58 protein-coding genes and 1 tRNA gene (1 of these 59 cut by a window edge) are annotated in these 56,455 nt (G+C 67.4%); 51 read left to right on the top strand and 8 right to left on the bottom strand.

Annotated elements, in window-relative coordinates; genetic code table 11:
- Window positions 1–233, bottom strand: partial view of a hypothetical protein gene (locus LW840_RS10350; RefSeq protein ID WP_291276942.1) — the beginning only. 298 nt of this gene lie to the left of the window's left edge; the window shows 233 of its 531 coding nt (coding positions 1–233); its start codon is at window positions 231–233; its stop codon lies off the left edge, out of view.
- A 69-nt stretch (window positions 234–302) separates the two neighbouring features.
- Complete coding sequence (locus tag LW840_RS10345; RefSeq protein WP_291273629.1) at window positions 303–1,265, bottom strand: GGDEF domain-containing response regulator; 963 nt, start codon at window positions 1,263–1,265, stop codon at window positions 303–305.
- Between the two features lie 37 nt (window positions 1,266–1,302).
- Between LW840_RS10345 and LW840_RS10340 the strand changes: the two genes are divergently transcribed.
- The 12 genes from LW840_RS10340 (at window position 1,303) to LW840_RS10285 (ending at window position 13,521) form a co-directional block, all read left to right on the top strand.
- Window positions 1,303–1,779 carry a peroxiredoxin gene (locus tag LW840_RS10340; RefSeq protein WP_291262365.1) on the top strand — a complete coding sequence of 159 codons (477 nt, stop codon included), beginning with the start codon at window positions 1,303–1,305 and terminating at the stop codon, window positions 1,777–1,779.
- Between the two features lie 122 nt (window positions 1,780–1,901).
- A complete protein-coding gene (locus LW840_RS10335; RefSeq protein WP_291262366.1) occupies window positions 1,902–3,431 on the top strand; it encodes an ATP-binding protein in 1,530 nt (509 codons plus the stop codon).
- A complete protein-coding gene (locus tag LW840_RS10330; RefSeq protein ID WP_291276941.1) occupies window positions 3,428–4,837 on the top strand; it encodes a sigma-54 dependent transcriptional regulator in 1,410 nt (469 codons plus the stop codon). Before LW840_RS10335 ends, LW840_RS10330 begins: the two co-directional genes overlap by 4 nt.
- Window positions 4,834–5,502 carry a response regulator transcription factor gene (locus tag LW840_RS10325; protein ID WP_291262368.1) on the top strand — a complete coding sequence of 223 codons (669 nt, stop codon included), beginning with the start codon at window positions 4,834–4,836 and terminating at the stop codon, window positions 5,500–5,502. The genes LW840_RS10330 and LW840_RS10325 overlap by 4 nt, the downstream gene beginning before the upstream one ends.
- A gap of 10 nt (window positions 5,503–5,512) precedes the next feature.
- The gene (locus LW840_RS10320; protein ID WP_291262369.1) at window positions 5,513–7,048 is read left to right on the top strand and encodes an ATP-binding protein; all 1,536 of its coding nucleotides are present in this window, start codon (window positions 5,513–5,515) and stop codon (window positions 7,046–7,048) included.
- 200 nt (window positions 7,049–7,248) lie between these two features.
- Window positions 7,249–7,878, top strand: a complete 630-nt coding sequence (locus LW840_RS10315; RefSeq protein WP_291273626.1) for an energy transducer TonB — start codon at window positions 7,249–7,251, stop codon at window positions 7,876–7,878.
- Window positions 7,879–7,940: 62 nt separating this feature from the next.
- Window positions 7,941–8,639, top strand: a complete 699-nt coding sequence (locus tag LW840_RS10310) for a MotA/TolQ/ExbB proton channel family protein (protein ID WP_291276940.1) — start codon at window positions 7,941–7,943, stop codon at window positions 8,637–8,639.
- Between the two features lie 77 nt (window positions 8,640–8,716).
- Complete coding sequence (locus LW840_RS10305; RefSeq protein ID WP_291276939.1) at window positions 8,717–9,175, top strand: biopolymer transporter ExbD; 459 nt, start codon at window positions 8,717–8,719, stop codon at window positions 9,173–9,175.
- Window positions 9,176–9,183: 8 nt separating this feature from the next.
- Window positions 9,184–9,588 (top strand): biopolymer transporter ExbD, encoded by a 405-nt coding sequence (locus LW840_RS10300; protein ID WP_291276938.1) that lies wholly within the window; start codon window positions 9,184–9,186, stop codon window positions 9,586–9,588.
- Window positions 9,589–9,740: 152 nt separating this feature from the next.
- Window positions 9,741–10,610 (top strand): hypothetical protein, encoded by an 870-nt coding sequence (locus LW840_RS10295; protein WP_291269539.1) that lies wholly within the window; start codon window positions 9,741–9,743, stop codon window positions 10,608–10,610.
- A gap of 113 nt (window positions 10,611–10,723) precedes the next feature.
- The gene (locus LW840_RS10290) at window positions 10,724–12,208 is read left to right on the top strand and encodes an amino acid permease (RefSeq protein WP_291276937.1); all 1,485 of its coding nucleotides are present in this window, start codon (window positions 10,724–10,726) and stop codon (window positions 12,206–12,208) included.
- Between the two features lie 26 nt (window positions 12,209–12,234).
- The gene (locus LW840_RS10285; RefSeq protein ID WP_291262376.1) at window positions 12,235–13,521 is read left to right on the top strand and encodes a dicarboxylate/amino acid:cation symporter; all 1,287 of its coding nucleotides are present in this window, start codon (window positions 12,235–12,237) and stop codon (window positions 13,519–13,521) included.
- 134 nt (window positions 13,522–13,655) lie between these two features.
- Here LW840_RS10285 and LW840_RS10280 read toward each other — a convergent pair whose 3' ends face one another.
- The 5 genes from LW840_RS10280 to LW840_RS10260 form a co-directional block, all read right to left on the bottom strand.
- Complete coding sequence (locus tag LW840_RS10280) at window positions 13,656–14,606, bottom strand: BadF/BadG/BcrA/BcrD ATPase family protein (protein WP_291269540.1); 951 nt, start codon at window positions 14,604–14,606, stop codon at window positions 13,656–13,658.
- Window positions 14,603–16,144 (bottom strand): sodium:solute symporter, encoded by a 1,542-nt coding sequence (locus LW840_RS10275; protein WP_291262378.1) that lies wholly within the window; start codon window positions 16,142–16,144, stop codon window positions 14,603–14,605. Before LW840_RS10275 ends, LW840_RS10280 begins: the two co-directional genes overlap by 4 nt.
- A gap of 39 nt (window positions 16,145–16,183) precedes the next feature.
- Entirely contained in the window at window positions 16,184–18,142 is a 1,959-nt protein-coding gene (gene nagB, locus LW840_RS10270; protein ID WP_291276936.1) for a glucosamine-6-phosphate deaminase, read from the bottom strand.
- A 54-nt stretch (window positions 18,143–18,196) separates the two neighbouring features.
- The gene (locus LW840_RS10265; RefSeq protein ID WP_291262380.1) at window positions 18,197–18,553 is read right to left on the bottom strand and encodes an iron-sulfur cluster assembly accessory protein; all 357 of its coding nucleotides are present in this window, start codon (window positions 18,551–18,553) and stop codon (window positions 18,197–18,199) included.
- 237 nt (window positions 18,554–18,790) lie between these two features.
- Window positions 18,791–19,867, bottom strand: coding sequence for a serine hydrolase domain-containing protein (locus tag LW840_RS10260; protein ID WP_291273625.1), 1,077 nt, complete (start codon window positions 19,865–19,867; stop codon window positions 18,791–18,793).
- A 276-nt stretch (window positions 19,868–20,143) separates the two neighbouring features.
- On the opposite strand from LW840_RS10260, the gene LW840_RS10255 reads away from it, so the two are divergent.
- From LW840_RS10255 to LW840_RS10170, 18 genes are all read left to right on the top strand, one after another.
- Window positions 20,144–21,505 carry a DUF1343 domain-containing protein gene (locus LW840_RS10255; protein WP_291276935.1) on the top strand — a complete coding sequence of 454 codons (1,362 nt, stop codon included), beginning with the start codon at window positions 20,144–20,146 and terminating at the stop codon, window positions 21,503–21,505.
- A 116-nt stretch (window positions 21,506–21,621) separates the two neighbouring features.
- Window positions 21,622–22,263, top strand: a complete 642-nt coding sequence (locus tag LW840_RS10250; protein ID WP_291269969.1) for a CDP-alcohol phosphatidyltransferase family protein — start codon at window positions 21,622–21,624, stop codon at window positions 22,261–22,263.
- A 5-nt stretch (window positions 22,264–22,268) separates the two neighbouring features.
- Window positions 22,269–23,600 (top strand): inositol-3-phosphate synthase, encoded by a 1,332-nt coding sequence (locus LW840_RS10245; protein ID WP_291262384.1) that lies wholly within the window; start codon window positions 22,269–22,271, stop codon window positions 23,598–23,600.
- On the top strand, window positions 23,597–24,139 hold the full coding sequence (locus LW840_RS10240) for a hypothetical protein (RefSeq protein ID WP_291262385.1): 543 nt from the start codon (window positions 23,597–23,599) through the stop codon (window positions 24,137–24,139). Before LW840_RS10245 ends, LW840_RS10240 begins: the two co-directional genes overlap by 4 nt.
- Window positions 24,140–24,161: 22 nt before the next feature.
- Window positions 24,162–24,455: a hypothetical protein gene (locus LW840_RS10235; RefSeq protein ID WP_291262386.1), complete on the top strand. Its 294-nt coding sequence runs from the start codon at window positions 24,162–24,164 to the stop codon at window positions 24,453–24,455.
- A complete protein-coding gene (locus LW840_RS10230; RefSeq protein ID WP_291266823.1) occupies window positions 24,455–24,751 on the top strand; it encodes a hypothetical protein in 297 nt (98 codons plus the stop codon). Before LW840_RS10235 ends, LW840_RS10230 begins: the two co-directional genes overlap by 1 nt.
- A 4-nt stretch (window positions 24,752–24,755) precedes the next feature.
- Entirely contained in the window at window positions 24,756–26,096 is a 1,341-nt protein-coding gene (locus LW840_RS10225; protein ID WP_291262388.1) for a dihydrolipoamide acetyltransferase family protein, read from the top strand.
- A gap of 7 nt (window positions 26,097–26,103) precedes the next feature.
- Window positions 26,104–26,349 (top strand): hypothetical protein, encoded by a 246-nt coding sequence (locus LW840_RS10220; RefSeq protein WP_291262389.1) that lies wholly within the window; start codon window positions 26,104–26,106, stop codon window positions 26,347–26,349.
- A 1-nt stretch (window position 26,350) separates the two neighbouring features.
- Window positions 26,351–26,617, top strand: coding sequence for a hypothetical protein (locus LW840_RS10215; protein WP_291262390.1), 267 nt, complete (start codon window positions 26,351–26,353; stop codon window positions 26,615–26,617).
- A complete protein-coding gene (locus LW840_RS10210; protein WP_291262391.1) occupies window positions 26,614–27,471 on the top strand; it encodes a PHP domain-containing protein in 858 nt (285 codons plus the stop codon). Before LW840_RS10215 ends, LW840_RS10210 begins: the two co-directional genes overlap by 4 nt.
- Before the next feature lie 15 nt (window positions 27,472–27,486).
- Window positions 27,487–28,203 (top strand): SDR family oxidoreductase, encoded by a 717-nt coding sequence (locus LW840_RS10205; protein WP_291276934.1) that lies wholly within the window; start codon window positions 27,487–27,489, stop codon window positions 28,201–28,203.
- A 3-nt stretch (window positions 28,204–28,206) separates the two neighbouring features.
- Window positions 28,207–28,935 carry a hypothetical protein gene (locus LW840_RS10200; protein WP_291262393.1) on the top strand — a complete coding sequence of 243 codons (729 nt, stop codon included), beginning with the start codon at window positions 28,207–28,209 and terminating at the stop codon, window positions 28,933–28,935.
- Between the two features lie 73 nt (window positions 28,936–29,008).
- Window positions 29,009–30,031, top strand: a complete 1,023-nt coding sequence (gene trxB / locus LW840_RS10195; protein WP_291262394.1) for a thioredoxin-disulfide reductase — start codon at window positions 29,009–29,011, stop codon at window positions 30,029–30,031.
- 2 nt (window positions 30,032–30,033) lie between these two features.
- A complete protein-coding gene (locus LW840_RS10190) occupies window positions 30,034–30,684 on the top strand; it encodes an MBL fold metallo-hydrolase (protein ID WP_291262395.1) in 651 nt (216 codons plus the stop codon).
- A 43-nt stretch (window positions 30,685–30,727) separates the two neighbouring features.
- A complete protein-coding gene (locus LW840_RS10185; protein WP_291266826.1) occupies window positions 30,728–31,537 on the top strand; it encodes a hypothetical protein in 810 nt (269 codons plus the stop codon).
- Between the two features lie 10 nt (window positions 31,538–31,547).
- Complete coding sequence (locus LW840_RS10180; protein WP_291266827.1) at window positions 31,548–32,996, top strand: aspartate ammonia-lyase; 1,449 nt, start codon at window positions 31,548–31,550, stop codon at window positions 32,994–32,996.
- Between the two features lie 97 nt (window positions 32,997–33,093).
- Complete coding sequence (locus LW840_RS10175) at window positions 33,094–33,588, top strand: Rrf2 family transcriptional regulator (RefSeq protein WP_291262398.1); 495 nt, start codon at window positions 33,094–33,096, stop codon at window positions 33,586–33,588.
- A 9-nt stretch (window positions 33,589–33,597) separates the two neighbouring features.
- Entirely contained in the window at window positions 33,598–34,131 is a 534-nt protein-coding gene (locus LW840_RS10170; RefSeq protein ID WP_291266828.1) for a hypothetical protein, read from the top strand.
- Window positions 34,132–34,185: 54 nt separating this feature from the next.
- On the opposite strand, the gene LW840_RS10165 is transcribed toward LW840_RS10170, so the two are convergent.
- Window positions 34,186–34,269, bottom strand: a tRNA-Leu gene (locus tag LW840_RS10165).
- A 166-nt stretch (window positions 34,270–34,435) separates the two neighbouring features.
- Between LW840_RS10165 and smpB the strand changes: the two genes are divergently transcribed.
- From smpB to secA, 21 genes are all read left to right on the top strand, one after another.
- A complete protein-coding gene (smpB, locus tag LW840_RS10160; protein ID WP_291276933.1) occupies window positions 34,436–34,906 on the top strand; it encodes an SsrA-binding protein SmpB in 471 nt (156 codons plus the stop codon).
- Window positions 34,903–36,228, top strand: a complete 1,326-nt coding sequence (locus LW840_RS10155; RefSeq protein WP_291276932.1) for an N-acetylmuramoyl-L-alanine amidase — start codon at window positions 34,903–34,905, stop codon at window positions 36,226–36,228. The genes smpB and LW840_RS10155 overlap by 4 nt, the downstream gene beginning before the upstream one ends.
- Window positions 36,225–37,154: a dihydroorotate dehydrogenase gene (locus LW840_RS10150; RefSeq protein ID WP_291266830.1), complete on the top strand. Its 930-nt coding sequence runs from the start codon at window positions 36,225–36,227 to the stop codon at window positions 37,152–37,154. Before LW840_RS10155 ends, LW840_RS10150 begins: the two co-directional genes overlap by 4 nt.
- A complete protein-coding gene (pyrF, locus tag LW840_RS10145) occupies window positions 37,151–37,870 on the top strand; it encodes an orotidine-5'-phosphate decarboxylase (RefSeq protein ID WP_291266831.1) in 720 nt (239 codons plus the stop codon). Before LW840_RS10150 ends, pyrF begins: the two co-directional genes overlap by 4 nt.
- Before the next feature lie 205 nt (window positions 37,871–38,075).
- Window positions 38,076–38,192, top strand: a complete 117-nt coding sequence (rpmJ, locus tag LW840_RS10140) for a 50S ribosomal protein L36 (protein WP_012683466.1) — start codon at window positions 38,076–38,078, stop codon at window positions 38,190–38,192.
- Window positions 38,193–38,207: 15 nt separating this feature from the next.
- Window positions 38,208–38,585 carry a 30S ribosomal protein S13 gene (rpsM, locus tag LW840_RS10135; RefSeq protein WP_291262404.1) on the top strand — a complete coding sequence of 126 codons (378 nt, stop codon included), beginning with the start codon at window positions 38,208–38,210 and terminating at the stop codon, window positions 38,583–38,585.
- Between the two features lie 3 nt (window positions 38,586–38,588).
- Window positions 38,589–38,966 carry a 30S ribosomal protein S11 gene (rpsK, locus tag LW840_RS10130; protein WP_026849821.1) on the top strand — a complete coding sequence of 126 codons (378 nt, stop codon included), beginning with the start codon at window positions 38,589–38,591 and terminating at the stop codon, window positions 38,964–38,966.
- A 3-nt stretch (window positions 38,967–38,969) separates the two neighbouring features.
- Window positions 38,970–39,605: a 30S ribosomal protein S4 gene (rpsD, locus tag LW840_RS10125; protein ID WP_291262405.1), complete on the top strand. Its 636-nt coding sequence runs from the start codon at window positions 38,970–38,972 to the stop codon at window positions 39,603–39,605.
- A gap of 138 nt (window positions 39,606–39,743) precedes the next feature.
- The gene (locus LW840_RS10120) at window positions 39,744–40,817 is read left to right on the top strand and encodes a DNA-directed RNA polymerase subunit alpha (RefSeq protein WP_291269994.1); all 1,074 of its coding nucleotides are present in this window, start codon (window positions 39,744–39,746) and stop codon (window positions 40,815–40,817) included.
- 5 nt (window positions 40,818–40,822) lie between these two features.
- A complete protein-coding gene (gene rplQ / locus LW840_RS10115; RefSeq protein WP_291260398.1) occupies window positions 40,823–41,179 on the top strand; it encodes a 50S ribosomal protein L17 in 357 nt (118 codons plus the stop codon).
- A gap of 10 nt (window positions 41,180–41,189) precedes the next feature.
- A complete protein-coding gene (rpmB, locus tag LW840_RS10110) occupies window positions 41,190–41,411 on the top strand; it encodes a 50S ribosomal protein L28 (RefSeq protein WP_291260397.1) in 222 nt (73 codons plus the stop codon).
- Between the two features lie 153 nt (window positions 41,412–41,564).
- Entirely contained in the window at window positions 41,565–42,533 is a 969-nt protein-coding gene (gene gmd, locus LW840_RS10105) for a GDP-mannose 4,6-dehydratase (protein WP_291260396.1), read from the top strand.
- A 35-nt stretch (window positions 42,534–42,568) separates the two neighbouring features.
- Window positions 42,569–43,570, top strand: a complete 1,002-nt coding sequence (locus LW840_RS10100; protein WP_291266833.1) for a GDP-mannose 4,6-dehydratase — start codon at window positions 42,569–42,571, stop codon at window positions 43,568–43,570.
- The gene (gene carB, locus LW840_RS10095) at window positions 43,554–46,805 is read left to right on the top strand and encodes a carbamoyl-phosphate synthase large subunit (protein ID WP_291276931.1); all 3,252 of its coding nucleotides are present in this window, start codon (window positions 43,554–43,556) and stop codon (window positions 46,803–46,805) included. The genes LW840_RS10100 and carB overlap by 17 nt, the downstream gene beginning before the upstream one ends.
- Before the next feature lie 20 nt (window positions 46,806–46,825).
- Window positions 46,826–47,482 (top strand): DapH/DapD/GlmU-related protein, encoded by a 657-nt coding sequence (locus tag LW840_RS10090; protein WP_343213642.1) that lies wholly within the window; start codon window positions 46,826–46,828, stop codon window positions 47,480–47,482.
- On the top strand, window positions 47,479–48,540 hold the full coding sequence (locus LW840_RS10085) for a Gfo/Idh/MocA family oxidoreductase (protein WP_291266836.1): 1,062 nt from the start codon (window positions 47,479–47,481) through the stop codon (window positions 48,538–48,540). The genes LW840_RS10090 and LW840_RS10085 overlap by 4 nt, the downstream gene beginning before the upstream one ends.
- 14 nt (window positions 48,541–48,554) lie before the next feature.
- Complete coding sequence (locus LW840_RS10080) at window positions 48,555–49,667, top strand: DegT/DnrJ/EryC1/StrS family aminotransferase (RefSeq protein ID WP_291262410.1); 1,113 nt, start codon at window positions 48,555–48,557, stop codon at window positions 49,665–49,667.
- 13 nt (window positions 49,668–49,680) lie between these two features.
- On the top strand, window positions 49,681–51,036 hold the full coding sequence (locus tag LW840_RS10075) for a nucleotide sugar dehydrogenase (RefSeq protein WP_291266838.1): 1,356 nt from the start codon (window positions 49,681–49,683) through the stop codon (window positions 51,034–51,036).
- Between the two features lie 49 nt (window positions 51,037–51,085).
- Window positions 51,086–51,934: an outer membrane protein assembly factor BamD gene (gene bamD / locus LW840_RS10070; protein WP_291276930.1), complete on the top strand. Its 849-nt coding sequence runs from the start codon at window positions 51,086–51,088 to the stop codon at window positions 51,932–51,934.
- Window positions 51,935–51,949: 15 nt separating this feature from the next.
- Window positions 51,950–52,564, top strand: a complete 615-nt coding sequence (gene nadD / locus LW840_RS10065; RefSeq protein WP_291266840.1) for a nicotinate (nicotinamide) nucleotide adenylyltransferase — start codon at window positions 51,950–51,952, stop codon at window positions 52,562–52,564.
- Window positions 52,565–52,634: 70 nt separating this feature from the next.
- Window positions 52,635–55,955, top strand: coding sequence for a preprotein translocase subunit SecA (gene secA / locus LW840_RS10060; RefSeq protein WP_291262406.1), 3,321 nt, complete (start codon window positions 52,635–52,637; stop codon window positions 55,953–55,955).
- Window positions 55,956–56,455 lie beyond the last annotated feature (500 nt).

Genomic DNA, 56,455 nt, shown 5'->3' with positions numbered 1-56,455 from the left:
GCCGGTTCGCCAATGCGGACGAGGCTCGCCGCGCGCAGGGTGTAGTCGCGGCCGGCCCGATACCCGCTGGCCGGGTGGGCGTTCGTGACGGTCACGAGGTACGGCAGGCCGAAAGGCGACGGGACCAGCGCCTTTTCGTCCACTCGACGGATGGTGCCGCGCACCGGTGCACCAGCAAACTCGAACTGTACGACGTCGCCCGGACCGAGGTCCTGCTCAGGGTCGGAAGACATGGCCAAACGGTGCATGCCGGAAGTGTCGGCACGCGGTCAGACTGACTGAAGCAGCGGGGCGGCCCGCCGCTACGCCTGGACGGCGCTGCAATCCGCGCGCTGCACCTTCTCGCGGTACATGTCGGCGTCGGCCATGGCCAGCAGTTCGGGAGCACTGACCCCGTCCACCGGAGACATTGCGCCGCCGATGCTGGCGGCAATCGGCACCACGGCGCGCCCCTCGTGCTCAAACGGACGGTGGAGCGACGCCTCGATGGACTCCTTGACGTGGGCGAGGTCGCGCCGGCTCCGGACATTGGGGAGCAGCACCACGAACTCGTCGCCCCCCAGACGGGCGACCGCATCGGAGCGTCGCACGCACTCGATCAACCGATCTGCCACCTCGCACAGCAGCCGATCGCCCAATGCATGTCCGTGCCGGTCGTTCACTTCCTTGAAGTTGTCGAGGTCGATGAAGAGCACCCCCGTCTTGCGGTGGTATCGCGCACCGAAAGCCAGTGCACGTTCCAACTGATCGAGGAAGAGCGCCCGGTTGGCGAGGCCGGTCAGGGGATCGTGCGTGGCGCGGTGGGACGCGTCCACACGCGCCGCTTCAAGCGCGGCCAGCCGCCGCTGCCGCTCGATGGCAAAGCTCAGCGACCGCCCGAGGTGGACCGGTGGCAGGTGCTGCTTGTCGTGACACTCGTGCGCTCCTGCCCGGAGGGCGCGCACGGCCAGCACGTCATCGAGCGACCGGGCATACACGACCACGGGCACGGTGGGGGCGGCGCCGCGGATCCCCGCCAGGGTGGCCAGTCCCGACGCATCATCCACGTCGAGCTCCAGCACCACCGCGTCGTACGGGTGCTCCAGCAACTGCCGGATGGCACCGGAGAGCGACGGGACACACTCAACACGCACCGCGAACTCCCGATGCAGCACGAGCGACGCTTCGGAACGTCGGGCGGCGGCCGGGTCGTTCTCCACCAGGAGTACGCGCAGGGGGGCGCGCCCCGCCAGCCGGCCTGCCAAAGACGGTACCGGCGCGGTCATGCTCGCCTCATCACAAAATCCTCTTGAGGAGTTGTACATGTCTTCCGAAGCCCCGTCCGCAGTGACCGCGGGAACGCAGGCGCCTGATTTCTCCCTGCCGTCCACGAACAACACGATCGTCTCTCTGTCCACCGTCCGATCACACAAATCGGTCCTGCTGGCCTTTTTCCCCAAGGCATTCACCAGCGTATGCACCAGCGAATTGTGTGCCTTCAGCGACGACTTCGACGCATTTGCGGAGCTGGATGTGGAAGTCCTTCCCATTTCGGTGGATACGGTTGAAGTGCTGCAGCAATTTCGCGATGCGCACGGTATGCGCGTGCAGCTCCTCTCCGACGTCGGTGGTGCCGTTGCCCGGCAGTTCGGGGCCATGTGGACCGACGGTCTCATTGCCAATCGGGCGTACTTCCTGATCGACCGGGCTGGCGTGGTGCAGTGGGCGCACATCGAGCAGCACCCCGGCCTGCGCCGCGAGAATGAGGAAATCCTTGAAAAGATCAAGTCTGTGATTTGAGGCGGATCGGTTCGGTCAGCTTGTCCGACGTTCCGGGCAGGCCTACCTTGCGGAGGTGGTCCCTGGCCTCCCGCGCGAAGCGGCGCGGGCGGCGGGGCCGCGCCTCCCCCGCGCCCGATGCCGTGACTTCCACACCTTCGTCAGCGACCCTCCCGGATTTCGTGCGCCTGCTGGCGGCGGCCGACGACGCGGCGCACGGGATCGCCACCGTGCTCGAGCAACTCGCCCCGGCGCTCGGCGTCGCACGGCTCACGCTCGAGACGGAGAACGGCGACGCCGCCTCCGGTGCGGCACCGGGGACGGGCGAGCGCGCTGATGCCCGGCCCGTGCGCGTACCCGTCATGGCGGGCGAAACCCGGGTCGGTACCCTCGTCGTGCATGGCACGACGGCGCTGCTGCCCCACGCCGCGGCCCTCGTGGGGGATGTGGCCGCACTACTCGCGGTGGCCATCAGCCGTGACGCCTACCTGCATGACCTCGAGCAGGAGCTCACCGCCCGCGTACGCGAGGTCGCCGATCAGCGCGCGTTCATCGAGTGCATCGTCGATTCGCTCCCCCTCGGCCTGTACGTGGTGGACCGGCAATACCGCATTCAGGCCTGGAATCACAAGCGCGAAACCGGCCTCCAGGGCGTGGCGCGCGCCGATGCCGTGGGGCGATCCATCTTCGAGGTGCTGAACCGGCAACCCGCGGCCCTGCTCAAGAAGGAGTTCGACGAGGTGTTCGCCTCCGGCCGCCTGCAGCAGTTTCAGATGGAGAGCAACGCGTTCGGCACTACGCGGACCTTCCGCATCTCCAAGATCCCCATGCGCATGGGCGGGCGCGACGTCACCCACGTCATCACCATTGGGGAGGACATCACCGACTGGCGGGCGGCGCTCGACCGCACCGCCCAGGCCGAGAAGCTGGCGGCGCTGGGGCAACTGGCCGCGGGTGTCATGCACGAGATCAACAATCCGCTGGCCACGATCGCCGCCTGCGCGGAGTCCATGGCGATGCAGGCGGAGACCGGAACGGGCGCTCCACCGGCCGAGCTGCTGCACATCATCGACCTCGAGGTGCAGCGCTGCAAGAAGATCGTGAACGGCCTGCTCGATTTCTCGCGACCCAAGGCGCAGGGCCGTGACGCGTTCGATTTGAACACCGTGGTGCAACAGGGGCTCTTTCTGCTGCAGCACCATCCGCGCTTCAAGCGGGTCAAGGTCGACACCGAACTCGAAGCCAACGGCCTGCTCATGGTGGAGGGCGACGCCGACCAGCTGGTGCAGGTACTCATTGCCCTCGCGATGAACGCGTTCGACGCATCCCCCGAGCAAGGGCGTGTCGTCATCCGCACGCGGTTCGCCCCCGCCGACGGACTGCTGCCGGCGGTGTTCGAAGTGGAAGACAACGGGCCCGGGATTCCGCGCACGCTGCAGGCCAAGGTGTTCGAGCCGTTCTTCACCACCAAGGCCCCGGGGCAGGGAACCGGCCTCGGACTGGCCATCTGCTACGGCATCGTGGCAGACCACGGCGGCACGTTGGAGCTCGTGTCCCCAGGCGGGCCGGGCGCCAACTTCCGCGTGTCCCTGCCCGTGCTCGGTGCCGCCGGCAACGCGGCCCGTGATGCGCTCGGTACCCTCGCGGCGCTCAACGCGGCGGAGCAGCCATGACCACGCCGGTAACGGGGAGCGCGGTGCTGGCGGGCGAGTCACCCATTCGGGTGCTCATCGCCGAGGATGAGGCGCACCTGGGGGCCATCCTCGAGCAGTTCATGACGGCCCGGGGATTTCAGGTGCGCATGGTGCGTGACGGTCGCTCGGCGCTCGAGCTGCTGCGCCGCGAACTCTTCGACGTGGCCCTGCTCGACGTGGTCATGCCGGAGCTCGACGGGCTCGAGGTCCTGCGTCTCGTGCGCGAAGAGCTCATGCCCCCCGAGGTCATCGTCATCACCGGCAACGGGACCATCGAGACGGCCATGGCCGCGCTCAAGATGGGGGCGTACGATTGCCTGTCCAAGCCGTATCGCATGGCCGAAATCGAGGCGTTGGTGCGGCGAGCCTGGGAGAAGCGCCTGCTGGTACGACGCAATCGGCATCTGGTGGCCCGACTGCACCGGGCGGAGGAGCCCGCCGTGTTCCTTACGCAGTACGCCCCGTTGCGGGCCGTGCTGGCCATGGTGCACCAGTTCGCCGCCAGTCTGCTTCCCGTGCTCGTGACCGGCGAAGCGGGCACCGGCAAGCGGCTGCTCGCCCGGGTGCTGCACGACGAGGGCGGGCGCCCGCACGCCCCGTTCATTCGCGTGGACTGCGCGGCCCTTACGGCGGCCACGGTCTTCGATGAACTGCTCGGGACCCCGTCCGACGCGCAGGCCACGGCGGACGAGACCGCCGACCGTGCCGTGGGCGCCCTCGAGCTGGCGGCCGGAGGCACGCTCTATCTCGAGCATGTGCACGCCCTGCCCATGGCGGCGCAGGTGGCGCTGTGTGACATCCTCGACGACGGTGCGTTCGTGCCGCGTCGGGGCGAGCGGCGCGTCCCCCTCGCGGCACGGCTGGTGGCGTCCACCGCGCACGAGCTGTCGGAAGGGGTGGCCAGGGGGACGGTGCACGAAGGCTTCCTGCATCGTGTGGCCAGCATGCGGGTCGTCCTGCCGGCCTTGCGCGACCGACCGGTTGATGTGCTGCTGCTGGCCCAGCACTTCCTTGCGACGGCGTCTCGCGGGCGTGGGGTGCGGATCAGCGACGACGCTGCGGCGGCCCTGGAGCGACACTCGTGGCCGGGCAATGTGCGCGAGCTGCAACTCACCATGCAGCGCGCGGCGCTGGTGGCAACCGGCGCCGTGGTGCAGGTCAGCGATCTGGCGTTGGCGGGGGCGAGCGCCAGCGCCGGGTCGGACGTGTCCGCCGGGGCCGGAGCGTCGCTCGACGAACTCGAACGCCGGCACATTGCCGAGGCGCTCGAGCGTACGGGATGGCATCAGGGACGCGCCGCGGAGCAGCTGGGCATCTCTCCCAAGACGCTCTACCGGAAGATTCGCGAGTACGGCTTCAAGCGGCCATCGGGGCGCAACCCATGAAGATCCTGGTCATCGAAGACGATCCCACCGTGGGCGAGTTCGTGCGTCGTGGCCTCGAGGAACAACGCTGGCACGCGGACTTGTGCAGCAACGGCCTCGAGGGCGAGCGGCTCGCCACCGCGCAGCCGTATGATCTCATCATCCTCGACATGCGCCTCCCGGGACGGAACGGGCTCGACGTGCTGCGCTCGCTGCGCGCGAAGGGGTTCGAGCGTCCGGTGTTGGTGCTCACGGCCCAGGACGCGGTGGACGCCAAGGTCGAGACCTTGCGCGCCGGAGCCGACGACTACGTCACCAAGCCCTTCGCCTTCGAGGAATTGCTGGCGCGTGCCGAGGCGCTGCTGCGTCGGCCTCGGGCCCTGGCGAGTCCGCAGCTGGCCGTCGGCGATCTCGACCTCGATCAGGGGACACGCGAGGTGCGCCGCGGTGGGGAGCTGATCGAACTCACCCCCAAGGAGTTCGCCGTGCTCGAGTACCTCATGCGCCACGCCGGCCGGGTCATGAGCCGCACGCTCATTACCGAGTACGCCTGGGGGTATCACTTCGATCCCGGGACGAACATCGTCGACGTGGTCATCAATCACCTGCGCAAGAAGATCGACGCGAAACACGAGAAGAAGCTCATCACGACCGTCCGCGGGGTCGGTTACATGATTCGCGCGTAGCGCCGTCGGCATGGCCATGCGCTCCATCCGCGCGCGCCTGACGTGGGCGTGGACGGCGGCCTCCATCGGGTCGCTGCTCGTGTTTTCGGTGGCGTTGCTGGCCGTCCGTCGCGAGATCCTCTTTCAACAGCTCGAGGAGCGCGTCCAGAACGAGGCCCAGCACATCGTCAAGGCCATCGAGCTCGCGCGCACCACGGGCACCGAGCCCATGCTCGTCAAGGAAGACCCGCTGGCGGCCCGCTCGGTCGGGCAGCGCATGGGCGCCTTCCTGTCCTTGCTCGACGGCTACGTGCTGGTGCAGGACAGCACCGGCTACGACATCTATGCCTCGCCGCAGGTGAGCACGCTGTCGGTGTCCGATCGTGACCGGTTCAGCCGTTCGGCCCGCGAGTCCCGGGTGGGCAACGGCATGCAGCGCGTGCGTCTGTTCAACGACGAAGTGCTGCTGGCGGCGCGCGACGTCCCGCTCAGCGACGATGCGAAGTACCGGGTGTACGCCGCGCTCAGCACGCGGGAGATCGACGAGTCGCTCGACAGCATCGCCAACACGATGTTCGTGGTGTCCCCCATCCTCGTCATCGTGTCCATGCTCTTCGCGTGGGTCATTGCCGGACGGGCCTTCCGTCCCATCGATCGCATCATCGACCAGGTCGAGGCCATCACCGACGGGCGGTCGTTGCACCGCCGCCTGGCCATCGGCGCGGCCGGCGAGGAGCTCGCGCGACTGTCCGCCACGCTCAACGCCTTCATCGAGCGCATCGAAACCTCGTTCGGCGCACTGCGGCGCTTCACCGCCGACGCCAGCCATGAGCTCAAGACGCCACTGGCCGTCATGCGCGCCGACGTGGAGCGCGCCATGTCGCCCAGCTCCAGCGAGACCGATCAGGCCGTGGCCCTGGAGGAGGCGCTGCAGCAGGTGACCCGCATGGCCGACCTCGTTGACTCGCTGCTCACGCTGGCGCGCGCCGACGAGGGGCGGTTCGACCTGTATCGCGAACCGGTGGAGCTGGCCCCGCTGGCTCGCGAGGTGGTGGAAACGGCGCGACTGCTCGGCGAAGACGCCGGGCTGGTCATTCTGGCGGAGCATTTCGAGAATGCCGAAGTGTTGGGCGACCTCACGCGACTGCGGCAGCTCTTCCTGAATCTGGTGACGAACGCCATCAAGTACACGCCGCGCGGGGGGACCGTGGAGATTTCCCTGCAGCGGGACGAGGAAGTGGTGCGCTTTGCGGTGCGCGATACCGGCATCGGCATCGCCGCCGCCGACCTGCCGTATGTGTTCGAGCGCTTCTGGCGCGCCGATCGCGTCCGGTCACGCGCCAGCGAACGCGGCGGCTTCGGTCTCGGACTCGCCATTTCACAGTGGATTGCGCAGGCGCACGGCGGCTCGCTCGAGGTGCAGTCGCGTCTGGGGCGGGGGAGCACCTTCACCGTGACCCTGCCGCTCGCGGGCGCTCCCGGCTCCGGCATGACGGGGGAGTACCAGTCCATTGTCAATAGCACCGAGGGGCCGATCGACATGAACGGAATGCTAACTGCGGATTAATCGGATCCTAATCTGGCAATCATTGCCGGATCATCTCCGGGCGGTAGAATCGGCCAGTCACCCACGGGCGCTCCGTGGGCCGACGTTGGCAGCCCGTACCCCGGACCAGCGAGATGTTCAATAACCTGATCGAGTCTCAGGCAAAGAAGCAGAAACGCGCCGGCGGGTCCTTCATGTCCTTGGTCGTTCACACCGCCATCGTGGCCGCGCTCATTGCGGTGACGAAGGGTGCCGGTGCGGCCATCGAGGAAGAGAAGGTCGAGAAGTTGGACTTCGTCGAGGTCAAGAAAGACGAGCCCAAGCCGCCCGAGCCGGAAAAGCCACCGCCACCGCCTGACGTGGTCGCCGCACCGCCGCCACCGAAGGGCTTCCAGTTGCTTTCGGCTCCAGTCGAAATCCCCAACGTCATCCCCGAGATCGACCTGTCCAAGAAGGTGACGGACGAGGCCGACTTCTCCGGCAAGGGCGTCGCTGGTGGTATCGCCAAGGGCGTCGAGGGCGGGAAGGCCGTGGTGCCACAGGGCGATCAGCCCTACTTCGACTTCCAGGTCGAAAAGCCGGTCGTCATGGCGCCCGGCGCGCAGGGACCGGCCTATCCCGACATGCTCCGCAGCGCGGGCATCGAGGGCCAGGTGCTCGCCCAGTTCGTGGTCGATACGACCGGCCGCGCGGAAATGAACACCTTCAAGGCGCTCAAGTCCGACAACGACCTCTTCACGACCGCCGTCCGGAACGCGCTGCAGCGTATGCGCTTCCTGCCTGCTGAAGTGGGCGGACGCAAGGTCAAGCAGCTCGTGCAGCAGCCGTTCCAGTTCTCGCTCAATCGCTAAGCCACCACCGTTTCCCAGGAGAAAGCACGATGGGTATGGATATCATGGACCTTTGGCACGAGATGGGTTGGTTTGCCAAGGGTATCGTTTGGACGCTGCTGATCATGTCGGCCTACTCGACCGGTATCATCATCCAGAAGTGGTGGCAGATGCGGAAGGCGCAGGGCGAGACCCGCAAGTTCGCCCCGGAGTTCTCGCAGTTCCTCGAAGAGGACAACCTCAACGAGGCCATCAAGCTGGCGGAAGGCTACAAGAAGTCGCACGTGGCGCGCGTGCTCGGTGGAGCCCTCGGCGAAATCCGTCCCCTCATCCAGGACGGCTCGGTCACCGTGGCCGATATCAACTCGGCCGAGCGTGCCGTCGAGCGTGAAATGCTCATGACGGTCGTCGACCTCAAGCGCGGCCTCGGCGTGCTCGCCACGGTCGGTGCCACGGCGCCGTTCGTCGGTCTCGTCGGTACGACCATGGGTATCGTGAACTCGTTCACGGCCATGTCCACGTCGGGTGCCGGCGGTATCTCCTCCATGGCGGCCGGTATCGCCGAAGCCCTCATCACCACGGCCATCGGTATCGGCGTGGCCATTCCGGCGGTGTGGGCGTTCAACTACTTCCAGACGAAGATCGACAATCTCACGGCCGAGATGACGTACACGTCGAAGGAAATGATCGACTACCTCATCAAGGGGGTGTCGGGTGAGTTCGGCCGCTCGCGCTTCACGCGTGAGTTCAACACGGCCGGCCAGACCCCGATCTCGCACTAATCACCGTCGGTCCGGTGGCGCGCCCCCAGAGCGGGGCGCGCGTCAGCCGGGCTCCACGCAAGGAGTAACGCATGGGCATGAGTGCTGGTGGCGGCGGCAGCGTCAAGGCCGATCCGAACGTCACTCCCATGATCGACGTGATGCTGGTGCTCCTGATCATCTTCATGATCACCATTCCGCAGATCAATGCGGGCTTTACCGCGGTGCCGCCCGAGGGCCAGAACCTCAAGCCGCACCCCGAGGAAGACGGAGACCAGGTGCTCGGCATCGACGATCAGGGTCAGTATTACCTGAACAAGAAGCCGGTCCGCAACGAAGATCTCGAAACGCTCGTGCGTGAGATCTACGGGGTGGAAGGGCGTGATGACTACATCATGTACGTGAAGGCCCACAAGGACCTCCAGTACCTCAAGGTCATCGACGCCATGGACAAGCTCTCGCGCAATGGGGTGCGGGTGGCGGCGCTCATCACTGAACAGGCACCGGGCACCGAGTCGCTCGTGGAGAGCGACCGCCTGCGGCCGGGAGGCAACTGACGATGGGCATGTCCGCAGGTGGTGGCGGCGGCGGCGGTCTCACCAACGAGATCAACGTGACGCCCATGATCGACGTGCTCCTCGTGCTCCTCGTGATCTTCATGATCATCGTGCCGATGAGCCGCAAGGCCATCGATACGCAGCTCCCTGACCCGAACCCGCAGCAGGCGCAGCCGAATGCGAACCCGGATCAGATCGTGCTCGAGGTGCTGCCGGACGACAAGTACGCGATCAACAAGGAACCGGTCGACAAGGCCAAGCTGTTCGAGCGCCTCAAGTCGATCTATGATCCGCGCCCGGATAAGATCATCTTCGTCAAGGGTGACACCATGACCACCTACGCCAATGTGGTGTGGGCCATGGACCAGGCGCGTGGCGCCGGGGTCAAGGTCATCGGCGTGGCACCCAAGTAAGGGGCGGGCCAAGGGCACCTCGCACGGTGCTCCGGTGTTCAATACGGCGGGCGAACCCATTCGGGGTCGCCCGCCGTAGTACATTCGACGAGCCCGTGGTCGGCAACCCGGCCGGCCACCCCGTCGTTGCGTCGTACCTTCGCCTCTGCCGCATGGCCGGACGTCCGCCAATCGAACCGTTCACCCTCACGCCCCCCGATCCCCCGGCGAGGCCCAAGTATCGGCCGCCCATCGGGATCCCTGTCGACTCGCCGCGGCGCACGCGCAGTCTGGTGTTGGCCGTGCTCCTGCATGTGGCCATCGTCCTGCTGCTCATCGTCCCATTCACGTCGCCGGAACTCCTCCGCACCGTCATGGGCGCCGGGGGGCTCGGTCCGGCGGGGGGAGGTGGCGGCGGTAACAAGGGCGCCGGTGGCCGCATGATCGAGGAGCGGCTGCAGTATGTGCGCATTGCCCCCACGCCGGCGCCGGCGCCACCCGTGCCGCTACCGCCGCGGCCGCAGGTGCTGCCTCCCATTACGCCGCCGCCGGTGGAAAAACCCAAGGTCACGCCTCCGGAGACGCCGCCACCCCAGTCGACTACGGTGCCGGCCGCCGCCGCGGCGCCGGCGGCGGCCACAACATCCGCCACCGGGGCAGGCACGGGGGTGGGCACGGGGAATGACGGCAGTGGCGGCACCGGGCCCGGCAGCGGAGGCGGCGTGGGCTCGGGCGTTGGTACCGGGCGTGGCAGCGGAGTCGGCGCCGGCACCGGCGGCGGGCCTGGCACGGTCTATCCGCCGGCGCCCACGGAGCTCTTCCTGCCGCCGCTCCCCGTACCCAACAAGGCGAAGGGCACGATCGTCGTGGTCTTCGACGTCGACTCCACCGGAAAGGTGCTCGACCTGCAGTTCAGCCCCACCAAGGATGGGGCCTACAATCGCAAATTGCGTGAGGCACTCGTCGCCATCCGCTTCCGCCCGGCGGTCAATGCACAGGGCGTCCCGGTCCGCGCGCGCGCCGAGATTACCTACTCGCTGTGACCCGTACCGCGTACTAGTTTGCGCTAGCGCTCCAGGCCGCGCGTGAGTTCGCCGGCACCGCGCGTACACTCCCCTCCCGAGGCGCTCGCCTCCCCCCACCTCCCAGATACGTCATGGGGCTGTTCGCTCGTAAGCCGATCGTCGCTGCCGACGACGGTGAACACGGCATGCGCCGCACGCTTGGCGCAGGCGATCTCGTCATGCTGGCCATTGGCGCCGTGATCGGGGCCGGTATCTTCTCCTCCCTCGGTACGGCCGCCGCCGGCGAGACCCTCGCCGATGGCACGGTCGTGCGCTACGGGGCAGGACCCGCGCTGGTGCTGTCCTTTGTGCTGCTCGGCGCCGTCTGCGGACTCGCGGCTCTCTGCTACGCCGAGCTGGCCGCCATGATTCCCCAGGCCGGCAGCGCCTATGCCTACTCGTATGCCACCCTCGGCGAAATCGTCGCCTGGATCGTAGGCTGGGCGCTCATTCTCGAGTATGCCGTCGGCAACGTGGCGGTCGCGATCGGCTGGGGGGGGTACTTCAACGCCTTGCTCAGCGGGTTCGGCATCGAACTCCCCGCGTGGCTCACCCACGGCTACTGGAACGTGAAGGCCAGTAGCGATCCCGCCGTTCGCGCACTGCTCGACAGCGCGCCGCGCGTGGCCGGCGTGCCCGTCCTGATCAACCTTCCCGCCTTCAGCATCGTCGCCGCCATCACCGCCCTGCTCATGCGCGGCGTCAAGGAGAGCACCCGGGCGAACAACATCATGGTGATCATCAAGCTCATCGTGCTGGGGCTGTTCGTCATCGTGGGGGCGTTGCACATCGATCCGGCCAACTACAAGCCCTTCGCCCCCAACGGATTCACCGGCATCCATCAGGGTGCCGCCATCGTCTTCTTCGCGTACATCGGGTTCGACGCCATCTCCACGGCCGCCGAGGAAACCAAAGACCCGCAGCGGAACCTGCCGCGCGGCATCCTGGGCGGGCTCGCCATCTGCACGCTCATCTACGTGATCGTCGGCTTCGTGGCCACCGGCCTCGTGCCGTACGATCAGCTCCGCAGCTCCGACCCGCTGGCCAAGGCGCTTTCGCTCGCCGGCCTGGAGACCGCCAGCTGGATCGTGGCCGCCGGGGCCGTGGTGTCCATGTCCGCGGTGCTGCTGGTGTTCCAGTACGGCCAGCCGCGCATCTTCTACGCCATGGCGCGCGATGGCCTGCTGCCACGCTTTGCCGCCAAGCTCGATCCCAAGACGCGCACCCCCAAGGTCACCACCCTCATCACCGGCGGGCTCGTGTCGCTGGGGGCGCTGCTGGCCGACGATGCCGCGACCTATGACCTCACCAACATCGGCACGCTGGCAGCCTTTGCGGTGGTCTGCATCGGCGTGCTGGTGCTGCGCATCCGCGAACCCGACCGTCCGCGCCCCTTCCGTGTCCCGTTCGTCTGGGCCGTCACGCTCATCGGCGCCGGCGCCTGCGTCTTCGTCATGAAGGGACTGCCCGTCAGCGCGTGGATCGCGTTCGGCGTATGGATGGCAGTCGGTCTCGGGCTGTACTTCGTCTACGGCTATCGCCACTCCGTGCTGCGCACCGGCGCCACGGATCGCTGAGCGCCGGCTCACCTTCTTCCCGTCCCATGGCACATCTGTCCGCCGACACACCCGCCACCGCCCCCGGCAAGAAGGGATTCCTTGGCATCGGCTTCACCGGCTGGATCATCATCTCGATGATCGTCGGCATCCTCATTGGGTGGCTGGCCCCGGATTTCTCGCAGAACCTCAAGCCGCTGGCCAACATCTTCCTGCGCATGATCAAGTCGCTGATCGTGCCGCTGCTGTTCAGCACCCTGGTGGTGGGCATCGCCGGTCACGGCGACGACATGAAGAAGGTCGGCAAGCTGGCGCTGCGCTCGATCATCTACTTCGAGGTGGTGACCACGCTGGCCCTCGCGATCGGCCTGATCGCCGTCAATCTGGCGAAACCAGGCGTCGGTCTCGCCATCTCGGCGGCCGGCGACAGCGAGGAGTTCAAGGCACTCGCCGCCAAGACGCCCACCTTTGCGTCGGTGCTCGAGCACACGGTGCCGCAGAGCTTCTTCGAGGCGGCCGCGCAGAATGAGGTGCTGCAGATCGTCTTCTTCGCCATCATCTTCGCCGTCGCGCTCGCCAAGGTGGAGGGGCCGTCGAAGAAGTTCATGATCGATTGGCTGCAGTCGCTCAGCGACATCATGTTCAAGTTCGTCGGCATCGTCATGGCCTACGCCCCCATCGGGATCGGGGCCGCCATCGGGGTGACGGTGGGCAAGAGCGGCCTCGACGTCATGCTCAACCTCGCGAAGCTCGTGGGCACGCTGTACGTGTCGCTCATCGTGTTCGTCGTCCTCGTGCTGCTGCCGGTCGCACTGCTCGCCCGCATCGACATCAAGCGCTTCTGGGCGCTGGTCAAGGAACCCTGGCTCATCGCGTTCTCCACGGCCTCGTCCGAAGCCGCCTTCCCGCAGGCCATGCAGGCCATGGAGAAGTTCGGCGTGCCGCGGCGCATCGTGTCGTTCGTGCTCCCCACCGGCTACTCGTTCAATCTCGACGGCAGCACGCTGTATCTCGCCATCGCCTCGGTGTTCGTGGCGCAGGCCGCCGGCATCGACATGCCCCTCGGGACCCAGCTGCTCATGATGCTCACGCTCATGCTCACCTCCAAGGGCGTCGCCGCCGTCCCGCGGGCAAGCCTCGTGATCCTCTCCGGCGCGCTCGCGCAGTTTGGCCTGCCGCTCGAAGGCATTGCCATCATTCTCGGGGTTGACGCCATCATGGACATGGCGCGCACCTCGGTGAACCTGCTCGGGAATTGCCTCGCCACTGCCGTGATGGCCCGGTGGGAAGGCGAGTTGAAGGACGGCCCGGTCACCGAGCCCGTGCCCGCCTGATTGCCGGTGGCCACCATGGGAAACGGGCCGATCATCATGATCGGCCCGTTTGCGTTTCGTCGCCACGCGTCACGCGTCACGCGCCACGATGCACGCGGGACGGGGGCCCCGCGCGCACCAGGCGCGGCGTGTGGCTAGACCTCGACTCCCAGCAGGCGCCGCGCACGACGCACCGCACCGCGCGCGGCGTCCACGTCGTCGCTGCGCACGGTCGCGCCCGGTACCGCACTCTTGAGACGCTGCTCGAGTCGCTTGCGCACCAGCGAGCCGCGGGAGAGCAGCCCGCCCGCCAGAGCGACCGGAATGGCGGCCCGCTCGTCGGTGAAGCAGCGTCGGGCGAGGGTGCGCACATGCAACGCCAACTCCTCCACACAGAACGAGATCAGCGCGTTGGCCCGCAAGTCTCCGGTGCCCGCCACCTGCGCCACCACCGGCGCCAACTGCGCCAGCATGGCCGGTGTTGCGTGCGCCGCCCACGGAATCAGGTCGTCCAGCGTTTCGAGCTCCAGGGCCGTGAGCACCGCGCCTCCCAACGCCGTTTCCGGCTCGCGGCCATCGTACGCGGCCGTCACGACGCTCAGGGCACGGCGCCCGAGCCAATGCGCGCTCCCCTCATCGCCGACGTTCGGTCCCCACCCCCCGCAGCGCTCGAGACGCCCGTCCGGCGCCTTGGAGTACGCCACCGAACCGGTGCCCGCAACCAGCAGCACACCGGCCGAATCGCCAAACGCGTCGTCCATGGCAATCACCGCGTCCGCCTGCACGGACACATCGTCAGCGACGCGATGCTTGGCGAGCACCGACCAGAGCGCCTGCGCTGCCCGTTCCTGCCCGGCGCCCGCCACGCCAACCACGCACACGGCCGGTCGCGTCTCCGTACGCTCCGCCTTGGCGAGCGCGTCGTGAATGAGCGCCTTGATGATGTCCGCCGCCGCCCCCTCCGCACCGGGGCGCAGCGCGCTCCCGGGGCCTTCCACGCGGGCGAGCACACTGCCTGCGGCGTCGGCCAGAAGCACGCGCGTGTGGCTTCCACCACCATCCACGCCCACCACCAATGGCGTCGGGTCAAGAGGTCCGGCGCTCATCTTGCACTCCTCGAGGCGAGCGACGCTCCGGCCGAGTCGGCGGGCGCCGCGTGGGTGAACGACAACAACCAACCCGTGACGAAAGTAAGCGAGGTCCCGATCAGGACGTACCAGGGCCACGCGATGCGAACGAACGGCGCCAGCGTCGGTGCCAAGGCCGGGACCCATCCCGAAATCGCCTTCGCGAACACCACGAAGGTCATGATGCCGATTCCCGTGGCCATCCCGGCGATCGCGTCACGCTGGGTGGCCCGTGCCACCAGCATCGCCAGGAAGAACGCCCCGAGCAGTCCGCCATAGGTGAACGAGGCGATGGAGAGCGCGATGGTCACCACCGGGGTGCCTTCGTTGCGGTACAGCATGGCGCCGCCGATGAGCACGGCCGCCCAGATCAGCGTGAACAGCTTGCTGGTGCGCAGAACCCCCGGGTCGTCCTGCCGCTTGCCGGTGAGGGGCAGGTAGAGATCATGCAACGTGGCGGCCGCCAGCGAATTGAGCGCGCCCGAGACCGTACTCATGGCCGCCGCCAGAATGGCGGCAATCACCAGCCCGGTCAGCCCCGGCGGCATGACCTCCACGATGAACCGCGGAAAGATGGCGTCGGGGCGCGGGAAGACTTCGCCCGCGTAGTACGCGTGCAGGCCGATGCCGATGAGCAGGAACATGAGAAACTGCCCCAGCACCACCACGCCGCTGCCAATCAGCGAACGGCGGGCGTCGGAAAGGCTCCCGGAAGCCATCAGTCGCTGGACGATCATCTGATCGGCACCGTGCGATGCCATGCTCAGGAACGCACCGCCAATGAGCCCGGCCCAGAGGGTGTGCGGACGGTCGATGCCCGTGTAGCGGTCGATGATCTGCAACTTGCCCTGCGCCGCCGCGCCGTCGAGAATGGCGCTCCATCCGCCGTCCACGCCGTTCCCCAGCAACCACATGGCGGCCACGCCGCCAATGAGATACACGCCGGTCTGCAGCACGTCGGTCCAGACCACGGCACGCATCCCGCCGTGGTAGGTGTACAGCACCGTGAAGGCGCCAAGAATGAGGATCGACAACGGCCCCACATACTGCGCCGGCACGACCGGGCCGATGATGAGGGCAACCGGGATGGCCGTGGCGAACACCCGGACACTGTCGCCAAACGACCGGGTCACCATGAACACCACCGACGCGAATCGCCGCGTCGCCAGACCAAACCGCTTCTCCAGCAGCGCATATGCCGTGACCAGCTCGCCCTGGTAGTAGCGCGGCAGCAGCGTGTACGAGATGACGATGCGCCCCAGGATGTAGCCGGCGGCCACCTGCAGGAACGACAGGTTCCCCACGTACGCGAGTCCCGGAATCGAAATGAACGTCAGCGCACTCGTTTCGGTGGCCACGACCGAGAAGAGGATCGCCCACCACGGAATGCGCTGGCTCGCCACGAAATAGTCGCGGGCATCCTTCTGGTCGCGCCCCAGCCACATGCCCAGCGCCGTGGTACCCAGCAGATACACCACCAGCACCGTCCAGTCGAGGAGCGTGAAGCCGCCGCTCATGCGCGCACCGTACCGGACGCACGGCGAGCGATCGCGCCGTTACGCGATGACATACGCCTCCATGGCGAAGTACTCCGCCAGACCGAGTTGGTCGAGCTGGCGTGCCGTCGTCTTGTTGCGCTGTTCCACGCGCTGCCAGAACTCCCGCTCGTCCTGCCCGGGGAAGGGCGCCGAGTCCTTCTGCGACTGATGCTTGAAGATCGCCTGAATCTTCAGCGTCAGCTCCTCCTGCGACAACGGCACCAGCACCGTGGCTTCCGTCACCGGCCACTCCTGCCAGGCACCTCGGTAGAGCCAGATCTCCGGGCGTGCAGCCGCTTGCGCGCCCGTGTACACCTCCGCCACAGCGCGGTCGATCGCTTCCTTGCACATGCGATGCGTCCCGTGCGGGTCCGACAGGTCACCGGCCACGAAAATGAGGTCGGGCTGGATCTCGCGCAGCAGCTGGGCCACGATCGCCACGTCGGCCGGCCCGATCGGGTCCTTGCGTACCTTGCCGGTCTGGTAGAACGGCAGGTTGAGGAATCGCGCGTGCGCCTTGGACAGGCCCATCACCTCGATGCCGCTCACCGCCTCCGACTCACGGATGATGCGCTTGATGTCCTGCACCTCGGCAATGTCCACTTCACCGGGCTGCTTGCGATCGAGAAAGGCGTGCACCGTGTCCGCCAGCGCCCGCACCGAGGAACCGCCGCCGATGCGCTCGGCGTCGAGGCGCACGAGGAAGTCGAGATACCGGCGGACATCATGGTCGAACACGGCGATGTTGCCGCTCGTCATGTACGCCACCGTCATGTCGTTGCCGTTCTCCACGAACTTGCGGAGGATGCCCCCCATGGAGATCACGTCGTCGTCCGGATGCGGCGAGAAGCAGATCGTCCGCAAGCCACGCGGCAGCTTGCTTTTGCCGCGAATCTTGGCGCCCAGCATGTTGAACACGAGGCCGTTCACGGCGCCCGGTGAGCCGTGCCGCGCCACCAGGGACGTGAGGTGATTGTCGGCATAGTCCTGCTGCGTGAGCTTCAGGATGGCCTTGCCGCACTTCGCCGCGAGCCACGTCACGGCGCGCAACATCAGGGCGTCGCCCCAGTGCACTTCGTCCAACAGCCAGGGGGTGGCCACCCGCGTCAGATCAGCCGCCGCCGAGTCGTCCACGTAGAAGGTCGTATTCGGATGGCGCTGCAGGAACGTCGCCGCCACCGCCCGGTCGATCTCGCCTTCCACGGCACGGCGCACGATACCGGCCTTGTGCTCACCGGTCGCGAGGATCGCGATCTCGCGCGCCCCCATGATGGTGGCAATGCCCATCGTGATCGCCTCGCGCGGCACATTCTCCTCGCCGAAGAAGTCGGCGGCCGCATCACGGCGCGTGATGCTGTCGAGGTGCACGAGGCGCGTGTGGCTCTGCTCGCCGGAGCCCGGCTCATTGAAGCCGATGTGCCCGGTCTTGCCGATGCCGAGCAGCTGAAAGTCGATGCCGCCCACGTCGGCGATGCGCTGTTCGTACGCGGCACACGCGGCCTCCACGTCGGCGCGCGGCAGCGACCCGTCGGGGATGTGCACGTGCGCCGGATCGATGTCCACGTGCGAGAAGAGATTCTCCCACATGAAGCGATGGTACGAGTGGATGCTGTCCCGCCGCATCGGGTAGTACTCGTCCAGGTTGAACGTGATCACATGGCGGAAGCTCACCCCGTCTTCGCGGTGCAACCGGATCAACTCACGGTACACCCCGATCGGCGTGCTGCCGGTCGCCAGCCCGAGCACGAGAGGGCGAGCGGCACTGGCGCGCTCGCGGATGAGCGTCGCAATGCGCCCCGCCACCGCTCGCGCCATGGCGCCGTGTTCGTCGATGATGACGGTGGGGATGCGCTCGCGCGCCGTACCGGTGACACCGGCATGAACAAAGGGCGTACCCGCAACGCGCACAGGCCCGCCGCTCACGTCGAGCGCGCGGGCCTGCGACTGGTCACGGGCCGCCGTGGATCCGGAGGCCATGAGCAAATGATCGAAAAATGGAAGGGACGATCGCCCGTCGGGCGACCGGGCGGGTCACGCCGAGAACGAACTGCCGCAGCCGCAGCCGCCGGTGCTGTTCGGATTCTTGAAGGTGAAGCCCGACCCCTGCATCGACGACACGTAGTCGATCGTGGTGCCGCTGAGGTACTGCGCCGAGAACGGATCGACGAACACCTTGATCCCCTCGATCTCGACCGTGATGTCGTCGTCCGCCGACTTGTCCTCGATCACGAGCCCGTACTTGAAGCCGCTGCATCCGCCGGGCATCACCGAAACACGCAGGCCGCCCTGCTCGACGGTCACACCCTCGGCGTCCATGAACTTGCGCACTTCGGCCACGGCCACAGGCGTAATGATCACCATGACGTCCGGCTGCTGCATCGTGCTCATACTCGTCCTCCGATACGGCCGGCTCGGTTGCCGACCCGATGGACTGCACCCACGTGGTCTGCTCGCCCTCGCGAGCCGCCCCCTCGTGGGCGTCAGTTCGTGCTGTGCGGAAAATAGCGAGAGGATCACTCCCCTTGCAAGAAACACTCGAGACGGAACGGGGATCCGTCTGCAGGTCACTCTGGGGGGCGCGACACCGGCCAGAGCTCTGCCGCGCCGCCACCGCCAGGGCTGCCGTCACTGTCCAGGGGAGGCGTCGGAGCGCGCGCCGCTCATGGCCGCGTTCACGGCATCGGCCAGTTGGCTGCGCACCGCACCGATGCGGGTGTTCTGGCGCGTGGGATTCACCCGGTTGGTGAGCAGGATCACGAACAGGTTGCGCTCAGGGTCCACCCAGAGTGACGTCCCCGTGAACCCGGTGTGTCCGAAGGCGCGTGCCGACATCCGCCGTCCCGCGGAATTGCGCCCCGTGGGCGTTTCCCACCCCAGCGCCCGCAGCGAGACCGAAGGGTTCTGCACGGTGGTGAACTGCCGGATCGCGGTAGAATCCAGCACCTGCCGCCCATCCAGTCGCCCGCCGTTCAGGTACAGGCGGGCGAAGCGCGCCAGATCGGTGGCCGTGGAGAACAGCCCGGCATGGCCGGAGGCACCACCCAGCCGCGCGGCATTCTCGTCGTGTACCTCGCCCCGCAATTTCCGTTGCCGCCATGGATCCTGCTCCGTGGGCGCCGTGCGCGCCCGCCAGGATGCGGGGGGCAGGTAGCGGGTGTCGGGCATCCCCGCCGGACCAAAGACATGACGCGGGCCGTACGCGGCCAGCCGTTCGCCACTGAGCCGTTCCACCAACCGGCCCAGGAGGATGAAGCCAAGATCGCTGTACACGAAGCGCACCCCCGGCACGGTATCCAGCGGCGTGGCCAGTACCAGCCGCCACGCCTCCTCGGGGGACTCGGCTTCCTTGTACAGCGCGCGCCACGCCGGAAGCCCCGCATGGTGGGACAGCAGGTGACGCACCGTGACCCCCGTCGCCCCCGGGGCTGTCCACTCGGGCAGGTAGCGCACGACCGGCTCATCCAGAGCAATCGCGCCGTTCGCCACCAACTGCATCACCGCACTCGTGGTCCCGACCACCTTGGTCAACGAGGCGAGATCCCATACCGTCTGCGCGGTGGGCCTCGCGGCATCGGCACTGTCGAGACGGCCCGCGCCATACTCGGCCACTATGCCCTCGCGCGTACCCACCACGGCGTAACCGCCAGGGAAGGCCCCCTCCGCCACGGCGCGCTCGAGCACCGTCCGCAGACTGTCCGCCACCGCGCGCTGCACGGCGGCGGAGACCGCGGCCCCCGCGGCGGCCGGCCGCGCAGGGGGGCGCGCTGCAGACTGGCACGCCGCAAGCAGCAGGGACGCGGCCGCCGCACAGGCCCACCGCGTGCGGGGACATGATAGGTTCCTAGCGGGGACCGACCGAAGCGGAAGCCGGAGATGGGGATTCGTACCGGTCATGTGTTGGCGGGAAAGGGGCGCACCGGGGCCGTGGCGCGGGTGGCCGCGTCGACGCACTCGGAACTTACTGTGGAGATGAAGCGCGTGAACGCGACATGGGCTGGAGTGCACGGCAGGCTGCGACGCTGGTCGCTGCTTGCGCTGGCCGCCGGGATGGCCGCTTGCGCCGGACGGCAGGGCGGGGCAGGCCCGGCTACCGACGACGGGGCCGACCTCCCACCAGGGCTGCGCATGCGGACCCTCGATCGCAAAGTTCGCCCCGGCATCACGGTGCTTCTGGACGACAGCGTGAAGCTCATTGCCGGCAAGCGCGTCGCGCTCGTCACCAACCAGACGGGTGTCGACGAACGCGGACGGCGAACGGTGGATCTGCTCTTTTCCGACCCGCGAGCCGAGCAGGCTTCGGTCAAGCTCGTGCGCCTCTTTGCCCCCGAGCACGGCGCGCTGGGCACCGAGGATCGCGAAGGGCTGGGGGACGAACGGGACGCGCGCACGGGCCTCACGGTGCATTCCCTGTATCAGCGCACCACCATGGCTCCCCCCGACAGCCTCCTGCACGACGTGGACGTGCTCGTCGTCGACCTGCAGGACATTGGGACACGGACCTGGACGTATGTGGGCGTCGTGCTGTACGCCATGCAAGCCGGCGAACGGCGCGGGATCCCCGTGCTCGTGCTCGACCGCCCGAATCCCCTCTCCGGCGCGTTCACCGAGGGGGCCCTCCTCGATTCGAGCCTGGCCAACGCCGAGTATCCCACGGGCACCAACCGCACCAACGGGTTCGCCGTCTACCCCTCGCCCCTGCGACACGGCCTCACCATGGGCGAACTCGCGCGGCTGTTTCAGGCCAATCTCAAGATGGGCACGCGACTCTCCGTCATCCCCATGCGCAACTGGCGACGGCGCATGTGGTTCGACGACACGGAGCTTCCCTGGGTCCGTCCATCCCCCAACATGCCCAATCTCACCTCGGCGCTCCTCTACCCGGCGCTGGTGCCGTTCGAGGCGAGCAACGTGTCGGTGGGTCGCGGCACCGAGCAGCCCTTCCAGCGCATTGGCGCCCCCTGGCTGCGCGCCGATACCCTGGCGCGCCTGCTCGAGGACTTGACGCTCACCGGCGTGAGGTTCCGCGCGGAACGCTTCACCCCCGATCAGCCGGGGGACAACAAGTATCCCGGGCGAAACATTCCCGGCATTCGGCTCGAAGTGACCGATCGGGAACGCGTACAGCCGGCGCGCATCGGGGCGGCCCTGCTCTGGGCACTCAATCGTGTGCATGGCGATTCCCTTCGCCTCACGCTCCCCGGCTTCGACCTCCGCATGGGCTCCGCGCGGGTGCGCGAGGCCTTGCTGGCCGGGCGCGATCCCGACGCCGTGCTCGATCGGCTGCTGCCGCAGGTCGTGGCCTTCGAAAAGGACGCCCGTCGCTACCATCTCTACCGTTGACGAGGGGGGAGTTCTAGCTTTCCCGGGCTGCCCCCGAGCCCAACGTCCTCGGGCCAGCGCCCGGTCGCGCCAGTCGAGATCGCTCCACCGCGCCCGGTCCAGTCACTGTTGCCCTGATGAAAGCCATCTGGAACGCCATCGTAAGCGGATACCTGAAAGTCATCGCCCCCGTGGCAGACTGGCTGGTCGCGAAGCGTGTGCGTCCCAATACCATCACCACTGTCGGGACGCTCTGCACCTGTACGGCGGGGGTGATCTTCGCGACCGGCCACATTCGAACCGGGGGCTGGTTCCTCGGACTCACGGCACTCTTCGATGTGCTCGATGGCACGGTCGCGCGACGGACGGGGACCACCAGTCTGTTCGGCGCGTTCTATGATTCCACCCTCGACCGGGTGGCAGACGGCTTCCTGCTCGGCGGGCTCGTGGTGTTCTACGCCACGCATGGGCAGCACGCCAATCAGGGCATGGTCATCGTGGCAACTCTGGCGCTCATCGCCACGTTCCTTACGTCATACACCAACGCGCGCGCCGAAGGGCTCGGCTTCTCGGCGCGTGTGGGCGTGCTGCAGCGCCCTGAGCGCATCACGCTGCTGGCCGCGCCGCAGGCGTTCTTCGGCCTTGCGCTGCACGGCTTGGTGCTGGCCGGTATCGTGACGCTCCTCATGGTCACGGCCTGGGTCACGTTCTTCCAGCGCATGGCGTATGTCCATCGCACCGCCACGGCTGCTCCGACACCTACTTCTCCTGGAGAATAAACGCAGTGTCCGACTCGACCCGCGGGACTCCCGCGAACATCGCCCCGGCCACGGGGAAGCTCGCCATCTTCACGCCGGGACTCGGCGCCGTGGCGACCACCTTCATTGCCGGCGTCGAGCGCGTGCGCCGCGGCCTGTCGGTGCCCATCGGTTCGCTCACCCAGATGGCCACCATCCGCCTCGGCAAGCGTACGGACAACCGCAGCCCGCTCATCAAGGACTTCGTACCCCTCGCCTCGCTCGAGGACATCGTCTTCGGGGCCTGGGATCCGATCCCCGATGACGCGTACACCGCGGCCACCAAGGCCGGAGTGCTCGTCAAGGACGACATCGAACCCATCGCCGACTTCCTCAAGAGCATCAAGCCCATGCCGGCGGTGTTCGAAAGCCGCTACGTCACGCGCATCACCGGTGCGACCAACGTGAAGTCCGGCAAGACGAAGAAGGATCTTGCCGAGCAGCTGCGCGCCGACATCCGCAGCTTCATGGCGGCCAACGGCGCCACGCGGGGCGCCATGGTCTGGTGCGGCTCCACCGAGACCTACATCAAGCCCGGCCCGCAGCATCAGACTATCGAAGCCTTCGAGAAGGCCATGGAGGAGAACGACGACGCCATCGCGCCGTCGATGCTCTACGCGTACGCGGCCATCATGGAAGGTGTTGCCTACTGCAACGGCGCGCCGAACCTCTCGGCCGATTTCCCGGCGATGGTCGACCTGGCGAACCGTCAGGGCGTCCCCATTTCGGGCAAGGACTTCAAGACCGGCCAGACGTGGATGAAGACCGTCATCGCGCCGGGCATGAAGGCGCGCATGCTGGGCCTCGAGGGCTGGTACTCCACCAACATCCTCGGCAACCGCGACGGCGAAGTGCTCGATGATCCGGCGTCGTTCAAGACCAAGGAGGAGTCGAAGCTCTCCGTGCTGCACACCATTCTGCAGCCCGAGAAGTACCCCGAGCTGTACAAGGATTTCTCGCACGTCGTGCGCATCAACTACTACCCGCCGCGCGGCGACAACAAGGAAGGCTGGGACAACATCGACATCAAGGGGTGGCTCGGCTACCCGATGCAGATCAAGGTCAACTTCCTCTGCCGCGACTCCATCCTGGCCGCGCCGCTCGTGCTCGACCTCGCCCTGTTCAGCGACTTCGCCCAGCGTGCCGGGATGAAGGGCATTCAGGAATGGTTAAGCTTCTATTACAAGGCGCCCACGGTGGCTGCGGGATTGCAGCCCGAGCACGACCTTTTCATCCAGCAGACGAAGCTGAAGAACACGCTCCGTCACCTCATGGGTGAGGACCAGATCACGCACCTCGGGCTGGAATACTATCAATGACATACACGCGCGCGCGCTGGATCGCCGGCGCGGCTTTCGCGATCACGGCCGGCGCTTTCAGCGCTGGCTGTGACGCCGGCCGCAAGAACATTCGGGAGCTGCGGTTTCGTACCGACTCGTTCGTCATCCGAGTCGCTCCGGAAACCATTCCGACGCGCGCGCTCGAGCCCATCTACTGGCGGGTCATCGTGCACGACCGCGAAACCGGCGTGCCCATCCAGGGGGGCGAAGGCCGCATCTTCGCCACCAACAAGGATATGAAGACCGTGTCCAACGGGTTCGAGGAAACCGGCGAGCTTGGCACCTATCGCAGCAACCTCATGTTCGTCACGGCGGGCATGTGGGCCATGGCCATCCAGTTCCGGCGTGACTCCACGAAGGAGTTGCAGAAGACGCAGGACTGGACCCAGGATATCCTGGAGGCCGATGAACCCGGCATGAACATCCGGACGCCCATCTCCACGCGCGTCAAGGATTCGGCCAAGGCACCGGCCGCGGCGCCGGCCGCGACGGATTCCGCCCGGAAGCGGGCGCCCTGACGGGCGCCTCTGGAGACTTTGCATGCGGCATTTCCATCGCTGTTCGCTTACGCCCGACGTGGTGCTCGAGCAGGCCGATCGCTACTTCGGCGCACTGGGCCTCTCCCGCAGCGGCGCCGACGCGCGCGCGCGCGCCTATGTCGGCGCGCTGGGAACCATGACCCTCTCGGTCAGGATGGAGGGCGGCCACTACACCTTCGTCGAGGTGCACACCGACCAGGTGGGGGAAAGCCGGCTCGACAAGAACGTCAAGCGCTACTTCAATGCGCTGCATCGCGCCGCCGATCCCCGTCACCTGATCGAGGCCGGATACTGATGGCCACGGCGGGAACGCCGGCGCCCGGTGAGGATCGCACGGGGCGGAACATCGGCGTCGGATGCTTTACGTGCTTCATCGGAGCCGTCAGCGGGGCCATGTCGGGGGTCGGCATCGGCAAGCTCATGGGCTTCTTCAATCGCTGCACCCCGGAGCCCGGCTTGCCTGCGTGCGAATGGTGGGTGTACGCCGGGTGGGGCGCCGCCATTGGCGCCCTCACGCTCCCGGTATTCTCGCTCTGGCGCCTCAAGCGCCGCGACCAGGCCGAAGACGCAGTTTCCACATATCGAGGATGACCGAGTGGCTCGTGTAGACGTGATCATGCCGCAGATGGGCGAATCCATCGCGGAAGGGACGGTATCGCGGTGGCTCAAGAAGGTGGGCGACAGCGTCAAGCGCGATGAGCCCATTTTCGAGATCTCCACGGACAAGGTCGACGCGGAAATCCCGTCACCGTCCGCCGGCGTGCTCATGGAAATCCTCGTTGGCGAAGGGATGACGGTGGCGGTGAATACGGTGGTGGCGCGGCTCGAAACCGATGCCGCGGCCGCGGCCGCCGCGCCGGCCCCCAGCGCGCCGGTCCCCGCCGAAACCGCCACGGCAATCGCTGCCACGTCGGTGGCGACGCCCGCCCCGGTCGCGGCCTCGGCGGCACCGCCGGCGGCAAGGCCTGCGGTGCCCGCCACGGAACCGGGTTCGCTGGAAGAGCGCCTGCGGACCAAGTCGTCGCCGCTCGTGCGCAAGATCGCCGCCGAGCACGGCGTGGAGATTGCCAGTCTCTCCGGCACCGGCATTGCCGGTCGCGTGACCCGCCGGGATCTCGACGCCTTCCTCGCCAACCGCCCCGCCGCGGCCGCAGCCGCGCCCGCTGGCGTGTCCATGTACGCGCCGGCAGGAACCGACACCCACGGCCCGTTGCCCACGCCGTGGCCTGGTGACGTGGTCGAGCCCATGTCGAAGATCCGCAAGTTGACCTCCGACCACATGGCGACGGCGCGCCGGGTGGCGGCGCACGTCACCACGTTCTGGGAGATCGACCTCACCCGCGTGGCGCGCCTCCGCAACGCCATGCGCCGTGATTTCGAAGCGCAGTCGGGACAGAAGCTCACCTATATGCCGTTCATCCTGCAGGCGGTCAGTGCGCAGCTCAAGCGGCACCCGGTGCTCAATGCCGCCGTCGCCGGCAATGACATCATCTATCGCAAGCAGGTCAACCTCGGCGTCGCCGTGGCGCTCGAACCCACGGGGCTCATCGTGCCGGTGCTCAAGCGGGCCGATGAACTCTCCCTGACGGGACTCACGCGCGGCGTGAATGACCTGGCGGCGCGCGCACGCGGCAAGAAGCTGAGCCCCGCCGACGTGCAGGATGCGACCTTCACGATTACCAACCCGGGAACGTTCGGCTCCATCACCGGCACGCCCATCATTCCCGTGGGCACGACGGCCATCCTCTGCCTCGGTGCCATCGAGAAGCGCCCCAAGGTGGTGACCGGTCCCGACGGCGAGGACACGATCGCGATTCGCACCTGCTGCTACTTCTCGCTGTCGTTTGATCACAAGGTCGTCGATGGCGCCGACGCCGATCGCTTCATGGGCGATCTCAAGAAGGCGCTCGAGTCGGTCTCCGAATCCACGGTCTGAACAGCGCATGGCCCGCTCCCTTGCCATCGTGGAACGGCATGTCGGCGACGACGAGCGGGCAGACTATCTGGCGGCACTGGCCGAGCGCAAATCACGCGCTGCGGCCATGCGCGCTCACTTCTGGGTCTTTGAGCACGCAACAGAACGCGGGCGTTTCGTGGAGTTCACCGAGGCGGCGAACGATGCATCCATCGCGTCGCTCCACGGCCATGACCTGCCCGGCCAGCTGTGGCGTGAAGTACAGGGAGGTTGAGATGCCCACGCGACGTATCAACATCGACGGCCGCGAATGGCAGGTGTACCCGTCCGGCTTCCTCACGCAATACGTCGGGGACGAATTCGGACTGATCTTCGTGACGGGCGCGGGTGACGGGCGCGAAGTGCGCGTGACCCGCTACTCTCCCATGGGGGTGCGCTCGCGCGAGCAGTCGCTGGCCGAGTGCGATGACGCCCAGCTCGTGGCGCTCTTCCGGGCGTCGCAGCCGGGGGCGCGCTCCCCTGAAGCCGGCTACCGCTCGTGAGCAGCGACGCCACGGCGCCAGCGGCGTTCGTGGATCTGCAGGTGCATACCACCGCCTCGGACGGCGCCTTGCCGCCGGCTGCGGTCGTGCAGGCGGCGGCCGATGCGGGGCTGCACGCCATTGCCATCACCGATCATGACACGGTCGACGGCCTCCCCGAGGCGCGCGCCGCGGGGGAGCGGCTCGGTGTGCGTATCGTGCCGGGGGTCGAACTCAGCACGTACGCCGATGGGGAGGAACTGCATCTCCTCGGGCTGCACCTTGCCGACCTCCACGCCATGACGGATGCGCTCGCCGAATTCCGCGTACAGCGCGTGCAGCGCGCCGCACGCATCGTCGAGACGCTCAATGCGCACGGCATCCCGATCACCATGGAGGCCGTGCTCGCCGAAGCGGCCGACGGCGCCGTGGGCCGCCCCCATATCGCCCGCGCCATGCTGGCCGGCGGCTGGGTGCGTGAGTTCCGCGAGGCGTTCGACAAGTGGATAGGCTGGGGACGTCCCGCGTACATGGCCAAGGAACAGTTCGACGTGGCCGATGCCATTGCCCTGGTCCATCGGGCCGGTGGACTCGCCGTGTGGGCGCATCCGGGGGAACTCGCCACGCCGGCCCGCATCGGTCGCCTCGCCGACCGTGGGCTCGATGCCGTGGAAGTGCTGCATCCGAGCCACCCCCCGTATCTCGTGCAGCGACTGGTCGAGCACACGGAGAAGGCCGGACTCCTCCCCAGCGGCGGCTCCGACTGGCACGGCACGCAGGACGGCCCCCGCAAGCTGGGCGGCCAACTCGTGCCCAAGGTGTGGCTGGACTGGCAGGATGCCCGGGTGGCCACCCGCGGCACCACCACGGCGTAGGCCATGTCGCGCCGCGTGGCTCTGGTCACCGGCGGAGCGCGGCGTCTGGGCGCGGCCCTGGTGCGGAGCTTCGCGGAACGCGAGTACGATGTCCTGCTGCACCACGGCAGCTCTCCCGAGGAGGCGGCCGCCCTTGCCCAGTCGCTCGAGCAGCAGCACGGCGGGCGCGTGCACGTGGTGCAGGAGGACCTGCTCGATCCCGCCGCGCCCGCCAGGATCGTCGCGTGCGCCGTCGAAGCCCTGGGGCGTCTCGACGTCGTGGTCAGTTCCGCGTCCGTCATGGAGTGGCGGGACTTCGAGCGCGTCACGCCGCAGGATTGGACACGGGCGGAAGCGATCAACCTGCGCGCGCCGTTCTTTCTCATGCAGGCGGCAGCCCGGGTCATGACCACGGGCGGCGTCATCGTGCAGATCGCCGATCATCTGGCCGGTGAGACCGGCTTCCCGCGCCTGATTCCCCACCAGGTCACCAAGGCAGCGCTCACCCAGCTGGTGCGCGCCGTCGCCGATCATCTCGCACCGGCCATCCGCGTGAACGCGATCGCTCCGGGGCTGGTGCTGGCCCCCGACGACCTGACCGACGAGGCCAGGCAACGCTTCTTGCGCGACGTACCGCTGTCGCGAAGTGGTACACCCGCCGATGTGGTGCAGGCCGTGCACTTCCTCGTGGACGCGCCGTACATCACAGGCATCGTCCTCCCGGTCGACGGCGGCCGACAACTGCGTCGCTGACGCATGGCACTGCGATTCTCGCGCATCGTCATCATCGGCGGGGGGTGCTACGGCAGCTGGTACGCGCAGCAACTCACGCGCGCCATCCAGCGGAAGGCGCTGTGGGCCGATGACATCGTGGTGGTGGATCGGGATCCCGCCTGTCGCGTTGCCGCGCGGCTGCAGGACGGTGCCTATGCCGGCGTCCCCCTGCGGTTGGCGCTCCGGCACTGGGATGCCTACCTCGCCGAGTGGTTGGCGGCGGGTCCCGAGGCGCTCGCTGGACACGCCATGGTCCCCTCGCCGCTCATGCCGCATCTGTGCCTCGACTGGCTCGTGGCGCGGGCGAAACACCGCTGGCCCAGCCGTGCCGTCACCGTGCTCCCCATGCCGGCGGTGCCCCCCACCCCGTGGGAACGGGCCGCACCCGATGGGCGCCATTACGTGAGCTTTGCCACCTGGACCTGCCCCGTCAATTGCATCGAGCCGGCCAAGTGCCCCGCCACCCGGGATACGCGCGACTGGAGCCTGCCCGTCACGATCCGGCGCCTCGCCCATGGGGAGCCACGATTGGGGGAGGCCGCTATCTTTCATTGTACACATCGAACGTACGGTGTCGGCATGATCGACGCCGACGCGATTGCCCATGCCGACCGCCTGGTCGCTGAACGCGGGAACGCGGGTGCCTGTCGAGTGCTCGTGGGTACCGTGTCGCACTGCCACGGCGCTCTCGGCCTCCTTGCCGTAGACTGAACGCGCTTCGCCGACCGCCCTCGATCCTCCCCCGGTTCCACACCAGGGCTTCACCGTTTCTCCTCGCGTGGACATGCCACTGTCAACCGAAAACATCGTCATCATCGGGTCGGGCCCCGCCGCCTGGACTGCTGCCATTTATGCCGCGCGCGCGAACCTGAACCCGCTGGTGTTCGAGGGAGAACCCGTGGGCACTGAATTGCCCGGCGGGCAGCTCATGCTGACCACTGACATCGAGAACTTTCCCGGCTTCCCCGAGCCCATCAGCGGGCCCGAGCTCATGGAGCGCGTGAAGGCGCAGGCCGTGCACCACGGGACACGGGTGGTGAGCGAGCTGGTCCGGGAGGTCGATTTCTCGCAGCGTCCCTTCACGGTCACCCCCAATTACTCCTCGCCGCTGCAAGCGCACACCGTCATCGTGGCCACCGGGGCCGCCGCCAAGTGGATCGGGCTCGACAGCGAACTCCGGCTGGCGCAGCACGGGGGCGGCGTATCGGCGTGCGCGGTGTGCGACGGGGCCATGCCCTTCTACCGCAACAAGCGTCTGGCGGTCGTTGGCGGCGGCGATACCGCCATGGAAGAGGCCATGTACCTCACGAAGTTCGCAAGCGAAGTGGTCATCATCCACCGTCGTGACAGCTTCCGGGCCTCCAAGGTGATGGCCAACCGGGTACTCGCACATCCCAAGGTGCGCGTCCTCTGGAACTCCCAGGTCACCGAAGTGGTCGGCGATGAGTTCATCACCGGGCTCAAGCTGGCCGACACCGTAACCGGGGCCGTGCGCGAAATCGAGGTGGGAGGATTGTTCGTGGCCATCGGTCACACCCCCAATACGCGCTTTCTCCAAGGGCAACTCGACGTCACCGAACACGGCTACATCAAGGTGTCGCCCTGGCGCACGGCCACCTCGGTGGACGGGGTCTTCGCTGCGGGTGATGTGATCGATGACTACTATCGGCAGGCCATCACGTCGGCTGGCACCGGATGCATGGCGGCGCTCGAGGCCGAGCGGTGGCTCGCGCATCATGGCATCGGCGAGACGCCCGTGCTCGAAACGGGAGAGAGTTCGATCGCGGCCGCGACGGCCGAGGGGTGAGCGTGTCCGAACTGCGCGTGCAACAGCTGACCGTGGGGCCGCTCGAGGAGAACTGCTGGCTGTTGGCAGACCCCGCCTCGCGGCGGGCCGTGCTCGTCGATCCGGGTGACGAAGCCGATCGGCTGCTCGCGGCCGTAGACGCCTCGGGGTGCGTACTCGATGCCATCTGGCTGACCCACTGCCACTTCGATCACGTGGGCGGCATTGCCGGTGTCGTGCGCGCGCGGCCGGTGCCCATCCACCGGCATATCGCCGACACCCCCTTCTACGAGGCCGCGGCCGACAATGCGGCCCGCTGGGGCATTCGTCTCGACAACCCACCCCCGGCCACGCATGACGTGATGGAAGGCGGTTCCATGCAGCTGGGCGAACATCGATTCGATATCTGGCATGTGCCGGGACACGCCCCCGGCCACGTGGCCTTCGTGGGGCACGGTCTCTGCATATCGGGTGATGTGCTCTTTGCGGGCTCCATCGGACGGACCGATCTGCCGCTCTGCGATCCGCGCGCCATGCAGACGTCACTCCTGCGGCTGGCCACATTGCCGCCCGAGACTCGGGTACTGCCCGGGCACGGTGTTACAACCACCATCGGCCAGGAATTGGCGTCCAATCCGTTCCTGCGTGGCGCCGCGCGGCCCATTGGCGCCTGAGCGCTCCCGCGCGCCGTTTCGTCCTTCCTCAGCCCTCATTCGCATGCCCACACATCGTCGTCGCGCCACCCTGCGAGGCGCCCTGCTCCTGGTCATCGGCAGCGTCGCGGCCGGCGCCTGCTCGAGCATCACCGACAGCGCGCCCACCCTCGAGAAGTACGGGGCCGTGAATTTCGTGGGCAGGCGCAACGCGGCAGGGCAGGGAGCGGCCGCCGCCACCGTGGTGGCCTTTGAGTCGGTCAGCCTGCAGGTCCCCAACAGCCGCTTGCAGCAGAACGAGCAGTGCGTGTACTCGGCCGTCGATACCGTGACCCCCGTGGCGCGCGGTGATCGCAGTGCCGGAGACGCCGTCGCCATCGTGGTGGGCGGCGCAACCCGTCAGCTGGCGTACTCGAGCACCGATCGGCGCTATGCCACGGCGGCGGGAGCGCCCATTACCTACAACGCCGGCGACGTTGCGCAGGTGACCCTTCCCGGCAATGGCTCGGCGTTCCCCGCCATCGCCGGTTCACTCAAGCTCGCCGAACCGCTCCTCCTGACTCCGCTGTCCCTGCCCCCCATCGGCGAGAGCCTCACCGTCACCTGGAACGGCACCAACGATCCCACCGCGGCCATCATCCTGCAGCTCAAGTACCCCAACCCGGCGAGCTCCACCTTCGCCAACGAGCAGGTGTACTGCGCCCTGCGCGACGACGGTTCGGCGGTGATTCCCGGGGGCCTGCTCAACCCGTTCCAGATTGCCACCGCCCGGCGCTCCCTTACGCTCATTCGCTGGCGGACCAATCTCGTCACGGCCAACGGCGCCACCCTGCATCTGACCTCCTCCATCGATACCACCATCACCTTCCCCTGACCGAGGCTTCATGAGCGCCACTGCAGGCTCGTCGTCGCTGCCGCCGGACCTCACGCGCGTCGAGACCGACCCGCTCGGCGCACTGGAGGTGCCCCAGTCGGCGCTCTACGGCGTTCAGACCGCGCGGGCGCTCCAGAACTTCGCCATCAGTGGCCTGCGCCCGCTGCGGCCCTTCGTCGTGGCGCAGGTCTGGATCAAGAAGGCCGCGGCCATGGTGCATCGACACACCGGCCGCCTCGAGGCTCCCCTCGCCGACGCGATCGTCGCCGCCGCCGATGAAGTGCTCGCCGGACGCCACCGCGACCAGTTTGTGGTCGATCCCTACCAGGCTGGTGCCGGCACGTCGCACAACATGAACGTGAACGAGGTGCTGGCCAATCGCGCCAATGAGCTGCTGGGAGCGCCGCGCGGCCGCTATGTCCCGGTGCATCCGAATGACCATGTCAACATGGCGCAGAGCACCAACGACACGATTCCCACCAACATCCGCCTCGCCGTTCTGGGGGAATTGCCGCTGCTGGCGGGCGCACTCGAGGCGCTCGAGGAGGCGCTGGACGATCGGGCGCGTGCGTTCGATCACATCGTCAAGGCGGGCCGGACGCACCTGCAGGACGCCATGCCCATCCGCCTGGGACAGGAGTTCGCCGCCTACGCGGGATCCCTCGCCCGCGCCCGCAAGCGTCTCCATGAAGCGGCAGACTACCTGAACGATCTGGGCATCGGGGGGAGTGCGGTCGGCACCGGGGTCACCGTCGAACCCCAGTACCCGTCGCTGATGGTTGCGGCGCTGCGCGACATCACCGGGATCCACACCCTGCGCGAGGGCACCGATCGGGTGCAGCTGATGCAGAGCATGGGGGACGTAGCGGCGTTCAGCGCAGCCATGCGCGGCGTGGCCGTCGATCTCTCGAAAATCGTGAGCGACCTGCGACTCATGGTGTCCGGCCCCCGCACGGGACTCGACGAAATCGTCCTTCCCGCCGTGCAGCCTGGGTCCAGCATCATGCCCGGAAAGGTCAACCCCTCCATTCCGGAGATGGTGAATCAGGTCTGCTATCAGGTCATCGGCTGCGATGTCACCGTGGCGATGGCCGCCGAGCACGGGCAGCTGGAGCTCAACGTCATGATGCCGGTCATTGCCCACAACGTGCTGCTGTCCATGCACATCCTCACGACGGCGGTCACGACGCTCACCACACGCTGCGTCGCCGGGATCGAAGCCAATCCGGACATGTGCGCCTACTGGGTGGAACGCTCGGCGGCCCTTGCCACCGCCCTCCTCCCCACCCTCGGGTACGCGGCCGCCGCCGAGCTCTCCAAGCGGAGCGTGCGGGAGGGGGTGCTCATCCGCGATCTCATCACCCGGGAGCAGATCGTCCCGGCCGCCGAGGTGGAGGCCCTGCTCGATCTCCGTCGCCTCACCGAAATCGGCATGCCGGGAAGTCAGCCGGCGTCGTGACAGCCGGGACAGCAGGCGGTACATCGGCGGCCTCAACCGTAGGCGTGAAATCCGCCGCAGCTTGTCTGGACCGTGAGTCCGATCTAGACTCTCGGGTATGCGCATAACAACGTGGGCTGAGTACGGGCTGATTTGCGCCCTCCACCTTGCCCGTCGCGCCGGCGATGGGCCGGTAACGGGCCGGGATGTGGCGGCACGCGAAAAGCTGCCTGGCGATTACGTCGAGCAGATTCTGCTGCGGATGCGGCGCGCCGGCATCGTCGCCAGTACGCGTGGGGCCCGCGGCGGGTACTCGCTGGCGCGCGCGGCCGAGGAAATCACCGTGCGTGATGTCATCAAGGCTTCCGAACTCACCACGTTCGACCTGCACTGCGTATCGCATCCAGTGGACGCCGAGCGGTGTGCTGAGGCGGAGAACTGCAGTATTCGACCGGTATGGATGCTGCTCCAGAAGCGCATCGACGAAGTGCTCGACAGCGTGCGGCTGAGTGATCTGTTGGCCGACGAATCCGTCGTGCGTGATCGCGTCGGCCTGGTCGGCGTCGAGGCGGCCGGCGAGGTGCCGGGCGGTCTCCCCATTCTGCAGTCCTGATCGGCCAATATGGGGCTGTGGGCCGATTGGCAGGCGGCGCGTGCGCAGCGGCACCGCGTCGAGATGTACCTCAACTACCTGCTGCGCGAACCCGACGACGAGGCCATGGGCTGGCTCTTCGCGCTGGCACCCGACACGCCCACCGCGAGACGCGAGTTCCACTTCGCGCGGCGGGCCATCGGCCTCATCGTGGCCGAGCGTGACGCGCTCGACGACCGGACACACGCCGACGTCACCCACCAGCTCGCGCCGGTGCTGGCGGCGGAAGCGCGGCGGGCACCAGCCGACGGTCTGGCCTGGAGCGAACGCTGGCGCGCCTACTGCGCGGCGCTTGCGGTACGCGGCACAGTGGACTCGCCGGCGACGCGGCTGGCCCGTGTCATGCTGAGCGCCGCCGGCGTCGAGCACCCGGACACCGCGGGACTCCAGCGCGCGACGCAGTTCGTGCAGGAAACGCGCACCGCCATGAATGAAGCCCTGCGCCATGCATTCGGGGCCGCTTCTCTCCCGGACGACGTACGCCCCAGCGCACTGCGGGGCTGAACGCACCACGGGCAGCGGCGCCGAAGCGACCGCTGCCCGTGATGGGTACTCAGGTGCCGAAGGCCGGACTCGAACCGGCACGTCCTTGCGGACACTGCGCCCTGAACGCAGCGCGTCTACCAATTCCACCACTCCGGCAGAACCCGTCCGGCAGGCACCGGCAACGCCGTTTGCCCGCAGGAGCGGCAGGGCGGGAAGAATAGATCGGGAGTGGGCCGAAAGTCAACGCCGACGACAACAACCGTGACCCGGGCTTCCGCGACCGCCGCAGGATGGTCGCCGAAACGATTACGTTTCTGCACGTATGGCCAACACGGACACCGAAGAACCGACGGAACTGATTGCGCGAAACAAGCGCGCCCGCCACGAGTACGAAATCCTCGACACGTGGGAGGCCGGTCTCGTCCTCACCGGGACCGAGGTGAAGGCGTTGCGGGATGGCCGGGCCAACCTCACCGACGCCTTCGGGTACGTGAAGGATGGCGAGGTGTTCCTGCTGAACTTGCACATCGGGGCCTACGGACACGGCAACGTGTTCAACCACGAGGCCACCCGCACGCGCAAGTTGCTGCTCCACAAGCGTGAGATTCGCCGACTCATCGGATCGGTCGAGCGTCATGGGCTCACGCTCGTTCCGCTCGACCTGTATTTCCGGCGCGGCAAGGTGAAGACGCGTCTTGCCCTCGCCCGCGGCAAGCAGCAGCACGACAAGCGCGAGGACCTCAAGAAGCGCGATGCAGAACGCGAAATCGCGCGGGTACTGCGCAAGCGATGAGGTACGGGGTGCAGCGGGCGGTGCGGCGGATCGTGCGGTGGGGCGCGTGGGCTTTCGGCGTGCTGGGGCTCGGCGCCCAGGCGGCGTCGGCGCAGCCCGCCTCGTCCACGGCGCCGTCAGCTCCGGCCCCCTTCACGGCGCGACTCGGCGAGCGCGCCCGTCCCGTGCCGGCCATGCTGCATCCGGATGGCGGGCTGGCCCTTCGTGCCGATGCGCTCGCGGAGGCGCTGGGCGGGCGGTTGCGGCGCGATCCCGTACGCGCCGGTCGCTTCCGGTTCGAGGTGGGGGCGGTCGGGTTGGGTATCGAGCAGGGCACGTCGCTGGTCATCGCCGGCGACGACACGCTGGTGCTGGGTCGCGAGGTGTTCCGGGCCGCCGGCGCGCTGTACGTGCCGGTCGCGCTCGCGTCGGATCTGCTGCCGCGCCTCGGTACGGGGGTGCTGTTCGACGCGGAGAAGCGGGAGATCCGGCGATTCGCTCCGGTGTCCGCCGGTCGGCGTGCCAACGACGCGACCCGGCGCCCAGCGTCCGTGCCCGCGGACGCGTCCGTGCGCGCCGAGCCCGACCGCACGGCGGTACGGATGCCCGAGTCCCGACCAGGGGCACGCCAACGTGTGGTGGTGGTCGATGCCGGACACGGCGGCCCCGATAACGGGATGTCGGGACCCATTGGCGGGGGGCCCCGGGTGTACGAGAAGCACATCACTCTTGCCGTCTCCAGACACTTGCGGCGCGCACTCGAAGAGCGCGGCGTGAAGGTGGTCATGACCCGCACGACGGACACGCTCATTGCCCTCTCGGATCGCGGCAAGATCGCGAACGAGGCCAAAGGTGATCTCTTCGTCTCCATTCACGTGAACGCCGCCAATCCCCGCTGGCAGAATCCCGGCGCCGCGCGAGGGTTCGAGACCTACTTCCTCGCCGAAGCCAAGACCGAAGACGAGCGCCGAGTGGAGGCGATGGAAAACGAAGCCGTCCGCTTCGAGACCACTGCCGACGTGAATCGCGATGACCCGCTGGGCTTCATCATGCGGGACATGGCGCAGAATGAACACCTGCGGGAGTCGGCGCGACTCGCGCAGCTCGTGCAGGCGGGCATGCGCACCGTGCACCCCGGTCCGAATCGCGGCGTCAAGCAGGCCGGTTTTCGGGTGCTGGTGACGGCCTTCATGCCCGCCGTACTGGTGGAAATCGGCTTCGGGACGAATCGCAACGAAGCGGCCTACATGACCGCGTCGGAGCGGCAGGCGGAGCTTGCCTCGCGAATCGCCGATGCCGTCGTGCGGTACCTTGCCGAATACGAGCGCAAGGTGGGTGGATGAGCCTCCCCGCCACGCAGGTTGCCGGGCTGACCTTTCGCAATCCCGTCGTTCTGGCCTCGGGGACGGCCGGCTTCGGCATGGAGATCGAGGATGTGGTCGATCTCGATGCGGTCGGGGCCATTGCCACCAAGGCCGTCAGTGTGGCGCCACGCCCCGGGAATCCGGCACTGCGCGTCAGCGAATTCGCCGGCGGCATGATCAACGCCATCGGTCTGGCCAACCCGGGGCTCGATGCCGTCGTGCGCGACTATCTGCCGTGGCTGCCGCGGCATCACCCCGGCACGCGGGTCTTCGTCAACGTGGTCGGCAACAGCATCGATGACTTCGCCACCGTGGTTGGCGCGATCGATGGAATGCCGGGCATCGACGCGTTCGAACTCAATGTGAGCTGTCCCAACGTCAAGGCCGGCGGTCTCGAGTTCGGTGCGGATCAGCAGGCACTCGCCGCGCTCGTGTCGGCGGCGCGTACGAAGACGTCACGTCCGATCTTCGTGAAGCTGTCGCCCACACTCGGCGCCGCCATCACCGAGACCGCGCGGGTGGCGGTGGACAGCGGCGCCACCGGCCTCACGCTGGTGAATACCATGCCAGGGCTCGTCATCGACACGCACCGGCGCAAACCGAAGATCAGCTTTGGCAGCGGCGGCCTGTCCGGGCCGGCGGTCCTTCCCATCGGGTTGCTCGCCACCTGGCGGGTCAGTCGGGCGCTGCCGGGGGTTCCCCTCATCGGTCTGGGTGGGGTGAGCACCGGAGACGATGCCATTCAGTACCTGCTGGCCGGGGCGTCACTGGTCGGTGTGGGCACCGCGGCCCTCCGCGATCCCCGTGCCCCCGAACGCATCGCGCGGCAAATGGCCGCCTGGGCCGCACGCGAGGGCGTCCGCGACCTCACCACGATTATCGGGACCTTGGAGTGGCCCACGTGACCTCCCCTGCCGTCATCCCCATCGTTGCGCTCGACGTCCCCGACCGCGCCGGTGCGGAAGCAGTCGTGCGCGGTCTGGGCGAGGCCTGCGGCTTCTACAAGGTCGGGCTGGAGCTCTTCTCGGCCGAAGGGCCGGGCATCGTGTCGTGGCTGCGTGAGCTGGGGAAGGAGGTCTTCGTCGACCTCAAGCTCCATGACATCCCCAATACGGTTCAGGGGGCCGCGCGAAGCGTGGCGCGGCATGGGGCGTCCCTGCTCACGGTGCATGCGAGCGGGGGACGCGACATGATCGCCGCCGCCGTGGATGGCGCCCGGGCGGGCCGCCCCGACGGGGGGTGTGGCATTCTTGGTGTCACGATTCTCACCAGCATGGATGCCGCCGGCGTCGAGTCCGCGTGGGGGCGAACGGGCGTCACGGTGCAGGATGAGGTGCTCCGGTTGGCTGGGCTGGTGGCCGAGGGGCAGGGCGCCGGGATCGTGTGCTCCGGCCATGAGGCGGCGGCGGTGCGGAGCGCCTTCGGCGATCGCCTGGGACTGCTCATTCCCGGCATTCGCCTGCCAGGCGGCGAGACCCACGATCAGCGCCGGGTAATGACCCCTGCCGCCGCAGCCGAAGCCGGGGCCCGCTGGCTCATCTTGGGCCGGGCGGTGACGGGGGCGGCCAATCCGGTGGCGGCGCTGGCCGAGGTCCATCGGTCCCTTGCGGGTATGGCCTAAGTCCGCTAGGCTTCGGGTCTTGCCCGTTTTTGGGCATTTCACCGGCCAATCCGCTGGCCACTTTCGCTTCGCTCGTGCGCGGAATCGGTGCTCTCTCCGGGGGGCGCGATGCTTCATGAGCGATGAACAGCATGGGGAGTCCGGCCGGCCGCCAGCATCTGGTGGTGCGGGAGACTCCGTCGGCGCGTGAGCGCCGAGGTGACCCGTGAAAGTTCGCAGCAGCGTCAAGCCGATCTGTGAGCACTGCAAAGTCGTCAAGCGACAGGGCGTGACTCGCATCATCTGCAAGCGCAACCCGAAGCACAAGCAGCGTCAGGGCTAAGGGAGCGCATAACACATGGCACGTATTGCTGGCGTCGATCTTCCGCGTGAAAAGAAGATCGAGATCGGCCTCACCTACATCTTCGGCATCGGTCGCAAGACCGCCCAGAAGATCCTCGAGGCCGCGGGTGTGTCGAGCGCGCAGCGCGTTCGCGACCTGAACGACTCCGACCTGAACAAGCTCCGTCAGGAAATCGAGCGCAACTTCCGCGTCGAAGGTGCCCTGCGCACCGAAGTCGCGATGAACATCAAGCGCCTGATGGATATCGGCTCCTACCGTGGCACGCGCCACCGTCGTGGCCTCCCCGTGCGCGGGCAGCGCACGCACACGAACGCGCGCACCAAGAAGGGGCCGCGCCGCGCCATCGCGGGCAAGAAGAAGGTGACCAAGTAAGCCATGGCTACCGCGAAGAAGACCAAGCGCGTCGTCGAGGCGGAAGGCATCGCCCACGTCAGCGCCACGTTCAACAACACGACCATCACGATCACCGACATGCATGGCAACGCGGTGTCGTGGGGCTCCGCCGGCAAGGCGGGCTTCAAGGGGTCGAAGAAGTCCACGCCGTTCGCGGCCACCGTGGCCTCCGAGCAGTGCGCGCGCGAAGCGCTCACCGCCGGGGTGCGCCGGGTGCACGTGCGCGTGCAGGGTCCCGGTTCCGGCCGCGAGTCGGCCATCCAGGCGCTCGCCGCTGCGGGTCTCCAGGTGAAGTCCATTCGCGACGTCACCCCGATCCCGCACAACGGCTGCCGTCCCCCCAAGCGCCGGAGGGTCTGATCCATGGCTCGCTATACTGGTCCCAGCTGCCGTCAGTGCCGTCGCGAGGGCGCCAAGCTCTTCCTGAAGGGCACCAAGTGCTTCACCGAAAAGTGCCCCGTGGAGCGTCGTCCGTACGCCCCGGGTCAGCACGGTCAGGCCACGGCTCGCCGCAAGAAGATGTCGGAGTTCGCCAAGCAGCTGCGCGAGAAGCAGAAGATCAAGCGCATCTACGGCATCTCCGAGAAGCAGTTCCGCAACACGTTCGAGCGGGTGTCCACGCAGGCCGGCATCACCGGTCACAACCTGCTGGCCGCCCTCGAGACCCGTCTGGACAATGTCGTGTATCGCATGGGTTTCGCGCCCAGCCGCAAGGCGGCGCGTCAGCTCATCCGTCACCGGCACATCGAGGTGAAGGGTCGCCTCCTCGACATCCCGTCGTACCAGGTGCGGCCGGGTGAGGAAGTGCGCGTGAAGCAGTCCTCGCGCGAACTCGTGCTCGTCATGAGTGCCATGGAGCAGGCGTCGAAGGGCGGCTCGCTTTCGTGGATCGCCGTCGACAAGGAGTCGTTCAGCGGTCGCGTGCTCGAGAAGCCCGCGCGCACCAGCATCCCGCTGGCCGCGCAGGAACAGCTCGTCGTCGAACTGTACTCCAAGTAAATCGTTGCAAGGGCGGGCGCGCTGCGCCCGCCCTGGTCGGGGCCCGAACCCCCTCACGAGTCTACCGCGCGTTCGGGGCGGGGTAGAGCGTCGCCACTCTCGCGAGTGGTGAGACCACTTCCAGATCCAGACCCTCTCATGGCAACCATCGATCTTTCCGGGCTGGTGCGTCCGCAGCTGGTCGAAGCGACCAAGCGCGAGGACACCCCCAATCTGGCCGAGTTCCGCCTGCAGCCGCTCGAGCGCGGCTTCGGGCACACGCTGGGCAACGCCATGCGCCGACTGCTCCTGTCGTCGCTGCGCGGCTCGGCCGTGTGGGCGTTCCGCATCGACGGGGTGGTGCACGAGCACCAGACCATCACCGGCGTCGTCGAGGACGTGCACCAGATCATCGGGAACCTCAAGACGCTCACCCTCTCCCTTCCCGACGAAGTGGAGCAGGCGGTGCTGCGCATCAGCAAGGCGGGTCCCGGCACCGTCACCGCGGCAGACATCATCGCCACGGGGGGCGTCCGCGTCGTCGATCCGTCGCATCATCTCTTCACCATCACCGACGAGCGCGACTTCACCGTCGAACTCTACGTGAACAAGGGACGCGGCTACGTCGAGAGCGACCAGCATCCGGCCGACAAGAACCTCCCGGTCGATGTCGTGCGGATCGATGCCATCTACAACCCGGTTCGTCGTGCCAACTTCACCGTCGCGGAAACCCGCGTCGGTCAGCGCACCGACTACGACCGGCTCACGCTGACCGTCGAAACCAACGGCACCATGTCGCCCGAGGAGGCGGTGAGCTACGCAGCGGCCCTGGCCCAAACCCACTTCCAGTACTTTGTCGGGTTCGGCTCGTCCGCCTCTGCGCAGCCCGGCACCGCCGGTGATGGCGCAAACTCCGACGCCATCCGGCTCGCCGAGCTGTTCCGTACCCCCATCGACGACCTCGAATTGTCGGTGCGCTCCGTCAATTCACTCAAGAACTCCAACATCCGCTCGCTCGGCGATCTGGTTCGCCAGACCGAGGCGCAGATCCTTCAGGTCAAGAACTTCGGCAAGAAGTCCCTGCAGGAAATCGCCGCGCTGCTCGAGAAGGAAGGGCTCAACTTCGGTATGCGCTACGAGGAAAGCACGGACGGTGTCCGGATCCTCGACATGGGCACCCCGCCCAGCCGCGCCGCCGAGAATGCGCCCGATGACGACGACGACGAGGACTAACGCCCATGCGCCATCGTAAGGCCAATCGCCAGTTGCGGCGAACCAGTGAGCAGCGCCTCGCGCTGCTCCGCAATCTCGCGACCTCGCTCATCGAGCAGGGCGCGATCGAGACGACCGAGGCCAAGGCCAAGGAGCTCCGCCCGTTCGTCGAAAAGCTCATCACCAAGGCCCGCACCGGCACGCTCCATGCGCGCCGCCTCGCCGGCAAGCATGTCCAGAAGCGGGAAGCCGCGGACAAGCTCTTCCAGGAACTCGGACCCGCGTTCGCCACGCGCCCGGGCGGCTACACGCGCATTCTCAAGACCGGGCACCGCAAGGGTGACGGGGCGGAGATGGCGCGGATCGAACTGATCCTCAGCTGAGACCACACCCATGGCCATTCAACGCAATCGCTGCTACAGCTGCGGCAAGGGTGTTGCCTACGGCAACAACGTCTCGCACGCCAACAACAAGACGCGCCGCACCTGGAAGCCCAATCTCCAGGTCGTGCGCACCCTCGACGCGGGCAAAGTCATCAAGGTGAAGGTCTGCACGCGCTGCCTCGCCGCTGGCAAGGTGCCGCGCGCCCCGCGCGGTCAGGTCGCCGTCGCGTAATTCACCGGTCGTTCGTCACGTCGCGGGGAGCTCGCTCAGACAGCGGGTCTCCCCGCGTTGTGTATCCACGCACGGGGTTGCCGGGTTCAGCGGTGTGGTTGGGCAGAGCCCACCACCGGAGACCCGCACCCACCACCCGAAACCGATCGTTTCGTGACCAAGACCGCGCTCATCACCGGCATTACCGGCCAGGACGGCTCCTACCTCGCCGAACTGCTGCTCGACAAGGGGTATCGCGTGGTGGGGGTCGTGCGCCGCTCGTCCACCACACCGTACGAACGCATCGCGCATCTCGTCGATCGCATCGAGCTCGTCTCGGCCGATCTCCTCGACCAGACCTCGCTCACCGACGTCGTCCAGAGTACCGCGCCCGACGAGATCTACAATCTCGCGGCGCAGAGCTTCGTGCAAACCTCGTGGAACCAACCGGTGCTCACCGGCGAGTTCACGGCGCTCGGAGTCACCCGCATGCTCGAGGCCCTGCGCAAGGCGGCCCCCCGGGCGCGCTTCTACCAGGCCAGCTCGAGCGAACAGTTCGGCAAGGTCGTGGAAACCCCCCAGCGGGAAAGCACGCCGTTCTATCCGCGCTCCCCGTACGGCGTCGCCAAGGTCTACGGCCACTGGATCACGGTCAACTATCGCGAAAGCTTCGATCTCTTCGCGGTCAGCGGCATACTGTTCAATCACGAGTCTCCGCGTCGCGGCCTCGAATTCGTCACGCGCAAGATTTCCGATGGCGTGGCCCGCATCAAGCTCGGCCTGCAGCGTGAACTCCGCCTCGGCAATCTCGATGCCCGCCGCGACTGGGGCTTCGCCGGCGACTACGTCGAGGCCATGTGGCGCATGCTGCAGCTGGAGTCGCCCGATGATTTCGTCATTGGCACCGGTGACACCTATTCCGTGCGTGAATTCTGCGACGCGGCCTTCGGTGCCGTGGGGCTCGATTACCGCGAGTTCGTCGTGCAGGACGAGCGCTTCTTCCGCCCCGCCGAGGTCGACCTGCTGGTGGCCGATCCGGCCAAGGCCAAGACCGTACTGGAATGGACGCCGCGCGTCGGGTTCCGGCAGCTCGTCGAGATGATGGTCGAAGCCGATCTGGCGCGCTATCACCGTCACGCCTAGCCCTCCCCCGCGTGGATGCTCGTCAGGGTGACCGCATGCCGACTGTGACGCCACCGGGTGATCGGCCCCTCGGGCGTGTCCTCGTGACCGGCGCCGCGGGCTTCGTGGGGCAATGGCTGCTGCCCGCCCTGCGGGCCCAGGGCACCGAGGTGTTCGCGCTGGCGATGCCGTCGGACTCCCGCGACACGGGCGGCGGCGCGGCGCTGCCCGACCACGGGGCCACGTGGTTCGTGGGCGACCTGCGCCACGAGGACTACGTGCGACGCGTGGTCGACGCGGCCCGGCCCAACACGGTGCTGCATCTGGCGGCCATCTCCCACGTGCCCACCGCCGCGGCCGATCCGGCCACCGCCTGGGATGTGAACGTGACGGCCACGGCGCGGCTCCTCCACCAGCTCGACCGTCAGCGCGAGCGAAGCGGGGTCGACCCCTTGGTGCTCATCGTGGGAAGCGCCGAACAGTATGGCCGGCACGACTCACACGTGATGCCGTTGCGCGAGGAGGCGGTCCAGGCGCCGCGAACGGTGTACGCGGCCACCAAGGCAGCGCAGGAGTTGCTGGCGCTCCAGGTCTGGCGTGCCACCCGACTGCCCGTGGTCGTGGCCCGCAGTTTCAATCACAGTGGGGCCGGCCAGCCCCCGCGCTTCGTCCTGCCGGCGCTGGTGCAGCGCGCCCGGGCGTTGGCCAGTGCGCCCGCAGGGACGCCCATGCTGGTGGGGAATCGCTCGCCGGTTCGCGACTTCCTGCATGTAAGTGACGTCGTGGCTGCGTATATTTCCCTCTGTCAGCGGGGCACGCCCGGCGAGGCGTACAACGTGGCCAGCGGTACCGGATGGTCGGTGCAGCAACTCCTCGATCTGGTGATCGCACGCACGGGGACGCGTGCCGTTCCCACCGAGGACCCCGCGCTGGTCCGACCAGTTGACGTCCCCGTGCTGATCGGGGATCCGCGAAAGCTGCAGCGCGCCACCGGATGGCGCGCGCAGCGTTCACTCGACGACATCATCGAAGACCTCCTCCATGCCGAGACGTTCTGACCTGCACCGGATTCTCGTGATCGGCTCTGGCCCGATCGTGATCGGGCAGGCTGCTGAATTCGACTACTCCGGAACGCAGGCGACCAAGGCGCTGCGCGAGGAGGGCTACGAAGTCATTCTGGTGAATTCCAATCCGGCGACGATCATGACCGATCCGGAGTTCGCCGATCGGACGTACATCGAGCCGGTCACCGCCGAGTTCGTGGAGAAGATCATCGCCAAGGAGCGCCCCGATGCGGTGCTCCCCACCATGGGCGGACAGACGGCCCTCAACGTGGCGCTCAAGCTGTACGACGACGGCGTGCTCGACCGCTACGGCTGCGAGCTCATCGGTGCCAACGCGCGCGCGATTCGCGTGGCCGAAGACCGCAAGCTCTTCGCCGAGGCCATGGAGAAGATCGGGCTCAAGTGCCCGACCGGCACGACCGTCACCAGCCTCGATGAGGCGCTCGCAGCGGTCGAGAACACCGGTTTCCCCGCCATCATTCGCCCGTCGTTCACCCTCGGCGGCACCGGCGGAGGCATCGCCTACAACCGCGAGGAGTTCGAGACCATGGTCCGGCGCGGTCTCGACCTGTCGCCGGTGCACTCGGTGCTCATCGAACGCTCGCTGCTGGGCTGGAAGGAGTACGAGCTGGAGGTGATGCGCGACTGCGCGGACAACGTGGTGATCGTCTGCTCCATCGAGAACCTCGATCCCATGGGCGTGCACACCGGCGATTCCATCACGGTGGCGCCGGCCATGACGCTCACCGACCGTGAGTACCAGGTCATGCGCGACGCGGCCGTGGCGATCATCCGCGAGATCGGCGTCGATGCGGGTGGCTGCAACGTGCAGTTCGCCGTCAATCCGCGCGACGGCGAGCTCATCGTCATCGAGATGAACCCGCGCGTGTCGCGCTCCTCCGCCCTGGCATCGAAGGCCACCGGGTTCCCCATCGCGCGCATCGGCGCCAAGCTTGCCGTGGGGTACACCCTCGATGAGGTGCCCAACGACATCACGAAGACCACGCCGGCCAGCTTCGAGCCGGTGCTCGACTACGTCATCGTGAAGTGCCCCCGGTTCGCCTTCGAGAAGTTCGCCGCGGCCGACCCGGGGCTCACCACCCAGATGAAGTCCGTGGGCGAGTCCATGGCCATCGGACGCACCTTCAAGGAGGCCTTCCAGAAGGCGCTGCGCGCCCTGGAAACCGGGCGCACGGGATGGAGCATCGGCGAGCGGCTGCAGGACGACCGCTTGGTGGAAGGCTCCCGCGAGGAACTGCGAGGCGCACTGCGCCGCCCCACTCCCGAGCGCATCTTCCAGCTCAAGCGGGCCATGCAGCTGGGCATGCAGACCGCCGAACTGCACGAGATCTCGGGCATCGATCCATGGTTCCTGGATCAGATGCGGGAGTTGCTCGATGCCGAGGCGACGTACGCGGCCCTGCCCGCAGTGGACGCCGAGGCCATGCGGCGCATGAAGCGTCTCGGGTTCTCCGACCGGCAGCTCGCTGCGCTCCGCGCGCAGACCGAGCTCGAGGCGCGGGCCCTGCGCTGGTCGCTGGGCGTGCGACCGTCGTACAAGATGATCGACACCTGCGCCGGCGAGTTCCCGTCCAGCACCCCGTACCTGTACGGCAACTACGACGAGGAAAGCGAAGCCGCGACGGCCGGGCGCAAGAAGGTGGTCATCCTCGGGTCGGGGCCCAATCGCATCGGGCAGGGTGTCGAGTTCGATTACTGTTGTGTGCGCGCGGTGCTCGCGCTGCGGCAGCAGGGATACGAGACCATCATGGTGAACTCGAATCCCGAAACGGTCTCCACCGACTTCGACATATCCGACAAGCTGTACTTCGAGCCGCTCACGCTGGAAGACGTGCTCGAGATCGTCGAGCGCGAACAGCCGGAGGGGGTCATCGTCCAGCTTGGCGGGCAAACGCCGCTCAAGCTCACGCGGCCGCTCGAGGCGGCCGGCGTGCGCATTCTGGGAACCTCACCCGATGCCATCGACACGGCGGAAGACCGTCGCCGGTTCGAGGCAATTGCCCGGGAACTGGGTATCGAGCAGCCGGCCAATGGCACGGCCACCAGCGTCGAGGAAGCCGTCACCATCGCGCAGACGATCGGGTTCCCCGTGCTGGTGCGCCCGTCCTACGTGCTCGGGGGGCGCGCCATGGAGATCGTGCACGACGAGCCGTCGCTGCGCGATTACTTCGAGCGGGCGGCACGCGTGTCGGAAGAGCGCCCCGTGCTCGTCGATCGCTTCCTCGAGGATGCGTTCGAGGCCGATGTCGACGCCCTCTCCGACGGCGAACACGTGGTCATTGGCGCCGTCATGGAGCACATCGAGAGCGCCGGCATTCACTCCGGCGACTCCGCCTGCATCCTGCCCCCGTATCTCATTCCGCCGGCGGCCGTGGAGCAGATGAAGGCGCACACCATGGCCTTTGCGCGACGGCTTGGCGTGGTGGGACTCATCAACGTGCAGTATGCCTACAAGGATGGGCAGGTCTACGTCATCGAGGTGAACCCGCGCGCGTCACGCACCGCGCCGTTCGTGTCGAAGGCCATCGGCGTGTCGCTGCCATCGGTGGCCGCGCGCCTCATGCTGGGAGAGACGCTGGCCGAGATCGGGTTCACGCAGGAGATCGTGCCGCCCTACATCAGCGTCAAGGAAGCGGTGTTCCCGTTCAACAAGTTCCGGGAGTTCGATCCGGTACTCAGCCCGGAGATGCGTTCCACCGGCGAAGTCATGGGCATCGACGAGGACTTCGGGACCGCGTTCCTCAAGTCGCAGATCGCGGCCGACAATGCCCTGCCGTCCGAAGGTGCCGTGTTCTTCACCGTGAACGATGGGGACAAGCCCACGGCGGCCACGCTGGCGCAGCGCTTCCATGCCCTTGGCTTCTCCGTGTGCGCCACCAGCGGAACGGCGGCGTTCTTCCGGGCGCAGGGGGTACCGGTCACGGCCGTGCTCAAGGTGCACGAGGGGCGGCCACATGGCGTGGACCTCATCCTGAACGGCGAGATCCAGCTGCTCGTGAACACGCCGTTGGGCAAGCACGCGCAAGTGGATGACGAGAAGCTCCGCCAGGCCGCGATCGCCAATCGGGTGCCGTACACCACCACGCTCACGGCCGCCAACGCCGCCGTCGAGGCCATTGCGGCCCGACGGTTGCGCGAGCCGGGGGTGCGCTCGCTGCAGGAGTGGCACGAGATTCTGGCGGCGCATCAGGGCGCCGGGGTCGCGTGAACGCGCCGTCCGTGCCGGAAATGATCGCGCAGCCCGGGGTGGGGCATGTGGCGGCCGGCGCCTCCCTCGGCGAGGGGGCCCTCGTCCACGCGTCCGCCTATGTCGACGATGGCGCCGTCATCGGCGCCCACACGCGCATCTGGCACTTCTGTCACGTCAACGGCGGGGCCGTGATCGGTTCGCGGTGTTCCCTCGGGCAGAACGTCGTCGTCATGAAGGGGGTGCGCATCGGCGAAAACGTCCGCATCCAGAACAATGTGTCGGTCTACGAAGGCGTGGAGTTGGAGGATGACGTGTTCTGCGGTCCGTCCATGGTCTTCACCAACGTGTACAACCCGCGCAGTGCCATCTCCCGCAAGAACGAATACCGGAGCACCCTGGTGAAGCGGGGAGCCAGCATCGGCGCCAACGCCACCATCGTGTGTGGTCATACCATCGGCCGCTACGCCTTCATTGGCGCCGGCGCCGTGGTGAATCGCGACGTGCCCGATTATGCGCTCGTCGCCGGCGTGCCGGCGCGACGGATCGGGTGGATGTCCGAGGCGGGGTTCCGACTGGAACGCGTCCCCGGCGCCGACTCCGTCGAGCACGGCGTGGAGCGGTTGCGCTGTCCGGGAACCGGAACGGTGTACGAACGGCGCGGGGATACCGTCGTGCGGACGGAGGAGCAGGCATGACTGATGGGAGCATTCCGGCGGACCGGCCCATTCGCATCGCCCTCGTGGGGTGTGGCCGCATCAGTCGCAATCACTTCGACGCCATCGCGAAGATCCCCGACCTGCACCTGGTCGCCGTGTGCGACATCGTCCCGGAGCGGGCGGCGCAGGCCGGCGATGCGGCCGGTGTGCCCTGGTTCACCGACCTCGACACGATGCTGGCGCGCGTCCCCAGCGACGCCGTCGTCATCGCCACCCCCAGTGGCCTCCACCCGCAGCATGGCATCGCCGCCGCGCGCGCCGGGCGGCATGTCATCAGCGAGAAGCCCATGGCCATCTCGCTGGCGGCGGCGGACGCACTCGTGCAGGCCTGCGATGACCACCGCGTGCATCTCTTCGTGGTCAAGCAGAACCGTCTCAATCCGCCCATCGTGCTGCTCAAGCGGGCCATCGATCGCGGCCGCTTCGGCCGGATCTACATGGCCAACTGCACGGTGCGCTGGACACGACCGCAGGAGTACTACGATCAGGCCCCGTGGCGTGGCACGTGGGAGTTCGACGGCGGGGCGTTCATGAACCAGGCGTCGCATTACGTCGATCTCGTGCAGTGGCTCGTGGGGCCCGTCGAGAGCGTCATGGCCAAGACCGCGACGCTCGCGCGGCGCATCGAGGCCGAGGACAGCGGGGTGGCCATCATGAAGTTCCGGTCCGGGGCCATTGGCACCATCGAGGTCACCATGCTCACCTTCCCCAAGAACCTCGAGGGCAGCATCACCATCCTCGGAGAGAAGGGCACCGTGAAGATCGGGGGGACCGCCGTCAACAAGGTTGAGCACTGGCAGTTCGCGGACTACGACGACGACGACAAGCTCGTCGAGCAGGCCAACACCAACCCGCCCAGCGTGTACGGCTTCGGACACGAGGGGTACTACCGGAACGTCGTCTCGGTGCTGCGCGGGCTGGCCAAGCCCGACACCGACGGCCGGGCGGGACGCAAGTCGCTGGAACTCATTCTCGGCATTTACGAGTCGGCGAAGACGGGGCGCGATGTCCCCCTTCCGCTGCGCGTGAACATCTGATCGGCAGGAGAGACATGGCTGTTCCACTTCTGGACCTGAAGGCGCAGCACGCCACCATCCGCGACGAGGTCGTGGCGGCGCTCATGGAGGTCGTCGACCAGCAGGCCTTCATCCTCGGCGATCCCGTGGCGCAGCTCGAATGCAGCGTCGCCGGGCTCTCGCAGGTGAAGTACGCCGTCGGCTGCGCCAACGGGACCGACGCCATTCTGCTCGCGCTGCGCGCGCTGGGCGTGGGGCACGGCGACGAGGTCGTGACCACGCCCTTCACGTTCTTCGCTACGGGTGGCGCCATTCACAACGTGGGCGCGCGCCCGGTGTTCGTCGACATCGATCCGCGCTCGTTCAACATTGCCCCGGACGCCATCACCCCGGCCATCACGCCGCGCACGCGCGCGGTCATCGCCGTGGATCTCTTCGGCCAGATGGCCCCCATCGAACAGGTGAGTGAGGCGGCCCAGGGGCGGCCCGTCATCGAGGACGCCGCGCAATCCATCGGTGCCAGCCGGCGCATCGGGGGGCGTACGGTCATGGCGGGGGAGGCCGCGGCCATCGGCACCTACAGCTTCTTCCCCTCCAAGAATCTCGGCGGGTACGGCGATGGCGGCATGATGGTCACGCAGGACGAGGCGCTCTTCGAGGCGCTCATGAAACTGCGCACCCACGGCAGCCGACGGACCTACTACCACGAGATCGTCGGCTACAACAGTCGTCTCGACGCCCTGCAGGCTGCCGTCTTGCGGGCCAAGCTGCCGCATCTCGGCGCATGGAGCGAAGCGCGACGTCGCAACGCGGCCTACTACGACGCGGCCTTTGCCGACGTGCCGGAGCTGGTCACGCCCTGGATCGATCCGGCCAATACGTCGATCTACAACCAGTACACGGTGCGCGTGCCGCGGCGGGAGGCGGTGCAGGCGCACTTGAAGGAGCGCGGCATCGGCTCCAACGTCTACTATCCGCTCCCCTTGCACCTGCAGCCCTGTTTCGCCTATCTCGGCTACCGCGAAGGGCAGTGCCCCGAGGCGGAGAAGGCCTCGCGCGAGGTGCTGTCCCTGCCCGTCTACCCCGAGCTCACTACGACCCAGCTCGACGAAGTGATCGCGGCCGTTCGCGCGTACTTCGGCCGCTGAGTCGCATTCCCGTATGACTGAGATGACTGCCGTGAAAGACCAGGCGCTGGCAAAGATCGCCGACCGTACCGCCGTCATCGGCGTGATCGGCCTCGGCTACGTCGGACTCCCCTTGGCCATCGAGTTCGTGCACGCCGGCTTCCGGGTCATCGGCTACGACGTGAGCACCCGGGTGGTCGACCTGCTCATGGCTGGGGAGTCGCACATCCAGGATGTCCCCGCCGACGCCGTGAAGGCTGCCGTGGCCAGTGGCAAGCTCGTCGCCACCGCCATCGAGGATCGCCTGGGCGAGTGCGACGCCATCTCCATCGCCGTGCCCACCCCGCTGTCCAAGACGCGCGACCCGGACATGGCCTATGTGTTGAGTGCGGCCGATGCCATTGCCCGGCAGGCGCACCCCGGACTCTGCGTGGTGCTCGAGAGCACCACCTATCCCGGCACCACGCGCGAACTGCTGCAGCCGCGTCTCGAAGCCAAGGGGCTCACCGTCGGGCAGGACATCTTCGTGGCCTTCAGCCCCGAGCGCGTCGACCCCGGCAATCCCACCTATCACACCCGCAACACCCCGAAGGTGGTCGGCGGCATCACTCCGGCCTGCGTCGAGGTGGCCACGGCCTTGTACGAGAGCTGCATCGATACCGTGGTGCCGGTCAGTTCGCCGGAGGCGGCGGAGCTGGTGAAGCTCCTCGAGAACACGTTCCGGGCCGTGAACATCGCCATGGTCAACGAATTGGCGATTGTCTGTGACAAACTGGGCGTCAACGTCTGGGAGGTCATCGATGCGGCCGCCACCAAGCCGTTCGGGTTCATGAAGTTCACCCCGGGGCCAGGTATCGGCGGGCACTGCATTCCCCTCGATCCGCACTACCTTGCCTGGAAGATGCGCACGCTCAACTACAAGACGCGCTTCATCGACCTGGCCAGCGAGATCAATTCCCACATGCCGGAGTGGGTCGTGCAGAAGGTGGCCGACGCCCTCAACGAGGTGCGGAAGGCGGTGCACGGCAGCCGACTGCTCGTGCTCGGCGTGGCGTACAAGCGCGATATCGACGATGTGCGAGAAAGCCCGGCGTTGGACGTGATCCGGCTTCTCGAGGAACGCGGGGCGCATGTCGAGTTCCACGACCCGTTCGTCAGCGAGTTCCGGGAGGAGGGCCACAGCCGGAAGGGGGTCGAGCTGAGCGATGAGATGCTGCGGTGGGCCGACGCCGTGGTCGTGGTCACCGACCACAAGGCCGTGGACTACCAGCGCGTCGTCGATCACGCTACCCTCGTGGTGGATACGCGCAACGTCACCGCGGGGCTCACCCCCGGTCGGGCGCGTATCGTGCCGCTGGCATCCGGCTCGACGTTGGCCGCCCTGCCATAACGCCCCCGTCCACGAACCTGCGCCGCACTTCCCGGGTATCTTCCGTCGCATGAGTCATTTCCCCAATCGCGTCGAATTCCGCCTGCTGGTCCTGCTCGCCGTTGCCACGGCGCTGGCCAGCTGCGGGCGCGGATTTCAGCCACGCGATTTCGCGACACCCGAAGCGCTGTTCCAGGCCACCCTGCTCGAGTTCCAGCAGAAGAAATGGGACAACGCCCAGCTGGGGTTCGAGCGGCTCACCAGCGACCTGTCGTCGCGCGATCCGCTGCTGGCACCGGCGTACTTCTACCTGGCGCTCACGCACGAGCGGAAGAAGGAGTTCCTGCTGGCGGCGCAGGCCTTCGAGCGGGTCACGGACGGATTTCCCGACGACACGCTGGCGCCCATGGCCATGCTCGGGACCGGGCGGGCCTACCAGAGCATCTGGCGGCGCCCGTCGCTCGACCCTGAGCAAGGGCAGAAGGCGGCGTCGGTGCTGCGCGCGCTCCTCTCGTCGTATCCTGACGCGAAGGAAACCGAAGAGGCCAAGCAGCGCATCACCCAGCTGGAGGAGTGGTTCGCGCTCAAGGATTACCAGACGGCGGTGCACTACATCAAGGTGCGCCCCGTGGTCGACGGCGCGATCATCTACCTCAAGGACATCGTCACCACGTATCCCACCACGAAAGCCGCCCGGCTGTCGTGGCTGCGGTTGCATGAGCTGTACACGAAGATCCGTTGGAAGGAAGACGCGGCGGAAACGTGCAGCGCCATGTGGAAGGCATATCCCGGGGATACGGAAGTCCGCACCGCGTGCGGTGCGGCCCCCGTGGATACGGCCAAGCCGAGCGCCGTTCCGCCCAGCGCCATCTCGTCCCCCGTCGCCTACGCGCGTCCGGCGCCGCCGGCGCGGCGCTGACCTCCCCCACGCCAGGTGCAACTGGGGCTTCTTGGCGGCAGCTTTGACCCGCCGCACATCGGCCACCTGATCATCGCGCAGGACGCCATGGACGCCCTGGCGCTCGATCACCTCCTGGTCATTCCCGCGGCCAGACAGCCGCTGAAGGGCCACGAGCAGACGCCGCCAGAACACCGACTGGCCATGGTCCGGGCCTGTTTCGACGGCGTACCGCGGGTTGAGGTCGACCCCGTAGAAATTGCACGGGGTGGGTTATCTTACATGGTTGACACCGTGGAGGATGTGCGGCGGCGATGGCCGGTTGCACAACTCCACCTGCTGGTCGGGAGTGACGTGGTCCCCACGTTGCCACGCTGGAAGGATCCGCAACGGTTGCTCGGCATGGTACGGCTGGTCGTACTGCATCGGGACACCGGCGGAGCCCCTCCGCTCGAGCAGGAGATTCACGGCGCGCAGACGGTTCGCTGGCTGAGCACGCGACGGGTGGATGTGTCGTCAACCGAAATCAGGGCGCGGGTCCGCGATGGACGCTCACTCAAGGGCTTCGTTCCGGAATCCGTGGCGACATACATCGCATCCACCGGGCTGTATCACGAGAATTCCCGGACGGCGGATCGCGCAGACAGCTGAGCCATGGCGGCCCGGATGCTGCGCACCACTGTCCTCGCCATGAGGTCCAGAGGGACGTATGCTGAAGGGCTTGATCAGTAAGGTGTTCGGCACGCGCCACGAGCGTGAACGCAAGCGTGTCCAGCCGATCCTCGACGACATCCATCAGATCGAAGCGCGGCTGGCGTCGCTGAGCGATGCCGAGATCCAGGCGCAAACGGCGAAGTTCCGCGGCGTGCTTGCCGAGCGGACCGGCCCCATCACCGGGCGCATCGCCGCCATCAAGGCCGCGAAGCACGAGACGGCCGACGCCGCCGAGCGGGAGCGCCTCGATGGCGAACTGCAGGGGGCCGACGGGCGCGGCGGCGCCGAGGGCGAGCTGCGGGCGACCATCGCGGAGACGCTGGACGAACTGCTCCCGGAGGCGTTTGCCACCGTGCGTGAGGCCTGCCGCCGGCTGCGCGGGTCAACGGTCATGGTCACCGGCCACGCCCTCACCTGGGATATGGTCCCCTACGACGTGCAGCTCATCGGTGGCATTCAGCTCCACCTCGGGCGCATTGCGGAAATGGCCACCGGCGAAGGGAAGACGCTCGTCGCCACCCTGCCGCTGTACCTGAACGCGCTGCCGGGGCGCGGCGCGCACCTGGTCACGGTCAACAACTATCTGGCGCGCCGCGACTCGCAGTGGATGGGGCACCTGTATGGCTGGCTCGGGCTCACCGTCGCCTGCCTCGACGATACGGAGCCGGGGTCGTGGGAGCGCAAGGCGGCGTACGGCGCCGACATCACGTACGGGACCAACAACGAGTTCGGCTTCGACTACCTGCGCGACAACATGGTGGTGTCGCTGGAGCAGCGCGTCCAGCGTCCGCACGTGTTCGCGCTGGTCGATGAAGTGGACTCCGTGCTTATCGACGAAGCCCGCACGCCCCTCATCATTTCGGGGCCGGTGGGCAACGAAAGCGACGGGCAGTACGCGGAGTTCAACACGTCGGTCGAGCGGCTCGTGCGCAAGCAGAACGAGATGGTCAACCAGCTCGTGGCCGACGGCGAGCGCGCCATGGAAGCCAACGACGCGCAGGCGGCGGCGCTGCAGTTCTACAAGGCCCAGATGGGTGGCCCGAAGAACAAGCGGCTCATGAAGGTGCTGCAGGAGCAGGGGGTCAAGCAGATGGTGCAGCGGGTCGAGCTCGACGTCATTGCCGACAAGAAGCTCCCCGTCTCGAAGCGGGCGTTCCGCGACCTCGAGGACGAGCTCCTGTTCGTGCTCGATGAGAAGGGCCACACGGTGCACCTCACCGAGCAGGGGCTCGACTGGCTCTCCCCGGATCATCCGGACACCTTCGTCCTGCCGGACATCTCCCTGCTCATCGGCCAGATCGATCGCGACGCCGAGCTGAGCGCCACGGAGCGCCTCGAGCGACGCGGGGCAGTGGAGCGCGAGTATGCCACGAAGAGCGAGCGGCTGAACATCATCCATCAGCTGCTGCGCGCTCACGCGCTGTACGAGAAGGACGTGAACTACGTGGTGCAGGAGGGGCAGGTGCTCATCGTCGATGAGTTCACCGGGCGCACCATGCCGGGACGTCGCTGGAGCGAAGGGTTGCACCAGGCGGTCGAAGCCAAGGAGCGCGTGCAGGTGAAGGGGGAAACCCAGACCCTCGCCACCATCACCATCCAGAACTACTTCCGCATGTACGAGAAGCTGGCCGGCATGACCGGGACAGCCGAGACGGAAGAAGCGGAGTTCCATACCATCTACGGGCTCGAGGTGTCGGTCATTCCGACCAACCGGCCCATCCAGCGCGACGACCGGCAGGATCTGGTCTTCAAGACGCGACGGGAGAAGTACAATGCCATCGTCGAGGAGACACGCCGGCTGCACGAGTTGGGGTTCCCGGTCCTCGTGGGTACGGCCAGCGTCGAGGCGTCCGAAACGCTGGCGCGGCTCTTCGCCCGGGCCGGGCTCAAGCACAACGTGCTGAACGCCAAGTACCACCAGCGCGAAGCGGAGATCGTGGCCGACGCGGGGCGTCCGGGGGCGATCACCATCGCCACGAACATGGCCGGCCGCGGCACCGACATCAAACTCGGTGAGGGCATCCGAGACGCGAAGCCTTCGCGCATCACCGATCCCGACGGCAAGGAGATCGACATCTCGGAGATCGGTGGCCTCCACATCATCGGGTCGGAGCGCCACGAATCGCGGCGCATCGACCGGCAGCTTCGCGGCCGGTCGGGCCGGCAGGGAGATCCGGGGGCCTCGCAGTTCTTCCTTTCGCTCGAAGACGATCTGATGCGCCTGTTCGGCTCGGAGCGCATTGCGAAGCTCATGGATCGCATGGGGGCACAGGACGGCGAGGTGCTCACGCACCCGCTCATCACGCGGTCCATTGAGCAGGCGCAGAAGCGCGTCGAGTTGCAGAACTTCCAGTCACGCAAGCGCCTGCTCGAGTACGACGACGTCATGAATCAGCAGCGCGAGGTCATTTACTCGCTGCGGGCGTTTGCGCTCGAGGGAGGCGAGGAGTTGAAGGGCGAGGCGCTCAAGATGCTGGAGCGCGGGGTGCAGCGGCGGGTCGAGCAGGCCCTCGCCACCTTCGATCGCGTCGAGGACTGGGACTTCGAGTACGTGCAGCAGGACCTGCTGATGCACTACATGTTGCAGGTGCCCGCGTTTTCCGCCGAGCCCCCCGCGTCCGTCGAGGAAGCGCAGGCGGTGGCCGTGGCGGCCGTGCACGAGGCCTTCCAGGCGAAGATCGAGAGCCTCAATCAGGTGACCGACGAGAACGGGCAGGGGTTCGCCGATCGCCTGCTTTCGCTCGTCACCCTCAATGTGATCGACGAGAAGTGGAAGGATCACCTGTACGACCTCGACCAGCTCCGGTCCTCCATTCACTATCGGTCGTGGGGGCAGAAGGATCCGCTGGTCGAGTACAAGCAGGACGCCTACACCATGTTCGTGGATCTCATGCATGACCTGGCGAACACCTTCACGGAACGGTTCCTCAAGGCGCAGCTGATCTTCGAGCCGGCGCCGGTGGAGGCCTTCGAACCGCCGCCCATGCTGGAGGTGGTGCGCGAGGAGGGGGCGCGCCCGACGCGTCGCTACAACGCGCTGGGCATTCTGGAGGAGGTGCCCGCCGATGAACTGGTGGTCGACGAGTCGCTGGAGATCGTGGACGCGCAGTTCGTGGAGGAGCCGCGCGGCGTCGGCGGGGACGCCGACGAGCCGGGACGGATCGTTGCGCAGGGCATGCCGCAGGTGGTCGGTGCGGGGCGCGTGCGCTCACTGGGCGAGCCCGGGGCCGGGGCGTTGCCGGCGGGGTGGGAGCAGACGCCGCGCAACAACGTGTGTCCGTGCGGTTCGGGGAAGAAGTTCAAGAAGTGTCATGGCGCGCATCTCTAGGCCGTGGCACCGGCGCCGCTGAGGCGCGTCTGCGCAGCGGGAACCGGCCGGGGCATTCGCGCGCAGCGAATGCCCCGGTTGACATTGGGGATCCGATGTGCTTATATCCCCGACCCGCCGCACGCGCCGCGGTTGCTGCGTACCCGCCGAGCTGTTCCTGCTCCCGCCGGGTCCACAACCTGAGGAAATGCGCTGGCTGGGGGTCCGCGGTAATGCTGCGCGGGCCGTCGCTCACGGAGCGGTGTGAGCGCGAGGGCGTCCTTGCCGACGATCCCCGATCTTCGAAAAAAGATCAGCAAGGCGATCGCGCAGGGGTTGACGCCGAACTTCCATCAGGTTATTAGTTAGATCTTCCGCCAAAACGGCGGCTGACGAAAAAGCAGGAACTTGTGTAGCCGCAAGCGGTTACGCGCAGGATGGCAGGACGCTATTTGACAACCGAGGAAGAGATCGATGGATGTGCGGGCGGTGTTTATGACCCAGGGCTGATCAGGGCTCTG

It is taken from the genome of Gemmatimonas sp. (assembly GCF_021298855.1).
Lineage (GTDB): Bacteria > Gemmatimonadota > Gemmatimonadetes > Gemmatimonadales > Gemmatimonadaceae > Gemmatimonas.
Note: the sequence above shows the minus strand (reverse complement) of the source record. Positions and strands in the feature narration are given on the sequence as shown.

What these genes read in the sequence shown, in the direction of transcription:
- LW840_RS10080 (WP_291262410.1), top strand. Translation starts at nt 48,555, where the DNA reads ATGGCTGTTCCACTTCTGGACCTGAAGGCGCAGCACGCCACCATCCGC.
- LW840_RS10170 (WP_291266828.1), top strand. Translation starts at nt 33,598, where the DNA reads ATGGGGCTGTGGGCCGATTGGCAGGCGGCGCGTGCGCAGCGGCACCGC.
- smpB (WP_291276933.1), top strand. Translation starts at nt 34,436, where the DNA reads ATGGCCAACACGGACACCGAAGAACCGACGGAACTGATTGCGCGAAAC.
- LW840_RS10280 (WP_291269540.1), bottom strand. Translation starts at nt 14,606, where the DNA reads ATGAGCGCCGGACCTCTTGACCCGACGCCATTGGTGGTGGGCGTGGAT.
- bamD (WP_291276930.1), top strand. Translation starts at nt 51,086, where the DNA reads ATGAGTCATTTCCCCAATCGCGTCGAATTCCGCCTGCTGGTCCTGCTC.
- LW840_RS10075 (WP_291266838.1), top strand. Translation starts at nt 49,681, where the DNA reads ATGACTGAGATGACTGCCGTGAAAGACCAGGCGCTGGCAAAGATCGCC.
- LW840_RS10330 (WP_291276941.1), top strand. Translation starts at nt 3,428, where the DNA reads ATGACCACGCCGGTAACGGGGAGCGCGGTGCTGGCGGGCGAGTCACCC.
- LW840_RS10215 (WP_291262390.1), top strand. Translation starts at nt 26,351, where the DNA reads ATGCCCACGCGACGTATCAACATCGACGGCCGCGAATGGCAGGTGTAC.
- rplQ (WP_291260398.1), top strand. Translation starts at nt 40,823, where the DNA reads ATGCGCCATCGTAAGGCCAATCGCCAGTTGCGGCGAACCAGTGAGCAG.
- LW840_RS10090 (WP_343213642.1), top strand. Translation starts at nt 46,826, where the DNA reads ATGATCGCGCAGCCCGGGGTGGGGCATGTGGCGGCCGGCGCCTCCCTC.
- LW840_RS10240 (WP_291262385.1), top strand. Translation starts at nt 23,597, where the DNA reads ATGACATACACGCGCGCGCGCTGGATCGCCGGCGCGGCTTTCGCGATC.
- LW840_RS10305 (WP_291276939.1), top strand. Translation starts at nt 8,717, where the DNA reads ATGAGTGCTGGTGGCGGCGGCAGCGTCAAGGCCGATCCGAACGTCACT.
- rpsD (WP_291262405.1), top strand. Translation starts at nt 38,970, where the DNA reads ATGGCTCGCTATACTGGTCCCAGCTGCCGTCAGTGCCGTCGCGAGGGC.
- LW840_RS10250 (WP_291269969.1), top strand. Translation starts at nt 21,622, where the DNA reads ATGAAAGCCATCTGGAACGCCATCGTAAGCGGATACCTGAAAGTCATC.
- LW840_RS10175 (WP_291262398.1), top strand. Translation starts at nt 33,094, where the DNA reads ATGCGCATAACAACGTGGGCTGAGTACGGGCTGATTTGCGCCCTCCAC.
- LW840_RS10300 (WP_291276938.1), top strand. Translation starts at nt 9,184, where the DNA reads ATGTCCGCAGGTGGTGGCGGCGGCGGCGGTCTCACCAACGAGATCAAC.
- LW840_RS10220 (WP_291262389.1), top strand. Translation starts at nt 26,104, where the DNA reads ATGGCCCGCTCCCTTGCCATCGTGGAACGGCATGTCGGCGACGACGAG.
- LW840_RS10235 (WP_291262386.1), top strand. Translation starts at nt 24,162, where the DNA reads ATGCGGCATTTCCATCGCTGTTCGCTTACGCCCGACGTGGTGCTCGAG.
- LW840_RS10200 (WP_291262393.1), top strand. Translation starts at nt 28,207, where the DNA reads ATGGCACTGCGATTCTCGCGCATCGTCATCATCGGCGGGGGGTGCTAC.
- LW840_RS10150 (WP_291266830.1), top strand. Translation starts at nt 36,225, where the DNA reads ATGAGCCTCCCCGCCACGCAGGTTGCCGGGCTGACCTTTCGCAATCCC.
- carB (WP_291276931.1), top strand. Translation starts at nt 43,554, where the DNA reads ATGCCGAGACGTTCTGACCTGCACCGGATTCTCGTGATCGGCTCTGGC.
- LW840_RS10275 (WP_291262378.1), bottom strand. Translation starts at nt 16,144, where the DNA reads ATGAGCGGCGGCTTCACGCTCCTCGACTGGACGGTGCTGGTGGTGTAT.
- LW840_RS10320 (WP_291262369.1), top strand. Translation starts at nt 5,513, where the DNA reads ATGGCCATGCGCTCCATCCGCGCGCGCCTGACGTGGGCGTGGACGGCG.
- LW840_RS10285 (WP_291262376.1), top strand. Translation starts at nt 12,235, where the DNA reads ATGGCACATCTGTCCGCCGACACACCCGCCACCGCCCCCGGCAAGAAG.
- LW840_RS10290 (WP_291276937.1), top strand. Translation starts at nt 10,724, where the DNA reads ATGGGGCTGTTCGCTCGTAAGCCGATCGTCGCTGCCGACGACGGTGAA.
- rpsK (WP_026849821.1), top strand. Translation starts at nt 38,589, where the DNA reads ATGGCTACCGCGAAGAAGACCAAGCGCGTCGTCGAGGCGGAAGGCATC.
- LW840_RS10265 (WP_291262380.1), bottom strand. Translation starts at nt 18,553, where the DNA reads ATGAGCACGATGCAGCAGCCGGACGTCATGGTGATCATTACGCCTGTG.
- nagB (WP_291276936.1), bottom strand. Translation starts at nt 18,142, where the DNA reads ATGGCCTCCGGATCCACGGCGGCCCGTGACCAGTCGCAGGCCCGCGCG.
- rpsM (WP_291262404.1), top strand. Translation starts at nt 38,208, where the DNA reads ATGGCACGTATTGCTGGCGTCGATCTTCCGCGTGAAAAGAAGATCGAG.
- LW840_RS10185 (WP_291266826.1), top strand. Translation starts at nt 30,728, where the DNA reads ATGCCCACACATCGTCGTCGCGCCACCCTGCGAGGCGCCCTGCTCCTG.
- LW840_RS10345 (WP_291273629.1), bottom strand. Translation starts at nt 1,265, where the DNA reads ATGACCGCGCCGGTACCGTCTTTGGCAGGCCGGCTGGCGGGGCGCGCC.
- trxB (WP_291262394.1), top strand. Translation starts at nt 29,009, where the DNA reads ATGCCACTGTCAACCGAAAACATCGTCATCATCGGGTCGGGCCCCGCC.
- LW840_RS10325 (WP_291262368.1), top strand. Translation starts at nt 4,834, where the DNA reads ATGAAGATCCTGGTCATCGAAGACGATCCCACCGTGGGCGAGTTCGTG.
- LW840_RS10295 (WP_291269539.1), top strand. Translation starts at nt 9,741, where the DNA reads ATGGCCGGACGTCCGCCAATCGAACCGTTCACCCTCACGCCCCCCGAT.
- LW840_RS10230 (WP_291266823.1), top strand. Translation starts at nt 24,455, where the DNA reads ATGGCCACGGCGGGAACGCCGGCGCCCGGTGAGGATCGCACGGGGCGG.
- LW840_RS10180 (WP_291266827.1), top strand. Translation starts at nt 31,548, where the DNA reads ATGAGCGCCACTGCAGGCTCGTCGTCGCTGCCGCCGGACCTCACGCGC.
- LW840_RS10340 (WP_291262365.1), top strand. Translation starts at nt 1,303, where the DNA reads ATGTCTTCCGAAGCCCCGTCCGCAGTGACCGCGGGAACGCAGGCGCCT.
- LW840_RS10085 (WP_291266836.1), top strand. Translation starts at nt 47,479, where the DNA reads ATGACTGATGGGAGCATTCCGGCGGACCGGCCCATTCGCATCGCCCTC.
- LW840_RS10100 (WP_291266833.1), top strand. Translation starts at nt 42,569, where the DNA reads ATGCCGACTGTGACGCCACCGGGTGATCGGCCCCTCGGGCGTGTCCTC.
- LW840_RS10120 (WP_291269994.1), top strand. Translation starts at nt 39,744, where the DNA reads ATGGCAACCATCGATCTTTCCGGGCTGGTGCGTCCGCAGCTGGTCGAA.
- rpmB (WP_291260397.1), top strand. Translation starts at nt 41,190, where the DNA reads ATGGCCATTCAACGCAATCGCTGCTACAGCTGCGGCAAGGGTGTTGCC.
- LW840_RS10155 (WP_291276932.1), top strand. Translation starts at nt 34,903, where the DNA reads ATGAGGTACGGGGTGCAGCGGGCGGTGCGGCGGATCGTGCGGTGGGGC.
- LW840_RS10310 (WP_291276940.1), top strand. Translation starts at nt 7,941, where the DNA reads ATGGGTTGGTTTGCCAAGGGTATCGTTTGGACGCTGCTGATCATGTCG.